Raw genomic sequence first — 51,141 nt, forward strand, 5'->3', positions numbered from 1 at the left:
ACGCTCGATGCGGCCGGCCTCGCGTTGTTCGCGGTCGCGGGCGCGGTGAAGGCGCTCGAATTCCGCGTCCACCCGTTCATCGCAACGCTGATGGGCGCGGTGACCGGCTGCGGGGGCGGCGTCGTGCGCGATCTGCTGCTCGCGCGGATACCGGTCGTGCTGGTCACGGACATCTATGCGAGTGCGGCGCTGTTCGGCGCGGTCGTCGTCGTGTCGTGCCGGCGACTCGGTTGTCCGCCGGTCGTCGCGGCCGTGCTCGGCGGTGTCGCGTGCTTTGCGCTGCGGATGGCGGCGGTGCGCTTCGGCTGGCAGTTGCCGAAAATTGCCGAGGGGACGTAAGCGCGCGACTCACGACCCCTTCGTCGTCGCCGGCACGTCGAACACGCGATCGAACGCCCACTGGAACACGAACGCGTAGCAGAAGAAGAACGCGAACAGCCCGATATCGACGACGAACGCGTCGAACCACGAGATGTCGAGCCACCACGACACGACCGGCACGAGGATGAAGATCAGCCCGCCCTCGAATCCGCTGGCGTGCAGGATCCGCCGCCCGAACGTACGCGCCGGTTGCCGGCGCGACGCTTCCCAGCGCTCGAACAGCGCGTTGAAGATCATGTTCCACAGCAGCGCGATCGCCGACATCGTCGCCGACAGCGCGCCCGAATAGACGAGGTCCTGCTTGAAGAGCGCCGCGATCACGGGCGAGATGCAGGAAATGGCGATCGCTTCGTAGAGCACCGCCTGCGTGATCCTGCGCGGTAGGCCTTGCACGGGGTTCCTCCGGTTGGACGGCAACCATCGCGGCGCCATGCCGCAACGTCCCGCAAGGCTAGTCGCGTTGCGCACCCGCTTCAATTCACCTAATCTCACCCCGATTGAATCGAATTCAACCCGGCCGCATCCGGCCCGCGAGGCTCCGTGTTCTCGAAAATTCCCCTGACCGCATTGCGTGTATTCGAAGCGTCGGCGCGGCTCGGCACGTTCAAGGCCGCCGCGGACGAGCTGTCCGTGACGCCGGCTGCAGTGTCGCACCAGATCAAGTCGCTCGAGAGCCGCGTCGGTGTGCTGCTGTTCGAGCGCGGCGCGGGCGGCGTGCGGCTGACGGAAGACGGCGAGCGGCTGTTTCGCGCGAGTCACGATGCGTTGCTGGCGTTGAGCCGCGGGCTCGACGCCGTGCGTCCGGATGCGGCCGACGAGCGCCCGCTCGTGCTGACCACCACGCCCGCCTTTGCGGCGATGTGGCTGATTCCACGTCTCGGTGCGTTTCGCCGCGTCGATCCGCATCTGCACATCAAGGTCGAAACGGGGAACGCGCTCGTCGATCTCGAACGCGATGCACGCGTCGATCTCGCGATTCGCGCGACGTCGCGCACGTTTCCCGCGCTGCACGAGATTGCGTTGATCGACGAGTATTTCGGCGCGTATGCGGCCGCCGGGTTCGATGCGCATCGCACCGACGAGCCGCTCGACCTGATCGAGACCGTGTGGGATACGCCGCTGCCGGTGTCGGTCGACTGGGCGTCGTGGTGTCGTGCGGCGGGCCGGGAAGCGTGGCTCGAACGGGCGGTGTTTCGCCATTACGACGACGAGCATTACGCGTTGCAGGCCGTGCTGCACGGGCAGGGTATCGCGCTGCTCAGTTCCGTGCTGGCCGCCGAGCATGTCGAGCGCGGTGCGTTGACGCCGATCGAACCCACGGTGCGGCTCGACGGTGCGCGCTTCGTCGCGCTGTGCCGGCCGGGGCGCGAGCGCGAGCCGCAGGTCAGGCGGTTTCTCGACTGGCTCGAAGCGGAAATCGCAGGGACGCGCGATGCGGTCGGGCGGATGGCGCCCGATGATGCTCGCGCCGCTACCCGAACCTGACGCAATACACCGGCGGCAAATGCGCCGATACCTGTCGCCAATTGTCGCCGCCATCGACGGACGTCCATAACCCGCCGGTCGTCGACGCCATCGCGAGGTGCGTGCCGGAATCGTCCACCGCGAGCCCGTGCCGGTACACGAGGTCGTACGCGGGTGCGGTCGGCAACCCGCTCGACAGGCTCTCGAAACTGCGGCCGCCGTCGCGCGTGCGCGTGACGACGAACCGGCCGTTCACCGGAATCCGGCACGCGTCCTTCACGGCCGGCACGAACCACGCGGTATCCGGTTCGTGCGGATGCACGGCCACCGCGAAACCGAAGCTCGACGGTTGCGCTTCGATCCGCCGCCAGTGTTCGCCGCCGTCGGTCGAGCGGAAGATCGCGCAGTGATGCTGCGTCCACAGCACGTCGGGGTTGGCCGCGCACTGCACGACGCGGTGCGGATCCTGCATGTTCGGCTCGCCGCGTCGCTCGGGCGGCATGTAGTCGGCTTCCATGCCTTCCGCGGTCACGCGCCACGTCGCGCCGCCGTCGACGGTCTGCCAGACGCCGCCGCACGAGATGCCGACGGTGACGTGCCGGCTGTCGCGCGGATCGACCATCACCGAATGGATGCCCGGCGCGTCGTACCCGCCGCCGCCCCATTCGGCGCGTTCGGGGCGATCCCACAGCGGGCGGTTGAGTCCCCACGAATCGCCGTGGTCGTCGGAGCGGAACAGGCCGCCCGGAATCGTGCCGGCCCACAGGACGCCGGGTTCATCCGCGCCACCGGATTCGAGCGACCAGATTTGCTGAAGCGTCCACGGCGGCTGCGGCGACCCGGCAGGCTCGTCGTCGGTGTCGCCGCTGCCAGCGTGCGTATCGGCACGGGCGGGCGACGCGTCGGCAGGCTGCGGCGGATAAACCGGGGCTGCACATTCCTCCCAGTCGGTGGCGCCTGCGGGCAGCCGATGCAACTTCACGCCAAAATGGCCGAGATTGAGCGCCGCATACAGCGTGCCGTCGCGCGGGTCGGCGAGCGCCATGCTGACGGGCTCGCCGATGAAATGCGGTTCGCCGAGCGTCCAGCCGCCATGACCGTCGGGTTGCAGGACGAACAGGCCCTTGCGGGTGGCGACGAGCAGTCGATCGTTCATTTGCGATGTCTCCTGATGGTCCGCCTTGGCGCGACGGCGCTTGGTATTGGGGGATTAGCCTGTGCATCGACCCCTTTATCCGCCGGTCAGCGCCTGCACGACATACACGCGGCTGGCATCGCCGAGCGCATCGGACAGGCGCTGCCGGTCGCGGATCGGCTGGCCGTCGATGAACACCGACAGGTGCTTCCGCAGCGCGCCCTGGTCGTCGACGATATAGCCGCGCAGCCGCGGCTGCTCACTGAAAATGGTGTCGAATGCTTCGCCGACCGTGTGCGCGTCGATGTCGCGCTCGGGCGTTTCGACATGCCGCTGGATCGATGCGGCGAAGAAGAGGTGCGCCATGGCGGTAGCTGGCAGGAGCCGCACGAAGGGATGGCTTGTAGTTTAGGCGATCCGGCGGGTGTCGAACGGTGGAACGGAGCGGCCGTGCGCGGCGCGTATACGTGACGGGCGGCTGCTAAACCGGAATCGACCGCCCCCTGATCCGGATCCCGAGTCGCACGACGCCGATCACCGCACTCGACAGCCACGTGAGCCAGCGCGGCATTCCGCGCCGGCGGATATCGAGCAGCAGCACAATCCTTACTTCGTCGCTGTCGTTCCACACCTCGTGCGTGAACGTGTCGTCCCACAGCAGGAAGCGGCCTTCGTCGAGCCGGTATTCGTGGCCGTCGACCTTCAGCACGGCGGCCGGCGTGCCGTCCGCGCGCTTCGGCATCGACAGCACGAGATAACCGCGCAGGATGCCGCGAAACGGCCCGCGATGCGGCGGGATGTGCTTGCCGGGCGCGAGGAACGACAGCGACGCGGACAGCACGTCCGGCGACGCCGCGACGAGCGACGCGACGCTCGGGCAGCGCGACAGGTTGCGCGCAAACGGCTGGCCGTACGCTTGCATGATGAACATCCGCCAGTCGCGTGCGTCGTTGGCCGAGATGTCGTACTGCTCGCGCATGATTTCGTGAAAGCGCGGGATGCGCGGCATGTCGCGTGCGACGTCGAGCGCCTCCGCGCGGATCGCGGGCCATGCGCGCACGAAACGCTCGGCATCCGGGAATGCGGCCGCGTCGAGCACCGCACCGCTGTCGATATGGCGGTCGTACAGCGTGCGCAGCAGGGCGGCTGCATGGTCGTAGGCGGCGGACATGGTCGATCGATGGGCGGTCCGGATGAAGTGGTGGTCAGTCTGCCCGAAGCACGACGGGCACTGCGTTACGTCAGGTTACGCCGGCTGACGAACGAATGACAGTTCGTTGAAGGTTCGGCAGGCGCGAATGGATAAGCCGGGAATAAACATGGTCCCTCCGTCGTCATACGGGTGTAGCACGTCGTCTCGTTGACTGATGAAGGAGGGAACATGAACATGCACTGGCTGGTGGCCGCCACGGTGGCGGCGATGTCTCTCGCAGGTGTCGCGACGCAAGCGTCGGCACAGGCGCTCACGCGCGAGCAGGTCCGGCAGGAACTGATCGATGCAGAAAACAACGGGCTGCGCTTCGTGACCGATACGTCGTATCCGGACGTGAGCCCGCTGTTCCATCAGCAGGCCGAGCGGATGCCGCAGCGGCAGGCCAGCACGGCGGTCGGCGGCGATCCGGCCATGTCGTCCGACGCGGGCAAGCCGGCGGCGATGCCGCCGCGTCAACGCGCCGCCGCATGCGTCGGCCCCGCGAGCTTCTGCACGATCTATTTCGGAAGCTGATCCACCCGCCTGCATCCGCAGGTCACGCATGCCCCGTGGTTGATGGTTACGTCACATTGAAGGAGTTCATGATGAAAACATATATCGCAGTACTGACGATGATCGGTGCGATCGTCGGTCAGTCGGCTTTCGCGCAATCGGCCGCGCCGCTGACGCGTGCGCAGGTTCGCGACGAACTGATGCGTCTCGAAGCGGCCGGGTACGACCCGGCGAAGGGCGACGAAGGCGAGTATCCGGCCGACATCCAGGCCGCGGAAGCGAAGCTCGCCGAGCAGGACCGGGCGCGCATGGCGGCGTCGGCTGCGCGGGCGGCCGAACCCGGCATGCCGGCGCAGGTCGGCAACTAGGTGCCGACATGATCGTGTGTGAAGTCTGGCCGTCGTGTTCGCGGGACGGCAAACCGCATGTCCTTCGCGCCATGCGACGTGCCCGAAGGGTGCCGGCCGCGATGCCGCTCGTTGTGCGCCGCCTCGTGCGGCGTCGCAATCAGCTCGTCAACCGGTCACGATGAGCATGCGGGCCGATCACCACGGCATCATGCGCTGCACGACCCGATCGCGCAGCACGAAGCGGTGCATCAGCGCGGCCGCCACGTGCAGGCAGATACCGGCGAACAGCACCCACGCGAGGATGCCGTGCACGTCGCCCATCGCGTGACCGAATCCGGAGCCGGCCGCCGACAGCGCCGGCAACGGAATGACGCCGACCAGCGTCACGGCCCACGCGCGCGACGACGCGTTGATCCAGCCGAGCAGCGGCACCACGATCAGCAGCGCGTAGAGCGCGCCGTGCGTGATGCCCGACAGCGCGCGCATCGCGGGCGACAGGTCGCTGGCAGGCGGGCGGTGCGTCGCACGCCACAGCACGCGGCACGCCATCGCCGCGAGCAGCGCCGTGCCGACGAGCAGGTGCGCGGCGATCAAGCCTACCGGTTGCGTGTCGCGATGCACGTCGGGCATTGTCCAGCCGATCGCGTATTGCGCGACGACCAGCGCCACGATCAGCCAGTGGAGGAAGCGGGCAACGGCGTCATAGCGGCTAGGTGTGGACATGAAGGCTCCTGACGGGCATGAGGGGGCAGGGTTCGGCGGATTCTACGGTCGAATCCTTAACGAAACGTTAAGCACGCGGCGTCGACTGGCCCGCATCCGCCGACGGGAGCGTGATCGCCACGCCGAGGCCCTGGCCGCCGATGCCGGATTCGAATTGCACGGTGCCGCCGAAGTATTGCGCGATGCGGATCACGATCGACAGTCCGAGCCCGCTGCCGGGCGACTGCGTGCCGCTGCCGCGATAGAAGCGATCGCCGAGCCGTTCGTGCTCGCCGGGTGCGACACCGGGCCCGTCGTCGCGCACGACGATGCGTTGCAGTGCGCCGTCGTCGTGTACGCCGAGCTCGATGCGCCCGCCGTGGCGGCCGTACTTGACGGCGTTGTCGACGAGATTGTCGAGCAGGATGCCGATCAGGATCGGATCGGCGTCGATCGCCCGCGCGGAGCATTCGCCGCGCACGATGTCGATGGCCTTGTCCGCGGCTTTCGGCAGATGGCGCTCGATCGCGGCGTCGACGAGTTCGCGCACGACCACCGCGCGTGCCGGAATGCGTTCGTATTCGTCGAGCCGCGCGAGCAGCAGCAACTGTTCGGCGAGCCGCGCGCTGCGGTCGACGCCTTGCACGACGCGCTGCATCGCCAACGCCTTGCGCGCCGGATCGTCGGTCGCGATCGCCACCTGGGCCTGCACCTTGATCGCGGCGAGCGGCGTCTTGAGTTCGTGCGCGGCGTCGGACGTGAACGCGCGCTCGCGCACGATCGATTGCCGCAGCCTCGCCAGCAGGCGGTCGATCGCGTCGACCAGCGTGCGCACTTCGTCCGGTACGGCCGCGATGCCGAGCGGTTCGAGCGATCGCGCATCGCGCGCGCCGATCAGCGCGGACAGCGTCTTCAACGGCGCGAGACTGCGGCCGATCATGACCCAGAGCAGCAGCGCGAGCACCGGTAGCGCGACGATCACCGGCAGGACGATGCCGCGTGCGATGCCGGTCGCCAGATCGCTGCGTGTATTGACGGTCTCCATCACGCGCACGCGGCGCCCCGACGTGTTGTCGCGCAGCGTATACGTGCGCCACTGCGTGTCGCCGATGACGATCGTCTGCGGGGCGCCGCGCGGGTCACGCGCATCGGGCAACCCTGCCGCGGCAGCGGGAAGGCTCGACGCCACGACGTTGCCTTGCGCGTCCCGCACGTCGAACAGCACGTCGCGCGGCAAGCGGTCGCCGTCGTTGTAGGGCCCTGGGTCCGATGCGCCGAACGCGAGTTCGACCCGCGCGTCGGGTGGTACGCGGGCGAGGCGGTCGAGGTCGGCCGGTGCGAGATTGACCAGCAGCGATGCGTATTCGGCGAGACGGGCATCCTCCCATTCGCCGATCTCACGCGTCGCGTAGTGGATGCTGCCGAACACCGCGACGAGCCAGACGGCGGTCACGCAGCCGATCGCCATCAGCGACACGCGGCGTCGTATCGAGCCGGCGATCATCGGAGTTCGATTACGTAGCCGATACCGCGGACGGTACGAATCAGCTCCGCGCCGAGCTTCTTGCGCAGGTTCGAAACATGGACCTCGATCGCATTGCTTTCGATGCCCTCCTGCCAGCCGTACAGGCCGTCCTCGAGACGCGCGCGCGACTGCGGCATGCCCGGGTGGCTGACGAGCTGAACGAGGATCGCCCACTCGCGCGACGTCAGCGCGATGCGCGCCGCATCGCGCGTCACGGTATGCGTGGTCAGGTCGATCGTGATGTCGCGCCATACGATCTCGTCGCCGGCACGGCCCTGCGAGCGCCGCACGAGCGCGCGGCAGCGGGCGAGCACTTCGGACAGCTCGAACGGTTTCGCGAGATAGTCGTCGGCGCCGTCGTCGAGGCCGCGGACACGGTCGGCCACGGTGCCGCGTGCGGTCAGCACCAGCACGGGGACCGTATCGCCCGCGTCGCGCAGCGCGCGCAGCAGTTCCGTGCCCGATTTGCCGGGCAGGCCGAGATCGAGCACGACGAGCGCGAAGCGCGTCGTCGCGAGCGCTGCGGCGGCCGCATGACCGTCGCGCAACCAGTCGACGTGATAGCCGGCCTGACCAAGGCTGATCTCGAGGCCGCTGCCGATCAGGTCGTCGTCTTCAACAAGGAGGAGTCGCATGGTCGATTCGTGTGCAAGCGTCTGCGATTGTACGAGTGACTGTGCGCACCGTGAAACGGATTGTAATTGCGCTGCCTCAAATGCCGGCCGATTCTGAAGAACGCTTAAGGTTCGGCGCCGGCAATCCCGCTACCATCGGCCTCAACATATCTCGGGTGGTTCTCCGCTCCCCCCGATCCCGAACCGGTCGGGCGCGTCCGGCGCGAGCCGCGCGCACCTGTCCGCCAATCCGCGACCCTTTCGATCGACATACGGTCGACGCGTGTCGCCCGTACGAGAGGTTCATTCCTGATGGCACCCTCGACGATCGAGCGATGGCGCGCCTACCTGCTGATCGCTGCACTGGCCGGCATGTTCATCCAGGGTTTCGTGCTGGTTTCGCTGCTTGCATGGCGCGTACCCGAAGCATTTTTCACGACGATGACGTTTCGCATCTGGATCGTCGTGGCGGTCGCCGCCGCGATCCTTTCGGCCCGCAAGCTTGCCGCCGCCGCGTTCAAGGGCGCACTGGACTGCGGCGACGTGCGCGTGACCGGAATCGGTCGCCGCACGGTAGTTGTGTCATCTGATTGCGCGTACCGTCGGTTGGTCGTCCTTCATATCCGGCTCAACGGGAACCGATACGGCGGCGTGCACGGGTGAGCCCGCGTGCGCGCGGCCGTTCCCGGGCGTCGCGGTCGTGCGGGTCACCACTGGGGAGAAGCATGGTTTTGCTGCATGTGCTGCGCGCGCTGGCCGAGGCAATGTCGATTGCCTGCGGGCTGGGCGTGGTGCTGGGCATTGCGTACACGATCACGGCCAGCGTGCTGGTCGGTCGGTTCTTTTCGCGGGCGGCGGCGGAGCCGCGCGCGTTTCCGGGTGTCACCATCGCGAAGCCGCTGCACGGCGACGAATGGGATCTCGTACAGCATCTCGAAAGCTTCTTCGCGCAGAATTATCCAGGGCCGATCCAGCACCTGTTCGGCGTGCACGATGCGGGCGACGCCGCACTGGCGGCCGTCGAGACGTTGCGCGCACGCTACCCGGACGCGAACATCAAGGTCGTGGCCGATGCGCGGCTGTACGGACCGAACCGCAAGATCGCCAATCTCGTGAACATGCTCGAATACGCGGAGCATTCGGTGCTCTGTCTCGCCGACAGCGACGTGGTGGTCGAGCGCGATTATCTGCGCGCCGTCGTCGGCGCACTACAGCAGCCGGAGGTCGGCATCGTGACGAGCGTGTATCGCGGCGTCGCATCGCCGGGCTTCTGGCCCGGGGTTGCCGCAGCGATGACGAACTACCATTTCCTGCCGGGCGTCATTACCGGACTCTTCATCGGGCGCGCGCGGCCATGCTTCGGGCAGACGATTGCGATCACGCGCGCGACGCTGGAACGCATCGGCGGGCTGGCGCGTTTCGCGCATCACCTGGCGGAAGATCATGCGCTCGGCGAAGCGGTGCGGCAGGCGGGCGCGCAGGTCGTCATTCCGCCGTTCGTCGTCGGGCATGCCAGCGGCGAAGAGACGTTCGCCCGGTTGTACGCACACGAATTGCGCTGGAGCCGCACGATCCGCGCGGCGGACCGGCTCGGTCATGCGGGGTCGGTGCTGATGCACCCGGTGCCGCTCGCGCTGCTGGCGCTGCTGTTCTCCGGCGGCGCGGCCGCCGCGTTCGGGCTGACGGTCGCGGCGCTCGCGGCGCGCGCACTGCTGATGCTGACAACGAGCCGCGCGACCGGTGCCGGGCTGCGCGGCGCGCTTTGGCTGCCGTTCGTCGATCTCCTGCAATTCGTGATCTTCGTATCGAGTTTCTTCTCGTCGCATGTCGTGTGGCGCGGCACGCGCTTTCGCGTCGACCGGGAAGGCCTGCTGTCGCCGGCGGGGGACTCATGACGACGGAGACGAACACCGGCGCCGCCCGTGCAGACCCGGGCGCTTCGCGAGGCGATGCACGGCTTCGTCACGTGGGGCGCGCGGCCGCGCTCGGCGGGCTGGCGCTCGCGGTGTGGTTGCTCTGGCGCGAGCATCCGCTCGACATCCTGCATCGCCTGCAGATCGCCGGCGTCGGGCTGCTGGTCGCCGCGCTCGCGCACATCCTGCCGATGCTCGCGAATGCGTGGGACTGGCGGATGCTGATTCGCGGCCCGCGCCGGCCGTCGTTCGCGACGATGCTGAAGCTCGTGTGGATCCGCGAATCGATCAACGGCTTGCTGCCGGTCGCGCGCATCGGCGGCGAGATCGTGTCGTTCGGGTTGCTGCGGCAGGCGGGCGTGCGCCCGGCGACGGCCGTGGCCAGCCTCGTCGCCGACATGCAGCTGACGCTGATCAGCCAGTTGATCTTCGCGCTGGCCGCGATCGGCTATGTGCTCGCACACGTGTCGTCCGATGCCGCGCGGGTGGCCGCGAACCTCGCGATCGGCATGGCCGCGCTGGTGCCGGTGCTGCTGCTGTTCGCGCTGGTGCAGCATGCGCGGCCGTTCGAACGTGCGATGCGCGTGCTCAACCGCGTCACGAGCGGCAAGGTGGTGGCGCTGGTCGGCGAATCGGCGCGCACCGATCAGTCGATCCGGATGATCTGGAGAAGGACGGGCGTCGTCGTGCGCTACCTGGGGATCTGGCAGACGCTGCAGTTCGCGGGTTATGCGCTGGAAATCTGGCTGGCGCTGACCTTTCTCGGCGCGGATCCGACTTTCGCGCAGGCGCTGGCGATCGAGGCGATGATCCAGCTCGTGAGCAGCATCGCGTTCATGATGCCGGGCGGCCTGGGTGTGCAGGAGGGCGGGTTCGTACTGATCGGCGGGCTGCTCGGGTTCGATCCGCCGACCTGTCTCGCGCTGGCCGGCGCGCGCCGCGTGCGCGACCTGCTGTTCTATCTGCCGGGCTTGCTGGCGTGGCAGCAAGCGGCCGGCGCGGCGCGGCCGCCGTCCGGTGCGAAGCGCGCATCGTCGCCCGTCGGGGAGTCCGTCGGGCCGCGCTGACGCGGCCCGACGTCGCCGGCCTGCCGGGCGGGCAGTGGCGCCGCCGATGCGGCTGCTTGCCCGTCGGGCGGCGCGATCATCAGCGCCGTTCGTCCGCGATATGGCTGCGGATCACGTCCGCGAACGACGTGTCGCCCTTCAGCCCGAGCGCTTCCGCACGCGACGTATCCCAGCGGCCCGGCCAGCTGCCGACGATCTTCTCGACGCGTTCGTCGGGCGCGTGGCGAATCAGCTTCACGACCTCGTCGCCCGCGACTTCGCGCAGCGCCGCGATCATCTCGTCGACCGACACTGACAGCCCCGGCAGGTTGATCACGCGCTTGTTGCCGAGCTGCGCGCCGTCGATCTCGCAACCGGCGACGAGCGCGTCGATCGCGCCGCGCGGCGACAGCAGCCACAGCCGCGTCGAGCCGGGCACCGGGCACACGCTTTCCTCGCCGTTCAGCGGCTCGCGGATGATGCCGCTCGCGAACGACGACGCGGCCGCGTTCGGGCGGCCGGGCCGCACGCTGATGGTCGGCAGCCGCAGCACGCGGCCGTCGACGAAGCCGCGCCGCGCGTAGTCGCACAGCAGCAGTTCGGCGATCGCCTTCTCGGCGCCGTACGACGATTGCGGGTTCAGCGCGGTGTCGTCCTGCACGACGTCGGGCAGCGCGCCGCCGTACACCGCGACGGAGCTCGTGAACACGACGCGCGGCCGGTGGCCGCGTGCGCGGCACACTTCGAGCAGCGTGCGCGATGCGTCGAGGTTGATCCGCATGCCGAGATCGAAATCGGCTTCGGCCTGCCCGCTGACGATCGCCGCGAGGTGGAAGATCGCGCCCGTCTGCGTGTCGATCGCGCTGTCGAGCACCGCGCGATCGGCGATGTCGCCGACGATCGACGTCACGCGCGCATCGCCGAAATCGCTGCCCTTGACGACGTCGAGCAGCACCAGTTCGTCGATCTTCTCGACACGGCCGTCGGGGCCGGTCAGTTCGCCGCGCTCGAGCAGCTTGCGTGCGAGACGCTGGCCGAGAAAGCCGGCGCCGCCGGTGATCAGTACTTTCATGTTCTTCATCCTCTTGGGAATACGGGAATCACAGGTACGGCTTGATCCAGCCGAGGCCTTCCGACGTACCGGCCTTCGGCCGATATTCGCAGCCGATCCAGCCGTCGTAGCCAAGCGCGTCGATCAGCGCGAACAGGTACGGGTAGTTGAGTTCGCCGACATCCGGCTCGTGGCGCTCCGGCACGCCCGCGATCTGGATATGGCCGATGCTCGCGAAATCGCGCTTGAGTTTCATCGCGAGATCGCCTTCGACGATCTGGCAGTGGTAGCAGTCGAACTGCACCTTCAGGTTCGGCGCGCCGACTTCCGCGCAGATCGACTGCGCATCGTCCTGGCGGCTCAGAAAATAGCCGGGCATGTCACGCTGGTTGATCGGCTCTATCAGGATCGTGATGCCGTGCGCGGCGCCCGCCTGCGCCGCATGCCGCAGGTTCGCCAGATAGGTGTCGCGATGGCGCGCGCGATCGGCGCCGGGCGGTACCATGCCGGCCATCACGTGCAGTTTCTTGTTGCCGATCACGCGCACATAGTCGAGCGCCTGGTCGATGCCGCGGCGGAATTCATCCTCGCGGCCCGGCAGCGATGCAATGCCGCGTTCGCCCGTGGCCCAGTCGCCCGGCGGTGCGTTGAACAGCGCCTGTTCGAGGCCGTGCGCGTCGAGGCGCGCGCGGATGTCCTCGGCGGCGAAGTCGTACGGGAACAGGTACTCGACGGCCTTGAAGCCGTCGTGTGCGGCAGCGGCGAAGCGTTCGAGAAACGCATGCTCGGTGTACATCATCGAGAGGTTGGCGGCGAAGCGTGGCATGGCGGCGGGTCCTGTGAATGAATGGGGCGGGGCGCCGTGCGCCCCGCGTCGAATGATGAATCGGCCTGCGGCGGATCAGCGGTTCACGAGTTTCGCGGGCGTGAGCCACACGGCGATCGCGCCGATCACGAGCATCGCGGCCAGCACGTACATGCCGGACGACGTGCTGTGCGTGACGTCCTTCAGGTAGCCGATCACGTACGGGCTCGCAAAGCCGGCGAGGTTGCCGACCGAGTTGATGATCGCGATCCCGGCCGCGGCCGCGGAGCCCGCCAGGAACGCGGTCGGCAGCGACCAGAACAGCGGGGCGCAGGTCAGCACGCCGCCTGCCGCGAGCGACAGGAACACGATCGACACCGCCGTATTGTGCGAGTACGACGCGGCGACCGCAAACCCGAGCGCGCCCATCAGCGCCGGCACGATCAGGTGCCAGCGGCGTTCGCGGCGCTTGTCCGCGCTGTGGCCGAACAGGTTCATCACGACGATCGCGACGACGAACGGAATCGCCGACAGAAGGCCGATCTGCAGCGTATCGGTGATGCCGGTCGATTTCACGAGCGTGGGCATCCAGAACGTGAGCCCGTACTGGCCGGTGACGAACGCGAAGTAGATCAGCGACATCCACCACATGCGCGGGTCCGAGAATACGGCCTTCAGCGAATGGCCGTGCTGCTGCTGTTCCTGCGGCTGCGCGGCGATTTCATCTTCGAGCAGCTGCTTCTCGCGCTCGTCGAGCCACTTCGCGCCGCGGATGCTGTTGTCGAGATACAGGATCGTCGCGATGCCGACGAGCACGGCCGGCACGGCTTCGATCATGAACATCCATTGCCAGCCGTGGAAGCCCGAGCCGCCGTGGAAACGCTCCATGATCCAGCCCGACAGCGGGTTGCCGAAGATGCCCGACACCGGAATCGCGGACATGAACACCGCGATGATCTTCGCGCGGCGATGCGACGGGAACCAGTACGTGAGGTACAGGATCACGCCCGGATAGAAGCCGGCTTCCGCGAGGCCGAGCAGGAAGCGCAGCACGTAGAACTGCGTCGGCGTCTGCACGAACGCGAACAGCGCCGACAACAAGCCCCACGTGATCATGATCCGCGCGATCCAGATGCGCGCGCCGAGGCGGTGCATCAGCAGGTTGCTCGGCAGTTCGAACAGGAAGTAGCCGAGGAAGAAAATCCCCGCGCCGAGCCCGAACACGGTTTCGCTGAACGCGAGATCCTGCGACATCTGCAGCTTGGCAAAGCCGACGTTCACGCGGTCGAGATATGCGACCACGTAGCAGAGCATCAGGAACGGCACGATGCGCCAGAATACTTTCTTGTAGGTGCGGTCGAGTTCGCCCGATTGGGCGGCCGCGGCGGCCGCGGCGGGCGAGCGGCTTGCGGCCGCGTCGAGAGCAGTCATCGTCGTCTCCTGGACTATCGTGTGCCGGCGGCGCGTACGCCGCCGGATCGTGTTGTGTGTGCTGACGGAAAGGCCCGTGCACACGGCGGGCATGGAAATCGGTACGTACTACTGCGTGATCAGGCCGCGACGCGTTACCAGCGCGCGCCGAAGGCCTGGCGCAGTTCGTCGAGCGCCGCGTCGGACAGCGGTTCGGGCTTCGGCTGCGTCATCAGCCATAGCCGCGCGGTTTCCTCGAGCTCCTCGAGCGCATACGACGCGTGCGATACCGACGGCCCCCACATCACGGGGCCGAGACGGTCGAGCAGCACGCCGCGCACCTGGTCGGCCAGCGCCGCGACTTCGGCCGCGACGGCCGGGTCGCCGGGGCGGCGGTAACGGATCAGCGGGATGTGGCCGACCTTCATCACGTAGTACGGCGTGATCGGCGGCAGCACGTCGGTGTCGCGCCACACGCCGGCGAGCGTCAATGCGACGAGGTGCGTCGAATGCGTGTGGACGACGCCGTTCACCTCCGCGTTGCGCGCATAGATGCCGCGATGCAGCGCGAGCGTCTTCGACGGCCTGCCGCCCGATACGGGCTGACCGTCGATGCCGACCTTCGCGATGTCGTTCGGGTCGAGCCGGCCGAGGCACGCGTCGGTCGGCGTGATCAACCAGCCGTCATTCAGGCGCGCGCTGATGTTGCCGGCGCTGCCGACCGCATGGCCGCGCGCATACAGGCTCGCGCCGACCACGCAGATCTCTTCGCGCAGTTTTGCTTCGTCGCTCATCGTGCGGCTCCGTCCAGCGCGCGCAGCGCCTTGTCGAAAAAGTCCGTGGTGCCGAAGTTGCCGGATTTCAGCGCGAGGCCGAGCGGCTGCGCGTCGATGGTGGCCGTGGCCGGCACGCCCGGATCGATCTGCGCGCCGATCTGCAGCGACTTCACGTCGAGCGCCTGCACGACCGCGCCGGACGTCTCGCCGCCCGCGACGACGAACTTGCGTACGCCGAGTTCGCGCAGCCCGCGGGCGATCGCCGCGAGCGTGCTTTCGACGAGATGGCCGGCCGCGTCGACGCCGAGCGCCTGCTGCACGGCCTTCACTTCGTCGGGCGTGGCCGTTGCGTAGATCAGCACGGGTTGCGGCAAGTGCGCGCGCGCAAAGGCGAGCGCCTGCTCGACGACGGGCTCGCCGCGCGATGCCGCGAGCGGGTCGATGCGGAAGCTCGGCCGCGTCGCGCGCCACGCGGCGACCTGCGCGTTGGTCGCCTTCGATGCACTGCCGGCGAGCACGGCCGACAGGCCTTCGATGCGCGGCAGCGACGCCGCGTTGTCGCGCTCGGGCAACTGCTCCGCGCGGCGGAAATTCGCCGGCAGGCCGAGCGCGATGCCCGAGCCGCCGGTGACGAGCGGCAGGCCCGCGCACGCTTCGCCGAGGACGTAGAGATCGCGGTCCGACAGCGCGTCGGCGATCGCGAAGCGCGCGCCTTCCGCGCGCAGCTGGTCGATCCGCGCACGCACGGCGGCCGCGCCGAGCGCGATCGTGTCGTAGCGGATCAGGCCGACCGGCGACTTCGTCTGCCGCTGCAGCACGCGTACGAGGTTCGCGTCCTTCATCGGCGTGAGCGGATGATTTTCCATCCCGGATTCGTTCAGCAGCACGTCGCCGACGAACAGGTGGCCGCGATAGATCGTGCGGCCGTTCTCGGGGAACGCCGGGCATGCAATCGTGAAGTCGCCGCCGGCCGCATCGAGCAGCGCGTCGGCCACCGGCCCGATGTTGCCGGCGTCGGTCGAGTCGAACGTCGAGCAATACTTGAAGAAGAACTGGCGGCACCCTTGCGCGCGCAACCATTCATACGCGGCCAGCGATTGCGCGACGGCGTCGGCGGCGGGAATCGTGCGCGACTTCAGCGCGACGACGATCGCGTCGGCGTCGACGGTCGTGTCGGCAGCGGCGCCGTCGGCGGGCACGCCGATCGTCTGCACGGTGCGCATGCCGCTCTTGACGAGCATGTTCGCGAGATCGGTCGCGCCGGTGAAATCGTCGGCGATGCAGCCGAGCAGGGGACGGGAAGCGGAAGCGGTCATGGCAGAAGCGTCGTTCGAATCAGCGGGCGGGCGGCAGCGTGATGCCGGGGAAAGTCTTGATCACGGCGGAATCGTCCTCGCCGCCGTGGCCGGCGCTCGACGCGCTCATGAACATCTGGTGCGCGGTGGCCGACAGCGGCAGCGGGAATTTGCTGCGGCGCGCGGTATCGAGCACGAGGCCGAGATCCTTCACGAAAATGTCGACGGCCGACAGCGGCGTGTAGTCGCCGTTCAGGATGTGCGGCACGCGGTTCTCGAACATCCACGAATTGCCGGCGCTGTGCGTGATCACGTCGTACAGCGCGTCGGCATCGACGCCTTCGCGCAGGCCCAGCGCCATTGCCTCGGCGGCCGCCGCGATATGCACGCCGGCCAGCAGCTGGTTGATGATCTTCACTTTCGAGCCGATGCCGTGCGCGTCGCCGAGGCGATAGACCTTGCCGGCGATCGCGGCGAGCACGTCCTCGCAGCCCGCGTACGCGGCGGCCGGGCCCGACGTCATCATCGTCATCTCGCCGGAGGCCGCGCGCGCGGCGCCGCCCGACACGGGCGCGTCGAGCATCTGCAGGCCGGCCGCTTCGATGCGCGCGCCGAGTGCGACCGCGAATTCGGGCGCGACGGTCGCGCTCGCGATCACGACGCCGCCCGGCTGCATCGCCGCGACCGCACCGTGTTCGCCGAACAGCACCGTTTCCGTTTGCGCGGCATTGACGACGAGCGTGACGACGACGTCGCACTGTGCACCGAGTTCGGCCGGCGTCGCGCACGCGATGCCGCCTTCGGCGGCGAACGCCTGCAGCACGGTGTCGCGCACGTCGCATGCGTGGACGCGCAGGCCGGCGCGCAGCAGCGAGCGTGCGACGCCGAGGCCCATCGCGCCGAGGCCGATGACTCCAACATTTCGTGACATGGTCAACCTTGATCGATTCAGGAGAGGTTCTGGACAACGGCGGCGGCGGGCGCCGCCGGCTTCAGCAGATGCCGGCTTCCGCGAGACGGCGGGCGGCGTTGTACATGTGCGTGCGCGCCGCGTTGCGGGCGGCCATCGGGTCGCGTGCGCGAATCGCGTCGGCGATCGCCGCGTGCTCCTCGCGCACCTGCCGCGAGAAATCCTCGCGCGTCGCTTCGTTGCTGCGCGTGACCTTCACGCCGGCTTCGAGGTACTGGTTCAGGAACTGCAGCGTCTTCAGGAAATACGGGTTGCCGGTGACGGCCGCGATCGTGCGGTGGAACGCGACGTCTTCCGCGACGCCGTCGCGCCCTTCGGCCACCGCTTCGTCGATCTTGCGCAGCGCGTCGTCGATGTCGGCCATGTCGTCGGCGGTGTGGTGCAGCGCGGCTTCGGCCGCGACTTCCGCCTCGATCGCGCGGCGCACCGCGAGCAGGTGCGGCAGCGAGCTCGCCTCGACGGCTTCCGCGTAGTCGATCCGCAGCGGCCGGATCGCGCCGTGCTGGTTCACGAACACGCCGCTGCCCTGGCGCGGCTCGACCACGCCTTCGTTCTTCAGCCGCGAGATCGCCTCGCGGATCACGGTGCGGCTCACGCCGAATTCCTGCGCGAGCACGGCCTCGGTCGGCAGTTTGCCGGTGGCCGAGAAACTGCCCACTTCGATCTGCTTGAGCAGTTGCTGCGCGACATGGTCGCTCATCGCGCGGGCCGGAATTTTCTCGAACATGATGCTCAGGTTTGTAAGGTGATGTGGTCATCATACAAATTTGAACGTGCATCAGCATCCGGGATAACCCTCGTTTTACGGCGGGCAACGTCGGCTAATTTAACTGGAACCGGTTCCAACAGCGTCGAAATCGATGCGAACGTGTGCGGTTTTGCAATCGGTCAGGGAAGGAGCGGGGCGCCCCGGTGCCGTCAGTCGGCGATGTCTTCGATGGCGTCGGCCGACGCATCGGGCGTCGCCTCGACTTCGGCCACGTCGCCGCCGCGCTCGCGATAGGTCGCCGGCGGCACGCCGAACTGCTTGCGGAATTCGCGCCCGAGGTGCGACGCATCGGCGAATCCGCAGCTCGATGCGATATCGGCGACCGTGCGGTCCGAGCTCGTCAGCAGCCAGGCGGCGGTGCGCAGCCGCACCTGTTTCGCGAATGCCTGCGGGCTCTTGCCGGTCTCGGCCTTGAACAGCCGTTCGAGCTGCCGCGTCGACAGGTCGAGCTTGCACGCCAGTTCCTCGAGCGGCAGCGCACGCCCTACGTGCTGTTCCATCAGAAGAATCGCGCGCTTGACCTTCGGATGCGTCGCCGGCTCGAGCCCCGGCGGATGCGGCTGCGGCGCGTTGCCTTTCTGCATCTCGCCGACGAGCAGGATGCGCAGCGCCTTCTGCACGGTCGCGTGATCGAAATGGCGCAGCAGGATCGCGGCGGCCACGTCGATCGACGCGCGGCCGCCCGAACACGTGATCCGGCGCCGGTCGATCACGAACAGGCGGTCGGCGATCAGCAGGTCGGGATCGGCGGACGGAAAGCGCTCGATGAAATCCCAGTAATGGAACCAGCTCACGCAGGTGCGGTAGCCGTCGAGCACGCCGGCGCGCATCAGCGTGAACACGCCGGTGCAGATGCCGACGACCGTCGCGCCGCCCGCCGCCGCGCGGCGGATGACCTCGAGCGTTTCAGGGCCGGCTTGCGGCCCCGAATGCAGCAGCCCGCCGACCACCACCACATAGTCGAACGGCTCGGCCGCGTCGAACGTTTCCCATGGCGTGATCTGGATCCCGCAACTCGCGCGCACCGGCGCGAGCGTCTCGCCGATCACGCTCCACGCGCAGCGCACGGGCTTGCTGTAGTCGCCGTCGTCGGCCGACAGCCGCAGCATGTCGACGAAGCCCGAGAAGGCCGTCAGCGTGAAGTTCGGCAGCAGCACGATGCCGAAGCGGATGCGCCGCGGCGCGGGTTCTGCGAGGGGGGAAGCGGGTACGTCGGGGGTCATCGCGGCCAATCTCGTCACGCCGGGCAGGCGGTCTCACTCGTTTCACTCGGTTTGCGGGTTACGGCTGCCGGAGGCGGCGCGGATGCAGCCAGCGTCGCCGATCGGCCGCGGCCGGACTTGTGGTTTTTCGTCGCGAATCATCGCCAAAACGCACTTTCGGGCCCGCCGGCGCCGCGCTTGGCGGCGCTATCCCACGCCGATGCCGTTTTTGTTCTATCGGCCGATTTTACGCTTTGATGTACTGGTGCCCAACGACATTTCACGCATGCAACCCAAAGGAAGCCAGATGAACGTCAGCGCGTTCGACCTGTTCAAGATCGGTATCGGCCCGTCCAGTTCGCATACGGTCGGCCCGATGATCGCCGCGTGCCGCTTCGCGTCGCACGTGGAGGACGCGAACCTGCTCGGCTTCGTGCGCCGCGTGCGGGTCGAGCTGTACGGCTCGCTCGGCGCGACCGGCAAGGGCCACGGCACCGACAAGGCCGTGCTGCTCGGCCTCGAGGGCCACCTGCCCGACACGATCGATCCGGACCTGATCGAGCCGCGGCTTGCCGCGATCCGCGCGGAGAAGTCGCTGTCGCTGCTCGGCAAGCAGTCGATCCGCTTCGACGAGAAGGAAAACATCGGCTTCTATCGCAAGCTGATGAGCGGCACGAGCATCGTGCACCCGAACGGGATGCGCTTCCAGGCGTTCGACGAGCACGGCCAGCTGCTCGTCGAGAAAGAGTATTACTCGGTCGGCGGCGGCTTCGTCGTGAACCGCGACGGCGATCGCGTGAACGGCGTGCGTGCGGCGGTCGAAGTGCCCTATCCGTTCCGCACCGGCGATGACCTGATGCGCCAGTGCCGCGAACACGGTTTGTCGATCGCCGAGCTGATGCTGCGCAACGAATCCGCGCTGCGTCCCGCCGACGAAGTGCGCGCCGGGCTGATGGCGATCTGGCGCACGATGGCCGCGTGCGTCGAGCGCGGCTGCAAGGTCGAGGGCGACCTGCCGGGCCCGATGCGCGTGAAGCGCCGCGCGGCCGAGATGAACAGCAGCCTGCGCGCGCGTTCGGAAGAGTCGCTGCGCGACCCGCTGTCGATGCTCGACTGGGTCAACCTGTATGCGATGGCCGTGAACGAAGAGAACGCGGCGGGCGGCCGGGTGGTCACCGCGCCGACCAACGGCGCGGCCGGCGTGATTCCCGCGGTGCTGCACTACTACGTGAAGTTCGTGCCGGGCTCGAACGAAGCCGGCATCGTCGAATTCCTGCTGACGGCCGCGGCGATCGGGATCATCTACAAGGAAACCGCGTCGATCTCCGGCGCGGAAGTCGGCTGCCAGGGCGAAGTGGGCGTCGCGTGCTCGATGGCCGCCGCCGCGCTCGCCGCGGTGATGGGCGGCACGCCCGACCAGGTCGAGAACGCGGCCGAGATCGGCATGGAGCACAACCTCGGGATGACCTGCGATCCCGTCGGCGGGCTCGTGCAGATCCCGTGCATCGAGCGCAACGCGATGGGCGCGATCAAGGCGCTGAACGCGTCGCGCATGGCGCTCAAGGGCAATGGCCAGCACTACGTATCGCTCGATTCCGTGATCAAGACGATGCGCGAAACCGGCGCCGACATGAAGACGAAATACAAGGAAACGTCGCGCGGCGGTCTCGCCGTGAACGTCATCGAATGCTAACGAAGGATCCAAACATGAGCCGCTACTCGATATTCAGCCTGTTCCGCAACGGCCTCTCGTATCACGAGAACTGGGAAAAGCAGTGGAAGAGCCCGGAGCCGAAGAAGGAATACGACGTCGTGATCGTCGGCGGCGGCGGCCACGGCCTCGCGACCGCGTACTACCTCGCGAAGGAGCACGGGATCACGAACGTCGCGATCCTCGAGAAGGGCTGGATCGGCGGCGGCAACACCGCGCGCAACACGACGATCGTGCGCTCGAACTACCTGTGGGACGAATCGGCCGCGCTGTACGAGAAGGCGATGAAGCTGTGGGAAGGGTTGTCGCAGGATCTGAACTACAACGTGATGTTCAGCCAGCGCGGCGTGATGAACCTTGCGCACACGCTGCAGGACGTGCGCGACACCGAGCGCCGCGTGAACGCGAACCGGCTGAACGGCGTCGACGCCGAATTCCTGACGCCCGCGCAGATCAAGGAAATCGAGCCGACGATCAACCTGAACAGCCGCTACCCGGTGCTCGGCGCATCGATCCAGCGCCGTGCGGGCGTCGCACGTCACGATGCGGTGGCCTGGGGCTTCGCGCGCGGCGCCGATCGCGCCGGCGTCGACATCATCCAGAACTGCCAGGTGACGGGCATTCGCCGCGAAGGCGGCGCGGTGGTCGGCGTCGACACGGTGAAGGGTTTCATCAAGGCGAAGAAGGTCGCGGTGGTCGCCGCCGGCAACACGACTACGCTCGCCGACATGGCCGGCGTGCGTCTGCCGATCGAAAGCCATCCGCTGCAGGCGCTGGTGTCCGAGCCGATCAAGCCGGTGGTGAACTCGGTGATCATGTCCAACGCGGTGCACGCGTACATCAGCCAGTCCGACAAGGGTGACCTCGTGATCGGCGCGGGTATCGACCAGTACACGGGCTTCGGCCAGCGCGGCAGCTTCCACATCATCGAAAGCACGCTGCAGGCGATCGTCGAGATGTTCCCGGTGTTCTCGCGCGTGCGGATGAACCGCCAGTGGGGCGGCATCGTCGACGTGTCGCCGGACGCGTGCCCGATCATCACCAAGACCGACGTGAAGGGCCTCTATTTCAACTGCGGCTGGGGTACCGGCGGCTTCAAGGCGACGCCCGGCTCGGGCTGGGTGTTCGCGCACACGATCGCCCGCGACGAACCGCATCCGCTGAACGCGCCGTTCGCACTCGACCGCTTCTACACGGGCCACCTGATCGACGAGCACGGCGCAGCCGCCGTCGCGCACTAACCGCACTGAGGAGAAAGAAACATGTTGCTGATCGAATGTCCGTGGTGCGGGCCGCGCGCCGAATCCGAGTTCACGTGCGGCGGCGAAGCCGACATCGTGCGCCCGGTGGCGAACGAGACCATGACCGACCGCGAATGGGGTGAATACGTGTTCATGCGCGAGAACAAGCGCGGGCTGCACAAGGAGCAATGGCTGCACACGCAGGGTTGCCGCCGCTGGTTCAAGGTCACGCGTGACACGGTGACCTACGATATCAAGGGCTACGAAAAGTTCGGCGGGGCTGCCATCAATGGCGCGGCTGCCGGCAACGCACACGAAGAGGGCACGAGCAAATGAGCCAGAAAGACCGCCTCGGCACCGGTGGCCGGATCAATCGCGCGATTCCGTTGACGTTCACGTTCAACGGCCGCACGTATCAGGGCTTCCAGGGCGACACGCTCGCGTCCGCGCTGCTCGCGAACGGCGTGCATTTCGTCGCGCGCAGTTTCAAGTACCACCGTCCGCGCGGGATCGTGACGGCGGACGTCGCGGAACCGAACGCCGTCGTGCAACTCGAGACCGGCCCGTACACGGTGCCGAACGCGCGCGCGACCGAGATCGAGTTGTACCAGGGGCTCGTCGCGACGAGCGTGAACGCCGAGCCGACGCTCGAGAACGACAAGTACGCGATCAACCAGAAGTTCTCGCGCTTCATGCCGGCCGGGTTCTACTACAAGACCTTCATGTGGCCGCGCAACATGTGGCCGAAGTACGAAGAGAAGATCCGCGAAGCGGCCGGCCTCGGCAAGGCGCCCGAGGTGCTCGACGCCGATCGCTATGACAAGTGCTACGCGCACTGCGACGTGCTCGTGGTCGGCGGTGGCCCGTCGGGCCTCGCCGCCGCGCATGCGGCCGCCACGGCCGGCGCGCGCGTGATCCTGGTCGACGACCAGCGCGAACTCGGCGGCAGCCTGCTGTCGTGCCGCGCGGAGATCGACGCGAAACCCGCGCTGCAATGGGTCGAGAAGATCGAGGCCGAGCTGCGCAAGCTGCCCGACGTGACGATCCTGTCGCGCAGCACCGCGTTCGGCTATCAGGACCACAACCTCGTGACGGTCACGCAGCGCCTGACCGATCACCTGCCGGTGTCGATGCGCAAGGGTACGCGCGAGCTGCTGTGGAAGGTCCGCGCGAAGCGCGTGATCCTCGCGACCGGCGCGCACGAGCGACCGATCGTATTCGGCAACAACGACCTGCCGGGCGTGATGCTGGCGGGCGCGGTGTCCACCTACGTGCATCGCTTCGGCGTGCTGCCGGGCCGCAACGTGGTCGTGTTCACGAACAACGACCGCGCATACCAGACCGCGCTCGACCTGAAGGCGTGCGGCGCGAAGGTGACGGTCGTCGATTCGCGCGCGTCGTCGAACGGCGCGTTGCCGGCGGCGGCCAAGCGGCAGGGCGTGACGGTGATGAGCGGTGCGGTCGTCACGGCTGCTTCGGGCAAGTGGCGCGTATCGTCGGTCGACGTCGCGTCCTACTCGAACGGCCAGACCGGCGGCAAGCTGCAGACGCTGCCGTGCGACCTCGTCGCGATGTCGGGCGGCTTCAGCCCGGTGCTGCACCTGTTCGCGCAATCGGGCGGCAAGGCGTGCTGGAACGACGAGAAGGCGTGCTTCCTGCCGGGCAAGCCCGTGCAGGCGGAAGCGAGCATCGGCGCGGCGGCCGGCGAATTCGGGCTGGCCCGTGCGCTGCGGCTCGCGGTCGATGCGGGCGTGGAAGCGGCGAAGGCGGCGGGCTTCACGGCCGCGCAGCGTCCGGCCGCACCGCAGGTCGCCGAAACCGTCGAAGGCGCACTGCAACCGTTGTGGCTCGTCGGCAGCCGTGAGGCCGCGGCACGCGGGCCGAAGCAGTTCGTCGACTTCCAGAACGACGTCGCGGCGGCCGACATCCTGCTCGCCGCGCGCGAAGGCTTCGAGTCGGTCGAGCACGTGAAGCGCTACACGGCGATGGGCTTCGGCACCGACCAGGGCAAGCTCGGCAACATCAACGGGATGGCGATCCTCGCGGGCGCGCTCGGCAAGACGATTCCGGAAACGGGCACGACGACGTTCCGCCCGAACTACACGCCCGTGTCGTTCGGTACGTTCGCGGGCCGCGAGACGGGCGACTTCCTCGACCCGATCCGCAAGACGGCCGTGCACGAATGGCACGTCGAGCACGGCGCGATGTTCGAGGACGTCGGCAACTGGAAGCGGCCGTGGTATTTCCCGAAGAACGGCGAGGATCTCCATGCGGCCGTGAAGCGCGAATGCCTCGCGGTGCGCAACAGCGTCGGCATCCTCGACGCGTCGACGCTCGGCAAGATCGACATCCAGGGCCCGGACGCGGTGAAGCTGCTGAACTGGATGTACACGAACCCGTGGAACAAGCTCGAAATCGGCAAGTGCCGCTACGGGCTGATGCTCGACGAAAACGGCATGGTGTTCGACGACGGCGTGACCGTGCGCCTCGCCGACCAGCATTTCATGATGACCACCACCACCGGCGGCGCGGCGCGCGTGCTGACGTGGCTCGAGCGCTGGCTGCAGACCGAATGGCCCGACATGAAGGTGCGGCTCGCGTCCGTCACCGATCACTGGGCGACGTTCGCGGTGGTCGGCCCGAAGAGCCGCAAGGTCGTGCAGAAGGTGTGCCAGGACATCGACTTCGGCAATGAAGCGTTCCCGTTCATGAGCTACCGCAACGGCACCGTCGCCGGTGCGAAGGCGCGCGTGATGCGGATCAGCTTCTCGGGCGAGCTGGCCTACGAAGTGAACGTGCCGGCGAATGCGGGCCGCGCGGTGTGGGAAGCGCTGATGGCGGCCGGTGCCGAGTTCGACATCACGCCGTACGGCACGGAAACGATGCACGTGCTGCGTGCGGAGAAGGGCTACATCATCGTCGGCCAGGATACCGACGGCTCGATCACGCCGTTCGATCTCGGGATGGGCGGTGTCGTCGCGAAGTCGAAGGACTTCCTCGGCAAGCGCTCGCTGACGCGCTCGGATACCGCGAAGGAAGGCCGCAAGCAGTTCGTCGGCCTGCTGACCGAAGACGAACAGTTCGTGCTGCCGGAAGGCGCGCAGATCATCGCGAAGGACACGCAGGTGTCGGCGGTCGATCCGACGCCGATGATCGGCCACGTGACGTCGAGCTACTACAGCCCGATCCTGAAGCGCTCGATCGCGCTCGCGGTGGTGAAGGGCGGCCTGAACAAGATGGGCGAGAGCGTCGTGATTCCGCTGGCCAACGGCAAGCGCATCACCGCGAAGATCTCGAGCCCGGTTTTCTACGATACAGAAGGGGTGCGTCAGCATGTGGAATGAAACGAGAAACCAGACGCAGGTGGCGGGTGCGGGCGGCGTGACGCTTGAATCGCCGTTCGTCGGCGCGGCCGACGTGCTGAAGTCGCACCAGGCGCGCGCATCGAAGAAGTTCACGCTGCGCGAGCGGCCGTTCCTCGATCTCGTCAACGTGCGCGGCGAGTTGAGCGATCCGGCCTTCGTCGCCGCGTTCGAGCGCGTGGTCGGCTGCCGGCCGCCCGCGGAGCCGAACACGGTTGCGCGCGGCGCCGAGTACGACGTGCTGTGGCTCGGCCCCGACGAATGGCTCGTGCGCTCGAACGGGCCGGTTCAGGCCGGCGTGCTCGAAGCGAAGCTGGCGGAGGCCGTGCAGGGCTTGTACGCGGCGGCCGTCGACGTCGGCAGTGGCTACACGGTGGTCGAGATCAACGGCGAACGCGTGCGCGACGTGATCGCGCGCGGCTGCCCGCTCGATCTGCATCCGCGCGTGTTCAAGCCGGGCCAGTGCGCGCAGTCGCACTACTTCAAGTCGCCGATCACGCTGATCCCGACCGGCGACGAGTCGTTCGAGATCGTCCTGCGTCGCAGCTTCGCCGACTATTTCGTGCGCATCATGCTCGACGCCGCGGCGCCGCTCGCATCATGAAGCCGTTCGACGAACCGTTCGTGGCGATCGACGCGCCGCGCCTGCGCGGGCGCGGCTGGAGCGTGTTCGTCGACGAACTGAAGGTGCCCGCGCGAATCGGTATTCATGCGCACGAGCATGAAGCGCCGCAGCCGGTCGTGATCGACGCGCGGCTCGGGTATCGCTGCGAGCCGAGCGAGCAGGGCGAGTGGATCGACTACGACGGTTATTGCGCGCGTGTTGCGTCGTTCCTGTCGCACAAGCCGCATACGCGGCTGCTCGAGACGCTCGTCGCCGATCTCGCGGTGCTGTCGTTCCGCGAATGGCCGGCGCTGGAATCGCTGACGCTGTCGATGTACAAGCCGAAGATCCGGCCGGGGACGAAACGCGTCGGCGTGTCGCTCGACTGGACGCGTGGGGATTACCTGCGGTGGACGGGGGCGGCGGGGCAGCTTTGATCAAAGGGGGGCTGGATCAAGGCACGAGGGAGGTGATCCGGTGACTCCATGGGGCGGCGGCGCGAATGCGCCGCCGTACTCGTTTATAGTTCCTGAAATATGAGAATAATGGCTCGCCGCCAGCCTTTGGTCTTTTTGTTCCTGAAATATCGGAACAATTGGCGATCTGGCCGACGAGCGATATGGCACGGCCGGCGGTCAGTTCGGCTGCGTCAGTTGCGCTTCCCACTTCTTCAGGATGCGCACGCGTGCCTGACTGAAATCCACCCAACAGCTCAGCCAGGCGTCACTCGGAATCGTCTGCTGCGGATTGGCGGTCTTCACGTAGTCACAAGTATCGCCGGCAAAGCCGGCCCAACTCGTCTGCGATTTCGCGAGTTGGGCTGCAGCGTCGGGGTTGCGTTGGTGCAGTTTGCGCGCAAGCGACCGGTACGCGTTGTCGACTTGCTGCAGCTGCTGATCGAGCACGCAGCGTCGCACGGCGTCCATCGTCGGCCCTGCCTGTTCGCAGTCGACGACAGCGAAAGCCGATACAGGGCCGGCCGACAGCGCGACAATGGCGAACAGCCGAGCCGCGCAGCGTCGGGCTGGAGCCGTGCGAACGCGAGTGCCCATTGCTTACTTCGCGTTGCGGATCGCGGTGGGCGCCGCGGTCGACGGATCGCTGACCGGCATCATGTGCGCCTTCCCGTCGCTCGCGGTATTCGCGCTTTTTGCATCGTCATCGGGTTCGAGCACGAACCGGAACGAATCGACCCGCTGCATCACTTTCGCCGCATATGCACTGGATCCGCCGCTGTAGCTCTTCAGCCCGGCCTGCACGTTGCCGCCGGCCGCTTTCACGTAGCCCGACAGAATGCGCGAGCCGGCTTCGACGTTCGCATTCGGCTCGGTCAGGTCCTTCACGTTGCGCAGCATGCCGCGGTGCGCGGCGGGCACGACCTGCATCAGCCCGGTTGCGCCGTGCTGGCCGCGCGCCTTTTCCTGGAAGCGCGATTCGATCGAAATGATCGCGTAAACGAGTGCTGGCGGCAGCGAATATTTCGTCGCAGTTACGCTCACGATATCCGCCAGCTTCGCGGCCCTTTCTCTTGCAACGCCGAATTTCTTCGTCAGGTAGGACGTGATGCGGCGGTTTGCTTCGTTTGGCTGATCGTTGGCGTCCGCGAGCGGCGCGGAGGCCACGGCCGGTGCGGATGCGAGCACGTCGGGCGCAGAGGCAGGCAATGCGGACGCCTGCTGCGCCGATGCCTGTTGCGCGATGCCGAGCGAAAGCACGATCAGCCAGAAGAACCATCGTCGCATGGTCGAGTGCGGGGAAATGGGAGGCGCATAGTATATCGACCAATCGCGGCAGGCGGTCGAGTGCTGGCTCGAATGAAAGCGATGTGTAGGCTTGTCACATTCGCGATGACCGAGGACCGAGGACAGATCGTTGCACGGACACGCATCGGAGTCCGGATGAACGCTAGTTGATGATCTCGCCCATGCCGGTTTCGATGCGGCTTCTGAGTTGCTCGATGAACTCCGGATCGTAGGGTTCCCAGCTATCGAGTTCGCCAACGATCTTCACAGGCAGCGTGCTTCGATACGATCGCGTCGGATTGCCCGGGAATTTCTTGTCCGTGACGTTCGGGTCGTTTTCGAATTCCCCGGTGGGCTCGACGATATAGACCCGCGGCCGGCCGTCGCCTTTGGCCATTTCCGCAGCCAGGCCGGCGCCTTTGGGCAGGGCCGTGAAGTAAATGTGATTCATCACGACGTCGTTCCGATAATTCGATCTGAAGCCCGCTGTCAGCAAGTCGCCGATCCGCAAATTCGCTTTCGTGCCATGAAAGAACGGGCCGGTATCCAGGACAGACATGGTTGCTCCTTCGAAAGATTTCACGACGGCTTCTAGGCGCGCCGCGCGCTCGCCGCCCGCGCAATCGCGCCGATCGCATCGCTGACGAGCACCGCGAGCAAGCCGACGATCACGCCGCCCTGCAGCACGAACGCGGTGTTCGACGTCTGCAGGCCCGCGATGATCACGTCGCCGAGCCCGCGCGCGGCGACCGTCGAGCCGATCGTCGCGGTGCCGAGATTGATCACGACCGCGAGGCGGATGCCGTTGACGATCACCGGGAACGCGAGCGGCAACTCGACGGACACCAACTGCTGCCAGCCGCTCATCCCCATCCCGCGCGCGGCGTCGACGACGTCGCGCGGTACGTCCTCGAGCCCCGCGATCGTGCTTTCGAAAATCGGCAGGAGCCCGTACAGCACGAGCGCGATCAGCACGGGTTTCAAGCCGAAGCCGACTGCCGGCACGGCAAGCGCGAGCACGGCGACCGGCGGGAAGGTCTGGCCGATATCGACGACGCTGCGCGCGACCGGCAGGAAATCCGCGCCGAACGGCCGCGTGACCGCGATGCCGGCCGCGACCGCGACGATCGTGCCGATCAGGCTCGACAGCGCGACCGTGCCGAGATGCGCGAGCGTGAGATCGAGCAGGCTCGCGCGATCGTAGATCACCGGCGCGCCATTGTCCGCGAACGGCGCGAACAGACCCTGCAGCCAGGCAGGGCGCAACAGCAGCACGAGCAGCAGCGCGAGCGCGGCCGCGCGGGCGATGTAAGCGGGAAGCGAAGACCGCTTGGGCCGCACGCTGCCGAGCGTCGTCATGCGGGCTTCCTCGCGTGCGAGCGGATCGCGTCGAGCGTGATGCGGCGAGGGCGGTGTGCGTTGCGGTTGCCGTCGGCCGTATCGTGCACGGGCAGCGCATCGACACCGCGCCACAACAATTCGGACACCGCATCGCGCAGCGTGCGTGTTGCCGCGATCGGTTCGCCGTCGGCGTGGCCGGCTTCGGCCACGGCGTCGATCGGCGTGAGCGCGAGCAGGCGCAGCGGCCGGTCGACGCCCGCGACGAGCTGTTCGACCACACCGGCTGCCGGTCTGCCAAGAATTTCGGCAGGCGACGCGACCTGCAGCAATCGGCCGCCGTCCATCACCGCGATCGTGTCGCCGAGCTTCAGCGCTTCCTCGATATCGTGCGTGACGATCACGACCGTGATGCCGAGGCGGCGCTGCAGCGCGAACAGGTCGTCCTGCGCCTTGTTGCGGATGATCGGATCGAGCGCGCCGAACGGTTCGTCCATCAGCAGCATCGCGGGCTCGGCCGCCAGGGCGCGCGCCACGCCGACGCGCTGCTGCTGGCCACCCGACAGTTCGTGCGGCAGCTTGCCTGCGAATTCGGCCGGCGCGAGATGGAACAGGTCGAGCAGTTCGTTCACGCGCGCGTCGATGCGGGCGGCCGGCCAGCCGAGCAGGCGCGGCACGGTCGCGATGTTGCGCGCGACGCTCCAGTGCGGAAACAGCCCGTGCCCCTGGATCGCATAGCCGATGCCGCGCCGCAGCTGTTCGGGCGCGACGGTCGCCGTATCGACGCCGTCGATGCGGATCGTGCCGCTGGTCGGCGCGATCAGGCGGTTGATCATGCGCAAGAGCGTCGACTTGCCGCTGCCCGATGCGCCGACGAGCGCGGTGATCGTGCCGCGCTGCATCGTCAGCGATACGTCGTCGACGGCGACCACGTCGCCGAAGCGTTTGCCGACTCGTTCGATCTCGATCATCCTGCACGCCCTTTCGCGAGCGACGTCGCGGCTTCGAACACGACGGCGGCCGCCAGTGCGAGCGCGATCGTCGGGATCGCGCCGAGCAGCACGAGATCGGCGGCCGATTGCCCGATCCCCTGGAAGATGAAGGTGCCGAACCCGCCGCCGCCGATCAGCGCGGCCACCGCGGTCAGGCCGATGTTCTGCACGAGCACGATGCGCACGCCGCTCAGGATCACCGGCAGCGCGAGCACGAGATCGACGCGCAGCAGCCGCTGCGCGCGCGTCATGCCCATCGCGCGCGCCGCTTCGGTCACGTGCGGCGGCACCTGGCCGAGCCCGACCACGACGCTCGATGCGATCGGCAGCAGCGAATACAGGAACAGCGCGAGCACGGCCGGCGCGACGCCGATGCCGCGGATGCCGAGCGCGGCCGCGAGCGGCACGTGCGCGGCGAGCAGGCCGAGCGGCGCCATCATCAGCCCGTACATCGCGATGCTGGGGATCGTCTGCACGATATTGAGCACGGGCATCGCGACGGTGCGCACCGTCGCGATGCGCGCGCATGCGATGCCGAGCGGCACGCCCGCGACGAGCGCGGCGGCGACCGAGCCGCCCGCGAGCGACACGTGACGGATCGCTTCGCGCCAGAAATCGTCGCTGCGCACCGCGTATTCGCGCATCACGGAGAGGCCGTCCCACCAGCCGCTCGCGAGCGGCACCGAAACCGCTGCGATCGCGACGGCGAGTGCGGCGAGGCGCCGCCACGGGCCGAACGCGAGGCGCGCGAGCGCGTCGGCGATGAGCACCGCCCACGCGAACAGCAGCAGCCAGACGCCGGCGTCGGGCGACACGCGGGCCAGCATGTCGTCGGGCGCGACGACGTGCGCCGCGGCCGCGCCGACTGCATACGCGAGCGTTGCGAGCCCCGCGCAGCCGGCCGCGAGCCGCCACGCGGGACGGCTCGCCGTCATCGCCCACAGCGCGCCGGCGGTCCATAGCGCGGCGAGCGCGGCGCCCTGCATCGCCGGCAGCGCGGCGAACACCGACAGCCCGGTGCCGGCCGCGATCCGGTTCGGCCGCAGCACCGCGAACGACAGGCCGAACACGGCGACGATCGTCAGTCCGCCGATCAGGATGCCGACCTTGTCGAGCGTGACGCGCCGCGCGGACGCTGCCGCGCGCTCCGTCATTTCACGAAACCCTTCGCTTTCAGGTAGCTTTTCGCGACGCCGGTAGCCGGCTCGCCGTTGAGCTGGATGCGGGCGTTCAGCGATTGCAGCGTCTTCAGGTCGAGGCTCGCGAACACGGGCTTCAGCAAGTCGGCGATTTGCGGATGCGCTTTCAGCACCGCTTCGCGGATCACCGGCGCCGGCGCGTAGACGGGCTGCACGTGCTTGTCGTCGTCGAGCACCGCGAGGCCGCTCGATGCGATGCCGCCGTCGGTGCCGTAGACCATCGCGGCGTTCACGCCGTCGGTCTGGTTCGCGGCGGCCTTGATCGTCGCGGCCGTGTCGCCGCCGGACAGCACGACGAGCTGCTCGGGCTTCAGCTTGAAGCCGTACGCTTTCTCGAACGACGGCAGCGCGGACGCGCTGTTCACGAATTCGGCCGAGGCCGCGAGCTTCACCTTGCCGCCGCCGGCGACCCACTTGCCGAAGTCGGAGAAGGTCTTCAGGTGCTGCGACTGCGCGACGGGCGCGAGCAGCGCGACGCCCCACGTGTTGTTCGCGGGCGCCGGAGCAAGCCATACGAGATGGTTCGCCGCGTAGTCGAGTTTCTTCGCGGTGTCGTAGCCTTGGCTCGCGTTCTTCCACACCGGGTCGTCGGCCTTGTTGAAGAAGAACGCGGCGTTGCCCGTGTATTCGGGGTAGATGTCGATCTCGCCGCTCGTGAGCGCCTTGCGCACGATCGGCGTCGTGCCGAGCGCGATCTTCTCGGTGACGGGAATGCCGTGGGCTTTCAGCACCTGTGAAATGAGGTTGCCGAGCAGGTTGCCTTCGGTGTCGATCTTCGACGACACCACGACGGGCGTGTCGGCGTGCGCGCCGGGCGCCGCGATGGCGGCGGCGAACGCGAGGCCCAGGATCCGGGCGGGCAGGGCGAGCTTCATCGGGGCCAATCTCCAGGACGGGGGCGTACGCCGAAAGTTACTTGACTGAGCCGGCTTTGGCAAACCGCGTGCGGCGGCGTGTCCACAGCCGGTGTGGGGATAACCCGCATCCGTCATGCGGGCTTGTTACACTGAAATTCGTTCCCGCCTGCGGACATTTGCTGACATGAAGCCCGAGCTGCTGGTCCTCATCGCACTGCGCGGCGACGCGCATCGCGAAATCGCCGCGTCGTTCGACGTGCGTTATGCCCCGACGCCCGACGCGCGCGAACGCGCGATCGCCGAACACGGCAGCACGATTCGCGCGGTGCTGACCAACGGCAGCACGGGGCTGACCGCCGCCGAGATCGACCGGCTGCCGCAGATCACGTTCGTCAGCGCGCTCGGTGCAGGCTACGAGCACATCGATGTCGCGCACGCGAAGGCGCGCGGCATCACCGTGGTCACGGGCGCCGGCACCAACGACGATTGCGTCGCCGATCACGCGTTCGCGCTGCTGCTCGCGGCGGTGCGCAACGTCGTGCAGCTCGATGCGAAAACCCGCGCGGGCGTGTGGCGCGAAGGGCTGCCGATGCCGCCGAACGTGTCGGGCAAGAAGCTCGGCATCGTCGGGCTCGGCAAGATCGGCGAGAAGTGCGCGCGCCGCGCGGCCGGCTTCGACATCGAGATCGGTTACCACAACCGCTCGGAGAAGCCGGTGCCGTACCGCTATTTCGACCGGGTCGATGCGCTCGCGCAGTGGGCCGATTTCCTGATCGTCGCGACGCCGGGCGGCGCGGGTACGCGGCACCTGATCGATCGCACCGTGCTCGACGCACTTGGCCCCGGCGGCTTTCTCGTCAACGTGTCGCGCGGCAGCGTTGTCGATACCGCTGCTTTGGCAGACGCGCTGCGCGAACGGCGCATCGCGGGCGCGGGGCTCGACGTGTACGAAGGCGAACCGGAGCCGCCGCGTGCGCTGACGGATCTCGACAGCGTCGTGCTGACACCGCACATGGGCGGCTGGTCGCCCGAGGCGCTCGATCGTTCGGTGCGCCAGTTTCTCGACAACGCGGCGCGGCATTTCGCGGGGCAGCCGGTGTTGACGCCGGTGTGAGCGCCGGGCGGCGGCGTCGAATCAGTCCGCCTGCTTGCAGAATGCCCAGTAGAAATCCGGCAGGTTCGCCGGCTTGCCGGCATCGAGATCGATCCAGCCGAACTGGTCGTGCTCGTCGCTCAGCACGATTTCGCGACGATCGACCTCGCACTGGAAGCACACGATCAGTACGCGCTTGCCCGGCACGACCTCGCACGAACGGCTGCCTACGTAGCGAATCGCGGATGCGACGATTCCGCATTCTTCCTGCACTTCGCGTGTGACGGTGGCTTCGAGCGATTCGCCGGCTTCGGGCCAGCCGCCCGGCAGCTCCCACTCGTCGCGGGGATTGCGCAGGAACAGGACCGAGCGTCCGTCGCGGACGATGGCTTTGGCGCTGATGGGAATCATGTGGGCTTCACCGCAGGCAGTCGATTTCCGCAGCCTATCGCAGGTGTTCCCTTCGTGCAGCGATTCCCCCGCCCGCATCGACGCGCATGCAGGCGGGGGAGGCGGTGTCGTTACGCCGGCAGCCGGCGCACGACTACGCGCCCGTCGACGGCGACGCGAGCGGCACCGTCACCGACGTGCCGGCCGGATCGAGCGTCAGCCCGGCGCCGGGCGTCGGCTGCAACGTCGCTTCATAGTCGCTGGAGAGGACGACGAGCCCCAGCCGGTGGCCGGCTTCCAGTTTGTAGTCGCGCGGCATGAACGTCAGCTTCAGGTCGTACGGCATGCCGGGCAGCACGGGCTGCGACACCCATTCGGACAGCCGGTTGCGCGGGTCGGTCCACGCGCGCGTGACGATCGTCGCCGTGCCGTCCGGCGCGCGGTCGACCAGCAGTGCCGTCACGTTCGCGACGCCCGTGAAGGTCAGCCTGACGCGTGCGGTCGCGGTGCCGGAGAGGCGTGCCGCGGCCGTGAGCGGGGCCGTCTCGAAGCGGCTGCGGTTTTCGCCGGTCGGCGTGTTCGCCAGCGTGAGCGCGGGAATGCGCGCATCGTCGGTGAAGCGAGCGAGCGGGCCGCCGCTCGGCAGCCGCAGTAGCGTACCGGTACTCGCGCCGTCGCCGCCCGCGAAGTACGTGACCGGCGTGGTGTGCCGCGCGGCCCAGTCGGCTTCCTTCAGCAGCGTGCCGTCCGCCTGTGCGATCACCGCGCGCGGATCGCGTTCGACGTCGTTTTGATAGCCGATCAGGTAGCGCGTGAACCACCGGTTCACCTCCGCGGTCCATGCATCGGCCATCGCCGGCACGCGGGTCGGATCGGTGTGCTTCAGGCGATGCAGCCACAGCTGGGTCGGCACGCCCTGGCGTCGCATCGCCAGATACCACGACGTCGACTGGTCGACGCGCACGTTGTCGTCGGTGAGCCCCTGCGCGACGAGCGCCGGCGCGACCGCGAACCCGGTCGGAATGTCGCGTGCGGCCCAGAACGGCGAATAGTCGCCGGTCTTGCGGTCTTCCTGCTGCAGCGCTTCGTCGATCAGGTGCGTGCAGCGCTCCGGATGCGCGTTGGTCAGCAGCGCCTTGATGTACACGTCGACATCCTCGCCCCGATAGCCTTCCGGCGCGCGCACGAGGCCGCCCGAGCGGTAGTAGCCGTACATGTTCGACAGCCCGGCGATCGGCACGATCGCGTCGAGCCCGCGCGTGCGCAGGCTCGCGACCATCTTCGGCAGCGTGCCGTCGTACGACACGCCGTACATGCCGACGTGGCCGGTCGACCAGTTCGCGACGACCGTCTTGCCGTTCGCGTCCTTCGCGGTCGCATCGCGGCCGAGCCAGCGGATCACCGACGCCATCGCGACCGATTCGTCGCGCGTCAGGATCGTCGGGCAGCCGTCCGAGCCGGCGGTGCCGAGCGAATCCGCATAGACGATCGTGAAGCCGCGCGGCACGAAGTAGCCTTCGATCCACGAGCGGCCGGCGGCGGCCGCCTCGACCTGCTGCAGCATCCGCGACTGCGGTGCGGCGGCCAGGATGCGGGTGGACGCCGATGCCGCAGCGCCGGCCGCCGCGGCCGGATGCGGCGTGCCGTCGAGTTCGACGTCGACGTCGTGGTCGGGGCTGTCGGCGAGCCCTGCGTAATACGGGCTCGCGAGCACGATGACGGGCGTGCGCGCGCCGTTCGCGGTTTCGGACGGCCGCACGATGCGCACGTGGATGCGGTCGCGCGTGCCGTCGCCGTCGGAATCGACCGGCGTGTCGACCCACGCGTTCTCCTCGATCGTGCCGCCCGACAGTGACGGCTGCACCTGGCCGTTGCTGATCACCGGCTTGTAGCGTCCGCTGCTCGCCGGATTCGCGTACGGCACGCCGGACGGCGAAAAGTGCGACGCGAGCGATTGCGTATTGGAGGTATCGGCCGCGGCGGCGGCCCCCTCCTGTTGGCCCTGTGCGAGCGCTGACACGCCCGCCACGCTGCCGCCGTCGTCGCCGCCGCACGCGGCGAGCGTTGCGGCCGCCACGAGCGCGGGCAGCCATGCGCGCCGCACTCCGGTTCGATGAATGTTCATTGAATCGACCTCGTCTCTTGTGTTTGTCTGGAACCGGCCGGCTCGCGATACGCCCCCTGCGGCCTGGCCGGGTGCTGCGTCGGATGAAGCGGAACTGCACCATCAAAAACGGCGGGCGAGACGGATGACGATCTCGCCCGGTGCCGGCGCGCGTCAGGCGGCGCGCATCCGGCCGGCGTCGAGGCGAACGCATCGCCCCGAACGGAAATCGTCAGTGCGGCGGTTTGCTACGAATGCAGGAGTGCGAATCAAATGCGGGCATGCCCTGGCTTCCTTCAGGTTTCGGATGAAACGGAACGGCACGATGCGATGAGGCGGGAGTGTTGCGAACGGCGGTGCTGCAACGGCAGGAAAGCGCGACGCGAGTCGGCACGCTGGCCGGATTGCTTTCCGGAAGCTTGCGCAAAAGTTATCGCAGTGAAATGTTCGTGTCAAACTTTTTTAGCTTGAATCAAACAAAGTTTCGATATGGATGCACATGTGCGCTTAACTTCCCGACAATCCGTCCGTAAACAGGGAAAAACAGGCTGAAAACGAGAGAGAACGAGGGCAATGACGATACCGGTCACGGCGGCGGGCGGCCTTTCGCTCGCGCAAATGGCGCAGGCGGCGCTCGACGGGCGCAAGACGACGGACACGACCGCGTCCGGCGCGCCGCAAGACAAGCCGATCAGCGTCCGGGCAATCGATCCGCAAGCGCTGCAGGCGGCGATGACGAAACAGTTGTCGATGGTGGGCGACCTGTCGATGAAGCTGCGCGGCGTCACCGACGCGCTCGCGACGAGCCTGCAGGACATCGTGGCGAAGCGCCCGGATCTGGCCGATGCGCGATTCGACTTCATGACCGACGACGGCCGGATCAAGGTCGTGTCGAAGACGCTGACGGACAGCGATCGCGCATGGATCGAGTCGACGCTGAACGCGAACGCCGGCCTCGTGCTCGCGACGCGCGCTTTTCACGAGCAGGCCGTCGATATCGCCGCGCAAGGTGCGGCCGTGCGCGGCGACACGTTCACGGATAGCGACCGCGCGGCAGCCGGCCAGGGCGCCGATGCGCGCTTTCACTTCATGAGCCTGCTCGACCGGTCGGTCGCGGACAACCCGCTGCCCGTGCCGCCCGGCGGGCACTTCACGACGCAGGACGGCACGGCGCTGAAGATCGAGCCGTCGGCCGGCAGCGCGCGCGGCACGCTTGCGCTGCTGAACACTGCGCGCCAGCTATCGTCGGGCGCGGCGATCTTCGTCGACTCATCCGGCGAGAAGTCCTACGGCATGCGCATGGAACTCGTCAACGTCGGCTTCGACGTGCTCGCCGGCTATGCCCAGGATGGCGGCACCAGCATCGGCTTTCACGAGATCGCGTAACACCGCGCCGATCGCGGCTACTCGTCGCGCAGCGCCTCGGCCGGCCGCACCCGCGCGGCGCGCCAGCTCGGGTACAGCGTCGCGACGCACGACATCAGGAACGCGGCCGACGCGATCTCGATCACGTCGATCGCCGAGAGCTTCGACGGCAGCGCGCTGAGGAAATACACGGACGGCGTCAGGAAGCGGATGCCGAGCACCTGCTCGATCGCCGGCAGCACCACCGGAATGCTCACCGCGATCGCGCAGCCGAGCGCGACGCCCGCCAGCGTGCCGGCGAGGCCGATCGTCATCCCCTGGATCGCGAAGACCTTCATGATCGAGCGGGGCGGCGCGCCGAGCGTGCGCAGGATCGCGATGTCGCCCTGCTTCTGCGTGACCGTCATCACGAGCGACGACACGAGGTTGAACGCGGCGACCGCGACGATCAGCATCAGGATCAGCGACAGCATCCGTTTCTGCAGCCGCTCGGCTTCGAACCACGTGCGGTTCTGCCGCGTCCAGTCGCGGATGTACAGGTTGCCCGACAGCGTGCGCGACAGCGCGAGCGCGATCTCCGGCGCGCGCTGCAGATCGTCGAGGCGCAGCCGGATGCCGGTCGGCGCGGGCACGTTGGACAGTTGCTGCGCGTCGCGGATATGGATGTACGCGAGCGCGCTGTCGTACTGGTAGTGGCCCGACTCGAACGTGCCGACCACGTTGAACTGGCGGAACCGCGGCAGCGCGTCGCCCAGCCGCTCGGTGTTGCCGGGCGCGAAGAATGTGACGCGGTCGCCGATCTTCACGTGCAGCGCGTCGGCGAGCGCCGCGCCGAGCACGATGCCCATCTCGCCCGGCACGAGCGCGTCGAGGCGGCCGGTCTTCAGCTTGCGCGCGATCTCGGACACGCGTGGCTCGAGCACCGGATCGATGCCGCGCAGCGCGACGCCCGTCACGTTGCCCGCGTTCGTCAGCAGCGCCTGCGCGTCGACATAGGGCGCGACGGCACGCACCGCAGCATTCTGTAACGATTCGCGCGCGGTCAGCCGCCAGTCGGGCATCGCGCCGGACGGCGAGAAGATTTCCACGTGCGCGAGCACCGACAGCATCCGGTCGCGCACCTCGGTGCGAAAGCCGTTCATCACCGACAGCACGACGATCAGCGCGGCCACGCCGAGCGCGATGCCGGCCATCGCGGCGCCGGCGATGAACGACACGAAGCCGTCGCCGGCCGAGCGCCGGCCGCCGCGCGCGTAGCGCAGCCCGATCTGCCATTCGAACGGGAGTTTCAAGCGGGTTCCTTTCATTTCGATTCAATCCTGCCGAGCCGCGCATTCTAGCGAACGCGGCGCGGCCGTGTGCAGAGGTCGCGCCGCAGCCCCGAAACTCGCGGAAATCCGCCCGACCGGCCGGTCGTCGGCTGGCGTTGGCGCCGGCACGCCGATATTTCCATCGTTTCGGGTCTGGTCGATAATGGCGCCCAGCATCCGGTCGAACATACCAAGTATTCACGGCGCAACCGGGCCGCGCCGTCACAGACCCATAACGATTCGGGGAAGGTTGCCGCTTGGGCAGCATGTCCTTGACAAGGAAATAACAAAATGGATTTGCTGCGTTTCCTGCTGCTCCTGCCGATTCGCGTGGCGGGCTTCGTCTGGTGGCTGCTCGGCTGCGCGCTGCGGCCGCTGGTCGGCAACGTGTCGTGGACGGCGCCCGCGTGGCTGGGCGTCACCGCCGCGGCCGTGCGCCGCCGCCCGTGGCACGCCGGCGGCATCGTGCTGCTCGCGGCCGCGCTCGGTTACGGCGGCTACTGGTTCAAGCATCGCCCGAAGCCGCCGGAGCCCGAAACCGTCGGCTTCACCGTGAAGGCGCCGGCGATCACGACCTACGAGGTCGACGACACCGACAAGCCGAAGATCACCGTGCATCCGCTGGAAGTGGCGTTCTCGCAATCGGCCGCACCGATCGAACGGGTCGGCAAGCCGGCCGGCGACGGCATCGAGATGACGCCCGCGCTGAAGGGCGCGTGGGAATGGGTCGACGACAAGACGCTGCGCTTCACGCCGGCGGCCGACTGGCCGGTCGGCGCGCACGTCGAGGTGCGTTTTGCCGTGCATCGGGTGTTCGCGCCGCAGGTGACGATGCACGACGATCGTTTCGCGTTCGACGTGCCGACATTCGCCGCGACGTTCGGCGACAACCAGTTCTACCAGAACCCCGACAATCCGGCGGAGAAGCAGGCGCTGCTGCAGTTGCGCTTCAATTACCCGGTCGATCCGGCCGAGTTCGAGAAGCGCATCGGCCTCGTGCTGGTCGGCCGCGACGGCAAGACCGTGTCGCCGCTGCGTTACACGGTCAACTACGACAAGATGAAGACGAGCGCGTGGGTCTACTCGCCGCCGCTCGAGATTCCGCGCGATCCGCTGGTGGTGCGGCTCGACGTCGACAAGGGCGTGAAGAGCGCGCGCGGCGGCAACGGCACGCCGGACGGGCTGCACGCGTCGGTCGGCGTGCCGGGGCTGTACAGCCTGTCGATCGGCAATATCGCGCCGACCCTCGTCGACAACGAGCGCTACGAGCCCGAACAGGTGCTCGTCGCCGAAACCTCCGACGGCGTGCGCGGCGCCGAGCTGGCCGCGCGCGCGAAGGCGTGGGTGCTGCCGAAGCGCAAGCCGGGCGTCGAGCAGGCGGACGACGATCCGCCGTACGAATGGAACGTGGCCGACATCAGCGACGCGGTGCTGAAGCAGTCGAAGCCGCTGCCGCTCGAAGCGGTGCCGACCGAGAACGACTTCGCGACGCTGCAGAGCTTCAAGTACCACGCGACGCCGGGCGAGCGCGTCGTCGTGCGATTCGAGGGCGACCTGAAATCGGCGGGTGGCTACCGGATCGGCGAGCCGGTGACGAACGCGTTCACGGTGCCCGACTATCCGAAGCTGCTGCGCTTCATGGCCGACGGCTCGCTGCTGTCGATGAGCGGCAGCAAGCGGCTGTCGGTCGTGTCGCGCAACCTGCCGGGCATGAAGGTCGAGATCGGCCGCGTGCTGCCCGACCAGATCCAGCATCTCGTGAGCTTCAACAACGGCACGTACGCGCGGCCCGAGCTGTCGTATTCGTTCAGCGAGGATCACATCGTCGAGCGCTTCGTGCAGACCCGCGCGTTCCCGGCCGGCGATCCCGGCAAGGCGCATTACGAAGGCATCGACCTCGGCCAGTACCTGAAGGACGGCAAGCGCGGCGTGTTCCTGCTGCATCTGTCGAAGTACGATCCGGCGGCCGAAAAGAAGAAAGCCGACGATGCTAAGGACGGCGATGCGGCGTCCGGCGACGGCAACCAGGATCAGTCCGACAACGCCGATTCCGGCGACAGCAGCGGCAACGGCGACGACGGCGACAACGCGCTCGGCGACACGCGCCTGATCGTCGTGACCGATCTCGGGATGCTGGTCAAGCGTGCGCTGGACGGCAGCCAGGACGTGTTCATCCAGTCGATCCGGTCGGGCAAGCCGGTTGCGGGCGCAACGGTGTCGGTGCTCGCGGTGAACGGGCAGGCGTTGTTCACGCAGACGACCGGCGCCGACGGCGTCGTGCATTTCCCCGCGTTCAAGGGGCTCGACCGCGAGAAGCGTCCGCAACTGTACCTCGTGAAGAAGGACACCGACCTGTCGTTCCTGCCGGTGGCCGGCCGCGATCGCCAGCTGGACTTCTCGCGCTTCGACGTCGATGGCGAACGCAACGCGACGGGCCAGGGGCAACTGTCCGCGTACCTGTTCTCGGATCGCGGCCTGTACCGGCCCGGCGATCCGTTCCACATCGGCCTGATCGTGCGCGCGGCCAGCTGGGCGCGCAGCCCGGCCGGCGTGCCGCTGCAGGCGGAGATCGTCGACCCGCGCGGGATGACCGTCGAGCGCAAGCCGGTGACCGTCGACGCGACGGGCTTCACCGAGCTCGGCTACACGACCGCCGAAACGGCGCCGACCGGCACATGGACCGTCAACCTGTATATCGTCAAGGACGGCCAGCCGGGCGCCGAGCCGATCGGCAGCACGACGGTGCAGGTGAAGGAATTCCTGCCCGACCGGATGAAGGTCGACGCGAAGCTGTCGCAGCAGGTCGTCGAAGGGTGGGTGAAGCCGAAGGGGCTGAAGGGCATCGTCGATGCGCAGAACCTGTTCGGCACGCCGGCCGAGAAGCGCCGCGTCGCGGCGACGCTGACGCTGCGCCCGGTGTGGCCGTCGTTCCGCAGCTGGCAGGGGTATCACTTCTTCGACGCACGCCGCGCGAAGGAGGGCTACACGACCGCGCTGCAGGACGGCACGACCGACGACAAGGGCCATGCCGAATTCGATCTCGATCTCGACAAGTACGCGGACGCGACCTACCAGCTCTACTTCCAGGCGAAGGCGTACGAAGCGGAAGGCGGGCGTAACGTCGCCGCGAACGCGCAGACGCTCGTGTCGAACAACGACTGGCTCGTCGGCTACAAGTCGGTCGACGATCTCGGCTACGTGAAGCGCGGCAGCCCGCGTACGGTGCGGCTCGTCGCGATCGACCCCGGCGCGAAGGCGATCGACGTGAAGGACCTGCGCGCGCAGCTCGTCGAGCAGCGTTACGTATCGGTGCTGACCAAACAGGATTCCGGCGCGTACAAATACGATTCGCGGCTGAAGGAAGTGCCGGTCGACGAGAAGCCGTTGTCGATTCCGGCGGCCGGGCTCGACTACGCGCTGCGCACCGACAAGCCGGGCAGCTATGCGCTCGTGATCCGCCGCGCCGACGGCGCCGCGGTGAACCGGATCGAGTATTCGGTCACGGGCGCCGCGAACGTCACGCGTTCGCTCGACCGCAACGCGGAGCTTCAGGTAAGCCTCGCGAAGCACGACTTCAAGCCGGGCGAGCAGGTGGAAATCGCGATCCGCGCGCCTTACGCGGGCAGCGGCCTGATCACGATCGAGCGCGACAAGGTGTATGCGCACGCATGGTTCCATGCGGACACGACGAGCTCGATCCAGCACATCACGGTGCCGGCCGGCTTCGAAGGCAACGGCTACATCAACGTGCAATACATTCGCGATCCGTCATCGGACGAGATCTTCATGAGCCCGCTGAGCTACGGCGTCGTGCCGTTCTCGGTGAACCTCGATGCGCGCCGCAACGCGGTGAGCGTCGATGCGCCGGCGCTCGTGAAGCCGGGCGACACGGTCAATTTCACCGTGCATTCGGCGAAGCCGGCGAAGGTCGTCGTGTTCGCGGTCGACGAGGGCATCCTGCAGGTCGCGCGCTACAAGCTCGGCGATCCGCTGAAGTTCTTCTTCCGCAAGCGGATGCTCGAAGTCGGCACGTCGCAGATCCTCGACCTGATCCTGCCGGACTTCGAGAAGCTGATGGCGATGGCCGCGCCCGGCGGCGACGCCGACGACGCGATCGGCCGCCAGCTGAACCCGTTCAAGCGCAAGCGCGACAAGCCGGTCGTCTACTGGTCGGGGATCGTCGACGTGAACGGCGACACGCGCCTGAGCTACACGGTGCCCGACTACTTCAACGGGAAGCTGCGCGTGATGGCCGTGTCGGTGTCGCCGGACCTGGTCGGCACGTTCGAGGGCGCGACGACGGTGCGCGGCGATTTCGTGCTGTCGCCGAATGTGCCGACGACGCTCGCGCCGGGCGACGAGGCCGACGTCAGCGTCGGCGTCGCGAACAACCTGACGGGCGTCGGCAACCAGCCGGTGCCGGTCGCGGTCACGCTGAAGACGGGCCCGCAGTTGCAGGTGATCGGGCCGGCGACGCAGAACGTCGCGCTCGCGCCGCAGCACGAAGGCGTCGCGCTGTTCCGCGTGAAGGCGACCGATACGCTCGGCTCGGGCGCGCTGTCGTTCGGCGCGCGCTACGGCGCGAAGGGCGCGCAGCAGCGCGTCGACGTGTCGGTGCGGCCAGCCGCCGCGTTCCGCACGCAGCTCGACATCGCGCGGCTCGATCCGGGCAAGAAGGCGGGCGCGCCGATTCTGCGGTCGATGTACGACGCGTACGCGTCGCGCGACGCGAGCATCTCGACCGCGCCGCTGGTGCTGTCCGAAGGGCTGTCGTCGTATCTCGTCAACTTCGAGCACGCTTGCAGCGAGCAGATGGTGAGCGCGGCCGTGCCGCGTATGTTCGCGGCGAAGTGGCTGTCGGTGCGCGCGCTGACGAGCGCGATGCATGCGCCCGAAGCCGGCGCCGATGCGGCGAACGCGAGCGCGATCGCGCAGTTCCTCGGCGTGCTGCGCAGCCGCCAGAACGCGCAGGGCGGCTTCGGCCTGTGGAGCGCGACGCCCGATGCCGATCCGTTCGTGTCCGCGTATGCGATGCACGTGCTGCTCGATGCGCGCGATCGTGGCGTCGCGGTGCCGAAGGACATGCTCGATGCGGGCAACGCGTACCTGCAGCGGCTCGCCGCGAACGATTCGCTCGGCTCGCTCGACCTGCTGCGGCAGCGCGCGTACGCGGTGTACCTGCTGACGCGCCAGGGCAACGTGACGACCAACAGCCTCGCGGCCGTGCAGAAGCGGCTGCAGGATGCGTACCCGAAGGACTGGAACAGCGATCTCGCGGCCGCGTGGCTCGCCGCGTCGTACCAGTTGCTGAAGCAGGACAAGGAGGCCGCCGCGCTGATCGCGGGCCCGCAGGCGTTGCTCGAGCGCAAGCGCGCGTCCGACGGCGATTACGTGACGGGCTACTACATCGACCCGCTGACGCGCGACGCGAGCGTGCTGTACCTGCTCGCGAAGCACTTCCCGGAGCGCGTGCGCAAGCTGTCGCCGCGCGCGATGGACAACCTCGCCGCGCCGCTCGTCGACAACCGTTACAACACGCTGTCGTCGGCGATGACGATTCTCGCGCTCGACGCGTATGCGGCATCGAACGCGGGCCAGCTCGACCAGCTCGCGATCAATGAAGTGCGGGCGGGCGCCGCGCCGAAGGACGTGTCGTCGATCCAGGCGAACCTCGTGCGCTCGGGCACGTGGACGGCCGGCGCGTCGCGCGTCGACTTCGTGAACGGCAGCGCGTTGCCGGCGTGGTGGGTCGCGAGCCAGTCGGGCTACGACCGCGGCGCGTCGACGAAGGCGATCAGGAACGGGCTGGAAATCGTGCGCGACTACACCGATACGGACGGCAAGCCGCTCGCCAGGATCACGCTCGGCCAGGAGATCGACGTGCACCTGAAGATTCGCGCGACCGGTTCGGCGAACGTCGGCAACGTCGCGATCGTCGACCTGCTGCCGGGCGGCTTCGATCCGGTGATCGCGCCGCCGCCCGTGACCGATACGCAGGACGGTGACGGCAACGGAGACGGCAGTGCGTCGACCCCGGCGGCCGATGCGCCGTGGCATTCGCCGATCGGCGTGAAGGGCTCGACGTGGCAGCCGCAGTTCGCGGATATCCGCGAGGATCGCGTGGTGATCTATGGCACCGCGACGACCGACGTGCGCGAGTTCGTCTACCGGATCAAGGCGAGCAACGCGGGCCGCTTCATTGCGCCGCCGGCCTACGGCGAATCGATGTACGACCGCCGCGTGCAGGCGCAGGCGCCGGGCGGCACGGCGCTGACGGTGGAGCGCGTGCGATGACGAGGCGGAGGCACCGGCGTTGCAGGCCGCGTCGAAAGCAAGGAGCGACCGGGCGTGGCTGACGCATCCATGCGCCGGCGCGCGCTGCACGGCGCCGGCCGCTGGCTGCATCGCTGGCAGAACTGGCTCGCGGGCGCGTTGCTCGTGTTCGGCGCGCTGGCTGCGTGCCGATTGTGGCCGCATCCGCCGCTGCGCGACTGGAAACCGTCGTCGGTCGCGGTGACGGACGCGCAGGGCCGGTTGCTGCGCCTGACGCTCGCGAAGGACGACCGCTACCGGCTGTGGGTGCCGCTCGACCGGATGTCGCCGCAGCTCGTCGAAGCCGTGATGCTGCACGAGGACCGCTGGTTCCGGTGGCATCCGGGTTTCAATCCGTACGGGCTCGCGCGCGGCGCGTGGATCACGTATGTGCGCGGCGGCAATCCGCAGGGCGGCTCGACGCTGACGATGCAGCTCGCGCGCTCGCTGTGGAAGCTGAACACGCGCACGCCGGCCGGCAAGCTCGAGCAGGTCGCACGCGCGGTGCAGCTCGAACTCTTCTACTCGAAGCGGCAGATTCTCGAAGCGTATCTGAACGACGCGCCGTACGGCCGCAACGTCGAAGGCGCGGGCACCGCGAGCGTCGTCTATTTCGACCGGATGCCCGACGCGCTGACGCTGCCCGAAGCGCTTGCGCTCGCGGTGATTCCGCAGGACCCGGCGCGGCGCGTGCGCGGCGGGCAGGACGAGATCAACCGGGCGCTGGCCGCGTCGCGCAACCGGCTGTATGCGCGCTGGCTGACGAAGCATCCGGGCGATGCGTCGCTCAAGCCGTTGTTCGCATTGCCGCTGGCGATGCGGCCGCTGTCCGCGCTGCCGTTCGATGCGCCGCATGCGGTCGATCAGGCGCTTGCTGCGCACAGCGCGTGGCGTACGACGCAGGGCGGCTCGGTGGCCGATGGCAACCGCGACAGCGATGGGGATGGCGGTGCGCGGCTCGCGACGACCGTCGATCTCGACCTGCAACGCACGCTCGAACGGCAGATTTCACGCTATGTCGCGCGCAACGATACGCGCGGCGTGCGCAACGCGGCGGCCATCCTCGTCGATACGCGCGACATGGGCGTGAAGGCGCTGGTCGGCTCCGCGAATTTCTTCGATCGCACGATCGACGGGCAGGTGAACGGCACGCTTGCGCGGCGCTCGCCGGGCTCGACGCTCAAGCCGTTCATCTATGCGCTCGGCTTCGACCAGGGCGTGCTGCATCCGCAGACCGTGCTGCGCGACGTGCCGACGTCGTTCGGCCCGTATGCGCCGGAAAATTTCGACGGCCATTTCCTCGGGCCGATCACGGCGACCGACGCGCTGAACCGCAGCCGCAACGTGCCGGCCGTGTGGGTCGCGTCGCAGCTCAAGTCGCCCGACCTGTACCGGTTCCTGCAGGACGCGGGCGTGCGCCGGCTCGCGAGCGCGCAGCACTACGGGCTCGCGCTCGTGCTCGGCGGCGGCGAAGTGACGATGCAGGATCTCGCGGCGCTGTATGCGATGCTCGCGAACCGCGGCGAGTTCCGGCCGCTGCGGCTGCGCGCGGACGAACCGGCGCTGCCCGGCCGGCGCCTGCTGAGCGCCGAAGCGAGCTACATGACGATGGACATGCTGCGCCAGCACCTGCGCCCCGACGAGACGAGCGGCGCGCAGCCGTCGAGCGTGCCCGTGTACTGGAAGACCGGCACGTCATGGTCGTTCCGCGATGCGTGGACGGCCGGCGTGTTCGGCCCGTACGTGCTGGTCGTGTGGGTCGGCAATTTCGACAATTCGACCAATACCGCGTTCGTCGGTGTCGATGCGGCCGCGCCGCTGTTCTTTCAGGTCGTCGATGCGATGAACGCCGAGCGCACGCTCGTCGAGCCGCCGCGCGCGGTGCCGCCACGCCTGAAGCGCGTGCGGGTCTGCCTCGCGAGCGGCGACCTGCCGAACGAGTGGTGTCCGCAGCAGGGCTGGACGTGGTTCATCCCGGGCACGTCGCCGATCCGCGTGAGCACCGTGCACCGGCCCGTCGTGATCGACGACGCGACGGGGAAGGCCGCGTGCCCGCCGTACGACGGCAAGCGCACGCATACGGAGGTCTTCGAGTTCTGGCCGTCGGACTTGCAGCAGGTATTCGCGCAGGCCGGCATTCCGCGCCGGCGGCCGCCGCAGAATGCGGATTGTCGCGATGCCGGGCAGGTCGAGGGCGACCCGCCGCGCATCACGTCGCCGCTGCGCGGCAGTACGTATGCGATGCGCGTGAAAAGCACCGACGAAACCCGCATCGCGTTCAACGCGACCGCCGATGCGAGCGCGCATGCGCTGTACTGGTTCGTCAACGACGCGTATGTCGGCCGCAGCGCGCCGGGCGACGCGCTGTTCTGGCAGCCGCGCACGGCCGGCAGCTATACCGTGCGGGTGGTCGACGATCACGGGCGCAGCGACCAGCGGCCGCTGGGGGTGGGGCTCGAGCAGTAGGCACGGCCCGCCCGCGCCGGCTCAGACGCTGTAGCCGATCCGCAGGACACCCCATGGCCGTCCGCCGACGACGATCGGCGCGGACACGTCCTTCATCAGCACGAACTGGCCGTTGCCCATGTCGCGCCGATAGGTCTGCAACAGGAACGGCTTGCTGTGCGATACGGACATGCGCGCCGTCCGGTCCGTGTAGATCCGGCGGTTCCGGCAATTCGCCGCGTTCCAGGCGGCGTCCGCGCGCTGCGGCAGCGAAAACTTCCGGTTGTGGGTCGGCAGGTAGCACCGCCGGTCGAAGCTCGCGCAATAGACGACGCGTTCGTCGAGGTCGAGCACCGGCTCCTGGACGGCGGGCAGCACGCGATCGGTGAACGCCGTGAAGCGCGTCATGAACTGCTGCGGGTCGGTGCCGGGAATCGGTTCGTAGTGCGCATCGAAGAGCGCGTCGAGCGCGATATCGCCGCGGCCGACCGCCTCCTCGAAGAGTTTGCTGATCGTGGCGGCCGTGTTCCGCGCGGCGTCGATCAGGCGCGTGTCGGGCGAGTCGACGCCGGTCGCGGCGGTGAGCTCGATCAGCGTCTCGGAAACGGAGAGCAGATTGCCGAGCCGGTCCTTGGCCTGCGAAAAGTTGTCGGCGGAGTTCTCGACGCCGGACGCCATCTCGCCGACCTGCTCGTCGAGACGGTGGCACTGCGCCTCGATCTCGTCCGTCAACGATGCGATCTGTTCGGCCTCGCCGGCCAGCTCGGTGATCGCGTGGCCGGTCGCGTGCACGACCTCGCCGATCGTGCGCGTGCCCTCGCGTACGCGATGCGCGCGGGCGGCGTTGTCGGTGCCTTCTGCGAGCAGGTGTTCGGTCTGCTCGGCGAGCCGCGCGAGGGTCGTCTCGATCTGGGCCGTCGCCTGCCCGGTCTTCGCGGACAGGTTCTTGACCTCGGCCGCGACGACCGCGAAGCTGCGGCCCGACTCGCCGGCGCGCGCGGCCTCGATCGCGGCGTTCAGCGCGAGCAGGTGGGTCTGTCGCGCGATGACGGAGATTTCCTCGGACACGGCCCGCACGTGACCGAGCGCGTCGCGCAGCGCGCCCATCTGGTCGCTGATCGTGGTGACGCCCTCGACGAGGCCGTGAATGTCGGCGAGCGACGCCTCGATCGTCTGCTGCGACTGCCGGACCGCATTCGACGCATTGGCGCTGACGTCGCGCACCTGCTGCGCGGCCTCGGCGATCCGGTGGTTGCCGCGCAGCGTGAGCGCGGCCGATTCGCGCAGCGTATGGCAGACTTCCGCCTGCCGGGCGACGCGGGCCGCGACTTCCTCGACGTGGCCCGACACGTCGCAGATCTCGATGCCGAGCCTGCCGGCCTGTTCGGCGATGTCGCCGACGAGCGCGCGCGACGAACGGCGGCCGCGGCCGATTCCGAAGAAGTTCACGTTGGTGGGTCTCCTTGAGGGCATGCGCGCCGGGTTCCCGGCGGATGTTGGGCGTGCGTTCCTGACTTGACGGCCGCACGGCCGCGGACTTGAGGTCGGGTAAACATCGAGATCGGCATGCCGGATGGCCGGACCGGCGCCGGACAGGGTGCGTTCGCGCCACGTTTCCGTGGCGACGCCGCCGCGGTGTGGAGTGGGACGGGCGGCGCGCAGCGGCCGCCCGTGCGCAGGCGCTGCGTCAGAACACGTGGTGGATGCCCGCGTTGACGCCGACCGTCGTGCCCGGCAACCCGTACAACGCGCCGCCCGTGATGCCGAGGCCGGTATTCATCGCGCCGTGGTTGTTGACCACGCCGACCTGCGCGTACAGGCCCGTTCGTTTCGACAGGCTGTAGTCGGCGCCGATCGCGGCAAGCAGCGAATGATTGTGCGAATCGTTGCGGTCGGTCGTGTACCACGCGCCGGTGTTCAGGTCGAGGGCCGGCGTGACGCGATAGTCGAGGCCGGCGCTATACACGTTGTTGCTGAACGAGCCGGCGACCTTGTAGCTCGTGAACGACGCCTTGCCGGTCACCGGCCCGAACGTATAGGCGGTGCCGATCGTGCGGCCGACGAACGCGACCGTGCTCGGCACCGGCGTCGGCGACGTGCCGCCGTTGCCGTCGTAGAGCGCCGCGTTGAGCATGAAGCCGCCGTTCGCGTAGGTGAGGCTGCCGGAATACTGGCGTCCCGCCTGGAAGTCGCCGGCCTTTCCGCCGAAGCCGAACATCGCGCTGGCCGTCAGCCCGGCGATCGTCGGGCTCGTGTACGAAATCGCATTCGGGTTGAAGAGGCCCGTGACGAGCACGTTGTCGACGTACGGAACCAGCGCGGCACCGAAGTGCGAGACGTTGCGCGGATCCGATCCGAGTATCGCGAGCACGAATGGCGAGAACTGCAGGCCGACCTTCGTTTCGCCGAAGCCGCCGTCGATCCCGACCCACGCCTGGCGGCCGAAGAAGTTGCCGTTCGAATGGCCGAACGCGCCGTCCGTGATGTTGAAGCCGCTCTCCAGCTTGAATCGCGCGTGCAGCCCGCCGCCGAGATCCTCGGTGCCCGTGATGCCGAAGTTGGTCGGCGTCATGCCCGTGTCGGTCAGCGCGAACTGGCGTCCGGCGTTGCCGCCGGTTGCCGAATCGAGCGATCGGCTCGTATAGAGCAATGCGGCATCGAGATCGCCGTACAGCGTGACGCTGCTCTGCGCGAAACTGCTCGTGCTTGCCGCCGCGCCGAGCAGCGCCGCGCTAATTGTCCATGTCCTGCTCTTCATCGTCTGTCTCCGTTTTGTGAGTGTTGTAATACGTATGACTAATTAAAACTTCGATGGCGGATGCGAGGCGAGCCGCCTGCATGCCGTGCCGTCGGGGAACGCACGGCGATGCTTGTCGCCGGCGCCGCAACACGGCCCGCGAGCCCGGTGTCAGAGCCGGGCCGGCGGCCGTGCTGCGGTGCCGCGGTGAAGCGATGCGCCCGCCGTGGCGGGCAATGTCACATCGAGCGGTTCAACTGCTCGAGGATGGCCGGATTCTCGAGCGTGGACGTGTCCTGCGTGATCGCCTCGCCCTTCGCAAGCGAGCGCAGCAGGCGCCGCATGATCTTGCCCGAGCGCGTCTTCGGCAGGTTGTCGCCGAAGCGGATGTCCTTCGGCTTCGCGATCGGCCCGATCTGCTTGCCGACCCAGTCGCGCAGCGTCTTCGCGAGCGCCGCCGCTTCGTCGCCTTCCGGGCGCGAACGCTTCAGCACCACGAACGCCACGACCGCCTCGCCCGTCGTGTCGTCCGGCCGGCCGACCACCGCCGCCTCGGCCACCAGCTCATGCGACACCAGCGCCGATTCGATCTCCATCGTGCCCAGCCGGTGGCCCGACACGTTCAGCACGTCGTCGATCCGGCCCATGATCGTGAAGTAGCCGGTCTCCTTGTCGCGTACGGTGCCGTCACCGGCCAGATAGAGCGTGCCGCCGAGTTCTTCCGGGTAATAGCTCTTCTTGAAACGCTCCGGGTCGCCCCAGATCGTGCGGATCATCGCCGGCCACGGACGCTTGACGACGAGGATGCCGCCTTGCCCGTTCGGCACGTCCTGGCCGGTCTCGTCGACCACCGCGGCCATGATGCCCGGCAGCGGCAGCGTGCATGAACCCGGCACGGTCGGTGTCGCGCCCGGCAGCGGCGTGATCATGTGGCCGCCGGTTTCGGTCTGCCACCACGTGTCGACGATCGGGCAGCGTTCGCCGCCGACATGCTTGTGGTACCACATCCACGCTTCCGGATTGATCGGCTCGCCCACCGTGCCGATGATGCGCAGGCTCGACAGGTCATAGCTCTTCGGATGCACCTTGTCGTCGGCCTCGGCCGCCTTGATCAGCGAGCGGATCGCGGTCGGCGCGGTGTAGAACACCGTCACCTTGTGATCGTCGATCATCTTCCAGAAACGGCCGGCGTCCGGATAAGTCGGCACGCCCTCGAACACGACCTG

General features: G+C 68.1%; 45 protein-coding genes (1 of these 45 running past the window's edge). 17 read left to right on the forward strand and 28 right to left on the reverse strand.

Annotation, left to right across the window (positions count from 1 at the left end; all coding sequences use genetic code 11):
• A protein-coding gene (locus tag HWW87_RS35125; RefSeq protein WP_175824115.1) for a trimeric intracellular cation channel family protein crosses the window boundary here: on the forward strand, positions 1-339 show its 3' portion. Its footprint begins 288 nt before the window's first position; only the last 339 of its 627 coding nucleotides appear in the window; its start codon lies off the left edge, out of view; it ends in the stop codon at positions 337-339.
• Positions 340-348: 9 nt separating this feature from the next.
• Here the strand turns inward: HWW87_RS35125 and HWW87_RS35130 are convergent, their stop codons facing one another.
• Positions 349-774 (reverse strand): PACE efflux transporter, encoded by a 426-nt coding sequence (locus tag HWW87_RS35130; protein WP_175824116.1) that lies wholly within the window; start codon positions 772-774, stop codon positions 349-351.
• Positions 775-921: 147 nt separating this feature from the next.
• Here HWW87_RS35130 and HWW87_RS35135 point away from each other — a divergent pair, with 147 nt between their 5' ends.
• Complete coding sequence (locus HWW87_RS35135; protein ID WP_175824117.1) at positions 922-1,866, forward strand: LysR substrate-binding domain-containing protein; 945 nt, start codon at positions 922-924, stop codon at positions 1,864-1,866.
• On the opposite strand, the gene HWW87_RS35140 is transcribed toward HWW87_RS35135, so the two are convergent.
• The 3 genes from HWW87_RS35140 to HWW87_RS35150 all read right to left on the reverse strand — a co-directional run bounded on the left by HWW87_RS35140 (position 1,853) and on the right by HWW87_RS35150 (position 4,151).
• On the reverse strand, positions 1,853-3,001 hold the full coding sequence (locus tag HWW87_RS35140; RefSeq protein WP_175824118.1) for an exo-alpha-sialidase: 1,149 nt from the start codon (positions 2,999-3,001) through the stop codon (positions 1,853-1,855). The two genes, HWW87_RS35135 and HWW87_RS35140, sit on opposite strands and share 14 nt — an antisense overlap.
• 75 nt (positions 3,002-3,076) lie before the next feature.
• Positions 3,077-3,346 carry a MoaD/ThiS family protein gene (locus HWW87_RS35145; protein WP_089500577.1) on the reverse strand — a complete coding sequence of 90 codons (270 nt, stop codon included), beginning with the start codon at positions 3,344-3,346 and terminating at the stop codon, positions 3,077-3,079.
• A gap of 115 nt (positions 3,347-3,461) precedes the next feature.
• Complete coding sequence (locus tag HWW87_RS35150; protein ID WP_175824119.1) at positions 3,462-4,151, reverse strand: aspartyl/asparaginyl beta-hydroxylase domain-containing protein; 690 nt, start codon at positions 4,149-4,151, stop codon at positions 3,462-3,464.
• A gap of 210 nt (positions 4,152-4,361) precedes the next feature.
• On the opposite strand from HWW87_RS35150, the gene HWW87_RS35155 reads away from it, so the two are divergent.
• Complete coding sequence (locus HWW87_RS35155; RefSeq protein ID WP_175824120.1) at positions 4,362-4,706, forward strand: DUF4148 domain-containing protein; 345 nt, start codon at positions 4,362-4,364, stop codon at positions 4,704-4,706.
• A gap of 71 nt (positions 4,707-4,777) precedes the next feature.
• Positions 4,778-5,053, forward strand: a complete 276-nt coding sequence (locus HWW87_RS35160; RefSeq protein WP_175824121.1) for a DUF4148 domain-containing protein — start codon at positions 4,778-4,780, stop codon at positions 5,051-5,053.
• A gap of 177 nt (positions 5,054-5,230) precedes the next feature.
• Here HWW87_RS35160 and HWW87_RS35165 read toward each other — a convergent pair whose 3' ends face one another.
• The 3 genes from HWW87_RS35165 to HWW87_RS35175 form a co-directional block, all read right to left on the reverse strand.
• Entirely contained in the window at positions 5,231-5,758 is a 528-nt protein-coding gene (locus HWW87_RS35165) for a cytochrome b (protein ID WP_175824122.1), read from the reverse strand.
• A gap of 67 nt (positions 5,759-5,825) precedes the next feature.
• Positions 5,826-7,241, reverse strand: a complete 1,416-nt coding sequence (locus HWW87_RS35170) for an ATP-binding protein (protein WP_175824123.1) — start codon at positions 7,239-7,241, stop codon at positions 5,826-5,828.
• Complete coding sequence (locus HWW87_RS35175; RefSeq protein ID WP_175824124.1) at positions 7,238-7,897, reverse strand: response regulator; 660 nt, start codon at positions 7,895-7,897, stop codon at positions 7,238-7,240. Before HWW87_RS35175 ends, HWW87_RS35170 begins: the two co-directional genes overlap by 4 nt.
• Before the next feature lie 351 nt (positions 7,898-8,248).
• Here HWW87_RS35175 and HWW87_RS35180 point away from each other — a divergent pair, with 351 nt between their 5' ends.
• From HWW87_RS35180 to HWW87_RS35190, 3 genes are all read left to right on the forward strand, one after another.
• Positions 8,249-8,539, forward strand: a complete 291-nt coding sequence (locus tag HWW87_RS35180; RefSeq protein WP_208449973.1) for a hypothetical protein — start codon at positions 8,249-8,251, stop codon at positions 8,537-8,539.
• Positions 8,540-8,601: 62 nt separating this feature from the next.
• Entirely contained in the window at positions 8,602-9,771 is a 1,170-nt protein-coding gene (gene hpnI / locus HWW87_RS35185; protein WP_175824126.1) for a bacteriohopanetetrol glucosamine biosynthesis glycosyltransferase HpnI, read from the forward strand.
• Positions 9,768-10,856 (forward strand): lysylphosphatidylglycerol synthase domain-containing protein, encoded by a 1,089-nt coding sequence (locus HWW87_RS35190; RefSeq protein ID WP_175824127.1) that lies wholly within the window; start codon positions 9,768-9,770, stop codon positions 10,854-10,856. The genes hpnI and HWW87_RS35190 overlap by 4 nt, the downstream gene beginning before the upstream one ends.
• 79 nt (positions 10,857-10,935) lie before the next feature.
• Here the strand turns inward: HWW87_RS35190 and denD are convergent, their stop codons facing one another.
• From denD to HWW87_RS35230, 8 genes are all read right to left on the reverse strand, one after another.
• A complete protein-coding gene (gene denD, locus HWW87_RS35195) occupies positions 10,936-11,907 on the reverse strand; it encodes a D-erythronate dehydrogenase (protein WP_175824128.1) in 972 nt (323 codons plus the stop codon).
• A 28-nt stretch (positions 11,908-11,935) separates the two neighbouring features.
• The gene (otnI, locus tag HWW87_RS35200) at positions 11,936-12,712 is read right to left on the reverse strand and encodes a 2-oxo-tetronate isomerase (protein ID WP_175824129.1); all 777 of its coding nucleotides are present in this window, start codon (positions 12,710-12,712) and stop codon (positions 11,936-11,938) included.
• A gap of 75 nt (positions 12,713-12,787) precedes the next feature.
• On the reverse strand, positions 12,788-14,122 hold the full coding sequence (locus tag HWW87_RS35205; protein ID WP_175824130.1) for an MFS transporter: 1,335 nt from the start codon (positions 14,120-14,122) through the stop codon (positions 12,788-12,790).
• Between the two features lie 134 nt (positions 14,123-14,256).
• On the reverse strand, positions 14,257-14,895 hold the full coding sequence (locus tag HWW87_RS35210) for an aldolase (RefSeq protein ID WP_175824131.1): 639 nt from the start codon (positions 14,893-14,895) through the stop codon (positions 14,257-14,259).
• Positions 14,892-16,193: a 3-oxo-tetronate kinase gene (otnK, locus tag HWW87_RS35215; RefSeq protein ID WP_175824132.1), complete on the reverse strand. Its 1,302-nt coding sequence runs from the start codon at positions 16,191-16,193 to the stop codon at positions 14,892-14,894. The genes HWW87_RS35210 and otnK overlap by 4 nt, the downstream gene beginning before the upstream one ends.
• 19 nt (positions 16,194-16,212) lie before the next feature.
• Entirely contained in the window at positions 16,213-17,103 is an 891-nt protein-coding gene (gene ltnD, locus HWW87_RS35220; RefSeq protein WP_069231585.1) for an L-threonate dehydrogenase, read from the reverse strand.
• Positions 17,104-17,164: 61 nt separating this feature from the next.
• Entirely contained in the window at positions 17,165-17,869 is a 705-nt protein-coding gene (locus HWW87_RS35225) for an FCD domain-containing protein (protein WP_048989515.1), read from the reverse strand.
• Between the two features lie 191 nt (positions 17,870-18,060).
• Positions 18,061-19,134, reverse strand: coding sequence for a GlxA family transcriptional regulator (locus HWW87_RS35230; protein ID WP_175824133.1), 1,074 nt, complete (start codon positions 19,132-19,134; stop codon positions 18,061-18,063).
• Positions 19,135-19,420: 286 nt separating this feature from the next.
• Between HWW87_RS35230 and HWW87_RS35235 the strand changes: the two genes are divergently transcribed.
• The 6 genes from HWW87_RS35235 to HWW87_RS35260 are packed head-to-tail and all read left to right on the forward strand — an operon-like array spanning position 19,421 to position 26,468.
• Positions 19,421-20,806, forward strand: coding sequence for an L-serine ammonia-lyase (locus tag HWW87_RS35235; protein ID WP_175824154.1), 1,386 nt, complete (start codon positions 19,421-19,423; stop codon positions 20,804-20,806).
• 14 nt (positions 20,807-20,820) lie between these two features.
• Positions 20,821-22,065 carry a sarcosine oxidase subunit beta family protein gene (locus tag HWW87_RS35240; protein ID WP_006480591.1) on the forward strand — a complete coding sequence of 415 codons (1,245 nt, stop codon included), beginning with the start codon at positions 20,821-20,823 and terminating at the stop codon, positions 22,063-22,065.
• A 21-nt stretch (positions 22,066-22,086) separates the two neighbouring features.
• Positions 22,087-22,401: a sarcosine oxidase subunit delta gene (locus HWW87_RS35245; protein ID WP_006757386.1), complete on the forward strand. Its 315-nt coding sequence runs from the start codon at positions 22,087-22,089 to the stop codon at positions 22,399-22,401.
• Positions 22,398-25,409, forward strand: coding sequence for a sarcosine oxidase subunit alpha family protein (locus HWW87_RS35250; protein ID WP_175824134.1), 3,012 nt, complete (start codon positions 22,398-22,400; stop codon positions 25,407-25,409). Before HWW87_RS35245 ends, HWW87_RS35250 begins: the two co-directional genes overlap by 4 nt.
• Positions 25,399-26,031: a sarcosine oxidase subunit gamma gene (locus HWW87_RS35255; protein WP_175824135.1), complete on the forward strand. Its 633-nt coding sequence runs from the start codon at positions 25,399-25,401 to the stop codon at positions 26,029-26,031. Before HWW87_RS35250 ends, HWW87_RS35255 begins: the two co-directional genes overlap by 11 nt.
• Positions 26,028-26,468: a dihydroneopterin aldolase gene (locus tag HWW87_RS35260; RefSeq protein WP_023476367.1), complete on the forward strand. Its 441-nt coding sequence runs from the start codon at positions 26,028-26,030 to the stop codon at positions 26,466-26,468. The genes HWW87_RS35255 and HWW87_RS35260 overlap by 4 nt, the downstream gene beginning before the upstream one ends.
• A gap of 198 nt (positions 26,469-26,666) precedes the next feature.
• On the opposite strand, the gene HWW87_RS35265 is transcribed toward HWW87_RS35260, so the two are convergent.
• The 7 genes from HWW87_RS35265 to HWW87_RS35295 all read right to left on the reverse strand — a co-directional run bounded on the left by HWW87_RS35265 (position 26,667) and on the right by HWW87_RS35295 (position 32,177).
• Entirely contained in the window at positions 26,667-26,957 is a 291-nt protein-coding gene (locus tag HWW87_RS35265) for a lysozyme inhibitor LprI family protein (protein WP_244107403.1), read from the reverse strand.
• A gap of 129 nt (positions 26,958-27,086) precedes the next feature.
• Positions 27,087-27,773 carry a lytic transglycosylase domain-containing protein gene (locus HWW87_RS35270; RefSeq protein WP_175824137.1) on the reverse strand — a complete coding sequence of 229 codons (687 nt, stop codon included), beginning with the start codon at positions 27,771-27,773 and terminating at the stop codon, positions 27,087-27,089.
• Between the two features lie 163 nt (positions 27,774-27,936).
• Positions 27,937-28,332: an NAD(+)--rifampin ADP-ribosyltransferase gene (arr, locus tag HWW87_RS35275; RefSeq protein ID WP_175824138.1), complete on the reverse strand. Its 396-nt coding sequence runs from the start codon at positions 28,330-28,332 to the stop codon at positions 27,937-27,939.
• 32 nt (positions 28,333-28,364) lie between these two features.
• Positions 28,365-29,132, reverse strand: coding sequence for an ABC transporter permease (locus HWW87_RS35280; protein WP_175824139.1), 768 nt, complete (start codon positions 29,130-29,132; stop codon positions 28,365-28,367).
• Positions 29,129-30,082 (reverse strand): ABC transporter ATP-binding protein, encoded by a 954-nt coding sequence (locus HWW87_RS35285; protein WP_175824140.1) that lies wholly within the window; start codon positions 30,080-30,082, stop codon positions 29,129-29,131. Before HWW87_RS35285 ends, HWW87_RS35280 begins: the two co-directional genes overlap by 4 nt.
• Positions 30,079-31,257, reverse strand: a complete 1,179-nt coding sequence (locus HWW87_RS35290) for an ABC transporter permease (protein ID WP_175824141.1) — start codon at positions 31,255-31,257, stop codon at positions 30,079-30,081. The genes HWW87_RS35285 and HWW87_RS35290 overlap by 4 nt, the downstream gene beginning before the upstream one ends.
• The gene (locus tag HWW87_RS35295) at positions 31,254-32,177 is read right to left on the reverse strand and encodes an ABC transporter substrate-binding protein (RefSeq protein ID WP_174385388.1); all 924 of its coding nucleotides are present in this window, start codon (positions 32,175-32,177) and stop codon (positions 31,254-31,256) included. Before HWW87_RS35295 ends, HWW87_RS35290 begins: the two co-directional genes overlap by 4 nt.
• 166 nt (positions 32,178-32,343) lie before the next feature.
• On the opposite strand from HWW87_RS35295, the gene HWW87_RS35300 reads away from it, so the two are divergent.
• A complete protein-coding gene (locus HWW87_RS35300) occupies positions 32,344-33,273 on the forward strand; it encodes a 2-hydroxyacid dehydrogenase (RefSeq protein WP_175824142.1) in 930 nt (309 codons plus the stop codon).
• Between the two features lie 21 nt (positions 33,274-33,294).
• Here the strand turns inward: HWW87_RS35300 and HWW87_RS35305 are convergent, their stop codons facing one another.
• On the reverse strand, positions 33,295-33,663 hold the full coding sequence (locus HWW87_RS35305; RefSeq protein WP_175824143.1) for an NUDIX hydrolase: 369 nt from the start codon (positions 33,661-33,663) through the stop codon (positions 33,295-33,297).
• 133 nt (positions 33,664-33,796) lie between these two features.
• Entirely contained in the window at positions 33,797-35,767 is a 1,971-nt protein-coding gene (locus HWW87_RS35310) for a Xaa-Pro dipeptidyl-peptidase (RefSeq protein ID WP_175824144.1), read from the reverse strand.
• Positions 35,768-36,319: 552 nt separating this feature from the next.
• Here HWW87_RS35310 and HWW87_RS35315 point away from each other — a divergent pair.
• Positions 36,320-37,132, forward strand: coding sequence for a hypothetical protein (locus tag HWW87_RS35315; RefSeq protein WP_175824145.1), 813 nt, complete (start codon positions 36,320-36,322; stop codon positions 37,130-37,132).
• A gap of 17 nt (positions 37,133-37,149) precedes the next feature.
• Here HWW87_RS35315 and HWW87_RS35320 read toward each other — a convergent pair whose 3' ends face one another.
• Positions 37,150-38,418 carry a lipoprotein-releasing ABC transporter permease subunit gene (locus HWW87_RS35320; RefSeq protein ID WP_175824146.1) on the reverse strand — a complete coding sequence of 423 codons (1,269 nt, stop codon included), beginning with the start codon at positions 38,416-38,418 and terminating at the stop codon, positions 37,150-37,152.
• A gap of 294 nt (positions 38,419-38,712) precedes the next feature.
• Between HWW87_RS35320 and HWW87_RS35325 the strand changes: the two genes are divergently transcribed.
• On the forward strand, positions 38,713-44,715 hold the full coding sequence (locus tag HWW87_RS35325; protein ID WP_175824147.1) for an alpha-2-macroglobulin: 6,003 nt from the start codon (positions 38,713-38,715) through the stop codon (positions 44,713-44,715).
• Positions 44,716-44,769: 54 nt separating this feature from the next.
• On the forward strand, positions 44,770-47,199 hold the full coding sequence (gene pbpC, locus HWW87_RS35330; RefSeq protein WP_175824148.1) for a penicillin-binding protein 1C: 2,430 nt from the start codon (positions 44,770-44,772) through the stop codon (positions 47,197-47,199).
• Between the two features lie 21 nt (positions 47,200-47,220).
• On the opposite strand, the gene HWW87_RS35335 is transcribed toward pbpC, so the two are convergent.
• The 3 genes from HWW87_RS35335 to HWW87_RS35345 all read right to left on the reverse strand — a co-directional run.
• Positions 47,221-48,627: a methyl-accepting chemotaxis protein gene (locus tag HWW87_RS35335; RefSeq protein ID WP_175824149.1), complete on the reverse strand. Its 1,407-nt coding sequence runs from the start codon at positions 48,625-48,627 to the stop codon at positions 47,221-47,223.
• A 238-nt stretch (positions 48,628-48,865) separates the two neighbouring features.
• Complete coding sequence (locus HWW87_RS35340; RefSeq protein WP_175824150.1) at positions 48,866-49,936, reverse strand: porin; 1,071 nt, start codon at positions 49,934-49,936, stop codon at positions 48,866-48,868.
• Between the two features lie 218 nt (positions 49,937-50,154).
• Positions 50,155-51,141 (reverse strand): AMP-binding protein (locus HWW87_RS35345; protein ID WP_175824151.1); only part of this gene is annotated, 987 nt, incomplete at its 5' end.

Origin of the sequence: Burkholderia sp. BCC0419, assembly GCF_902830285.1 — a bacterium.
Classification (GTDB): domain Bacteria; phylum Pseudomonadota; class Gammaproteobacteria; order Burkholderiales; family Burkholderiaceae; genus Burkholderia.

Bases quoted from the DNA above. Each gene is read 5' to 3' on its own strand.
- otnI (WP_175824129.1), bottom strand. From the start codon at position 12,712: ATGCCACGCTTCGCCGCCAACCTCTCGATGATGTACACCGAGCATGCG.
- otnK (WP_175824132.1), bottom strand. From the start codon at position 16,193: ATGACCGCTTCCGCTTCCCGTCCCCTGCTCGGCTGCATCGCCGACGAT.
- HWW87_RS35240 (WP_006480591.1), top strand. From the start codon at position 20,821: ATGAGCCGCTACTCGATATTCAGCCTGTTCCGCAACGGCCTCTCGTAT.
- ltnD (WP_069231585.1), bottom strand. From the start codon at position 17,103: ATGTCACGAAATGTTGGAGTCATCGGCCTCGGCGCGATGGGCCTCGGC.
- HWW87_RS35155 (WP_175824120.1), top strand. From the start codon at position 4,362: ATGAACATGCACTGGCTGGTGGCCGCCACGGTGGCGGCGATGTCTCTC.
- HWW87_RS35315 (WP_175824145.1), top strand. From the start codon at position 36,320: ATGACGATACCGGTCACGGCGGCGGGCGGCCTTTCGCTCGCGCAAATG.
- HWW87_RS35180 (WP_208449973.1), top strand. From the start codon at position 8,249: ATGTTCATCCAGGGTTTCGTGCTGGTTTCGCTGCTTGCATGGCGCGTA.
- hpnI (WP_175824126.1), top strand. From the start codon at position 8,602: ATGGTTTTGCTGCATGTGCTGCGCGCGCTGGCCGAGGCAATGTCGATT.
- HWW87_RS35285 (WP_175824140.1), bottom strand. From the start codon at position 30,082: ATGATCGAGATCGAACGAGTCGGCAAACGCTTCGGCGACGTGGTCGCC.
- arr (WP_175824138.1), bottom strand. From the start codon at position 28,332: ATGTCTGTCCTGGATACCGGCCCGTTCTTTCATGGCACGAAAGCGAAT.
- HWW87_RS35340 (WP_175824150.1), bottom strand. From the start codon at position 49,936: ATGAAGAGCAGGACATGGACAATTAGCGCGGCGCTGCTCGGCGCGGCG.
- HWW87_RS35325 (WP_175824147.1), top strand. From the start codon at position 38,713: ATGGATTTGCTGCGTTTCCTGCTGCTCCTGCCGATTCGCGTGGCGGGC.
- HWW87_RS35170 (WP_175824123.1), bottom strand. From the start codon at position 7,241: ATGATCGCCGGCTCGATACGACGCCGCGTGTCGCTGATGGCGATCGGC.
- HWW87_RS35225 (WP_048989515.1), bottom strand. From the start codon at position 17,869: ATGTTCGAGAAAATTCCGGCCCGCGCGATGAGCGACCATGTCGCGCAG.
- HWW87_RS35175 (WP_175824124.1), bottom strand. From the start codon at position 7,897: ATGCGACTCCTCCTTGTTGAAGACGACGACCTGATCGGCAGCGGCCTC.
- HWW87_RS35310 (WP_175824144.1), bottom strand. From the start codon at position 35,767: ATGAACATTCATCGAACCGGAGTGCGGCGCGCATGGCTGCCCGCGCTC.
- HWW87_RS35210 (WP_175824131.1), bottom strand. From the start codon at position 14,895: ATGAGCGACGAAGCAAAACTGCGCGAAGAGATCTGCGTGGTCGGCGCG.
- HWW87_RS35280 (WP_175824139.1), bottom strand. From the start codon at position 29,132: ATGACGACGCTCGGCAGCGTGCGGCCCAAGCGGTCTTCGCTTCCCGCT.
- HWW87_RS35300 (WP_175824142.1), top strand. From the start codon at position 32,344: ATGAAGCCCGAGCTGCTGGTCCTCATCGCACTGCGCGGCGACGCGCAT.
- HWW87_RS35145 (WP_089500577.1), bottom strand. From the start codon at position 3,346: ATGGCGCACCTCTTCTTCGCCGCATCGATCCAGCGGCATGTCGAAACG.
- HWW87_RS35140 (WP_175824118.1), bottom strand. From the start codon at position 3,001: ATGAACGATCGACTGCTCGTCGCCACCCGCAAGGGCCTGTTCGTCCTG.
- HWW87_RS35265 (WP_244107403.1), bottom strand. From the start codon at position 26,957: ATGGACGCCGTGCGACGCTGCGTGCTCGATCAGCAGCTGCAGCAAGTC.
- HWW87_RS35245 (WP_006757386.1), top strand. From the start codon at position 22,087: ATGTTGCTGATCGAATGTCCGTGGTGCGGGCCGCGCGCCGAATCCGAG.
- HWW87_RS35230 (WP_175824133.1), bottom strand. From the start codon at position 19,134: ATGACCCCCGACGTACCCGCTTCCCCCCTCGCAGAACCCGCGCCGCGG.
- HWW87_RS35160 (WP_175824121.1), top strand. From the start codon at position 4,778: ATGAAAACATATATCGCAGTACTGACGATGATCGGTGCGATCGTCGGT.
- HWW87_RS35250 (WP_175824134.1), top strand. From the start codon at position 22,398: ATGAGCCAGAAAGACCGCCTCGGCACCGGTGGCCGGATCAATCGCGCG.
- HWW87_RS35295 (WP_174385388.1), bottom strand. From the start codon at position 32,177: ATGAAGCTCGCCCTGCCCGCCCGGATCCTGGGCCTCGCGTTCGCCGCC.
- HWW87_RS35305 (WP_175824143.1), bottom strand. From the start codon at position 33,663: ATGATTCCCATCAGCGCCAAAGCCATCGTCCGCGACGGACGCTCGGTC.
- HWW87_RS35260 (WP_023476367.1), top strand. From the start codon at position 26,028: ATGAAGCCGTTCGACGAACCGTTCGTGGCGATCGACGCGCCGCGCCTG.
- HWW87_RS35255 (WP_175824135.1), top strand. From the start codon at position 25,399: ATGTGGAATGAAACGAGAAACCAGACGCAGGTGGCGGGTGCGGGCGGC.
- HWW87_RS35320 (WP_175824146.1), bottom strand. From the start codon at position 38,418: ATGAAAGGAACCCGCTTGAAACTCCCGTTCGAATGGCAGATCGGGCTG.
- HWW87_RS35205 (WP_175824130.1), bottom strand. From the start codon at position 14,122: ATGACTGCTCTCGACGCGGCCGCAAGCCGCTCGCCCGCCGCGGCCGCC.
- HWW87_RS35290 (WP_175824141.1), bottom strand. From the start codon at position 31,257: ATGACGGAGCGCGCGGCAGCGTCCGCGCGGCGCGTCACGCTCGACAAG.
- HWW87_RS35165 (WP_175824122.1), bottom strand. From the start codon at position 5,758: ATGTCCACACCTAGCCGCTATGACGCCGTTGCCCGCTTCCTCCACTGG.
- HWW87_RS35190 (WP_175824127.1), top strand. From the start codon at position 9,768: ATGACGACGGAGACGAACACCGGCGCCGCCCGTGCAGACCCGGGCGCT.
- HWW87_RS35150 (WP_175824119.1), bottom strand. From the start codon at position 4,151: ATGTCCGCCGCCTACGACCATGCAGCCGCCCTGCTGCGCACGCTGTAC.
- HWW87_RS35235 (WP_175824154.1), top strand. From the start codon at position 19,421: ATGAACGTCAGCGCGTTCGACCTGTTCAAGATCGGTATCGGCCCGTCC.
- denD (WP_175824128.1), bottom strand. From the start codon at position 11,907: ATGAAAGTACTGATCACCGGCGGCGCCGGCTTTCTCGGCCAGCGTCTC.
- HWW87_RS35270 (WP_175824137.1), bottom strand. From the start codon at position 27,773: ATGCGACGATGGTTCTTCTGGCTGATCGTGCTTTCGCTCGGCATCGCG.